This window comes from Pseudomonas sp. GM102, from assembly GCF_000282555.1.
Taxonomy (GTDB): Bacteria; Pseudomonadota; Gammaproteobacteria; order Pseudomonadales; family Pseudomonadaceae; genus Aquipseudomonas.
Genome location: NZ_AKJB01000046.1, coordinates 57,672 through 115,342 on the forward strand (window position 1 = coordinate 57,672; position 57,671 = coordinate 115,342).

General features: G+C 60.5%; 42 protein-coding genes, 1 pseudogene and 2 riboswitches (2 of these 45 cut by a window edge). Of the genes and pseudogenes, 25 read left to right on the top strand and 18 right to left on the bottom strand.

The features are described 5' to 3' along the window. Window positions 1–693: the 3' portion of a DMT family transporter gene (locus PMI18_RS20615; protein WP_007898182.1), read on the top strand. It extends 201 nt beyond the left edge of the window; only the last 693 of its 894 coding nucleotides appear in the window; its start codon lies off the left edge, out of view; it ends in the stop codon at window positions 691–693. 8 nt (window positions 694–701) lie between these two features. Here the strand turns inward: PMI18_RS20615 and PMI18_RS20610 are convergent. Then, window positions 702–1,169, bottom strand: a pseudogene (locus PMI18_RS20610) (FUSC family protein); the annotation flags it as partial. 43 nt (window positions 1,170–1,212) lie between these two features. Beyond that, window positions 1,213–2,838 (bottom strand): NADP-dependent glyceraldehyde-3-phosphate dehydrogenase, encoded by a 1,626-nt coding sequence (locus tag PMI18_RS20605; RefSeq protein ID WP_007898184.1) that lies wholly within the window; start codon window positions 2,836–2,838, stop codon window positions 1,213–1,215. A 232-nt stretch (window positions 2,839–3,070) separates the two neighbouring features. On the opposite strand from PMI18_RS20605, the gene PMI18_RS20600 reads away from it, so the two are divergent. The 15 genes from PMI18_RS20600 to PMI18_RS20530 all read left to right on the top strand — a co-directional run bounded on the left by PMI18_RS20600 (window position 3,071) and on the right by PMI18_RS20530 (window position 20,775). Then, window positions 3,071–3,958 carry a Dyp-type peroxidase gene (locus PMI18_RS20600; RefSeq protein ID WP_007898185.1) on the top strand — a complete coding sequence of 296 codons (888 nt, stop codon included), beginning with the start codon at window positions 3,071–3,073 and terminating at the stop codon, window positions 3,956–3,958. Between the two features lie 16 nt (window positions 3,959–3,974). Next, entirely contained in the window at window positions 3,975–4,946 is a 972-nt protein-coding gene (locus PMI18_RS20595) for a Gfo/Idh/MocA family protein (RefSeq protein WP_007898186.1), read from the top strand. A 256-nt stretch (window positions 4,947–5,202) separates the two neighbouring features. Next, window positions 5,203–5,955 (top strand): GntR family transcriptional regulator, encoded by a 753-nt coding sequence (locus PMI18_RS20590; RefSeq protein WP_007898187.1) that lies wholly within the window; start codon window positions 5,203–5,205, stop codon window positions 5,953–5,955. A gap of 17 nt (window positions 5,956–5,972) precedes the next feature. Next, window positions 5,973–7,703, top strand: coding sequence for a fumarate reductase/succinate dehydrogenase flavoprotein subunit (locus PMI18_RS20585; protein ID WP_033036178.1), 1,731 nt, complete (start codon window positions 5,973–5,975; stop codon window positions 7,701–7,703). A gap of 25 nt (window positions 7,704–7,728) precedes the next feature. Further along, on the top strand, window positions 7,729–7,974 hold the full coding sequence (locus PMI18_RS20580) for a 4Fe-4S dicluster domain-containing protein (protein WP_003180418.1): 246 nt from the start codon (window positions 7,729–7,731) through the stop codon (window positions 7,972–7,974). A 266-nt stretch (window positions 7,975–8,240) separates the two neighbouring features. Next, window positions 8,241–9,644, top strand: a complete 1,404-nt coding sequence (locus PMI18_RS20575; protein ID WP_007898189.1) for an ABC transporter substrate-binding protein — start codon at window positions 8,241–8,243, stop codon at window positions 9,642–9,644. Window positions 9,645–9,828: 184 nt separating this feature from the next. Beyond that, the gene (locus PMI18_RS20570) at window positions 9,829–10,611 is read left to right on the top strand and encodes an ABC transporter permease (RefSeq protein ID WP_007898190.1); all 783 of its coding nucleotides are present in this window, start codon (window positions 9,829–9,831) and stop codon (window positions 10,609–10,611) included. Next, the gene (locus PMI18_RS20565; RefSeq protein WP_007898192.1) at window positions 10,611–11,459 is read left to right on the top strand and encodes an ABC transporter ATP-binding protein; all 849 of its coding nucleotides are present in this window, start codon (window positions 10,611–10,613) and stop codon (window positions 11,457–11,459) included. Before PMI18_RS20570 ends, PMI18_RS20565 begins: the two co-directional genes overlap by 1 nt. Next, window positions 11,456–12,418: a HEAT repeat domain-containing protein gene (locus tag PMI18_RS20560; protein WP_007898193.1), complete on the top strand. Its 963-nt coding sequence runs from the start codon at window positions 11,456–11,458 to the stop codon at window positions 12,416–12,418. The genes PMI18_RS20565 and PMI18_RS20560 overlap by 4 nt, the downstream gene beginning before the upstream one ends. Then, window positions 12,415–12,690, top strand: a complete 276-nt coding sequence (locus PMI18_RS20555) for a DUF971 domain-containing protein (protein WP_007898194.1) — start codon at window positions 12,415–12,417, stop codon at window positions 12,688–12,690. The genes PMI18_RS20560 and PMI18_RS20555 overlap by 4 nt, the downstream gene beginning before the upstream one ends. 109 nt (window positions 12,691–12,799) lie before the next feature. Further along, complete coding sequence (gene lexA / locus PMI18_RS20550; protein ID WP_007898195.1) at window positions 12,800–13,417, top strand: transcriptional repressor LexA; 618 nt, start codon at window positions 12,800–12,802, stop codon at window positions 13,415–13,417. Then, window positions 13,417–14,034 carry a translesion DNA synthesis-associated protein ImuA gene (gene imuA / locus PMI18_RS20545; RefSeq protein WP_007898196.1) on the top strand — a complete coding sequence of 206 codons (618 nt, stop codon included), beginning with the start codon at window positions 13,417–13,419 and terminating at the stop codon, window positions 14,032–14,034. The genes lexA and imuA overlap by 1 nt, the downstream gene beginning before the upstream one ends. A gap of 7 nt (window positions 14,035–14,041) precedes the next feature. Further along, window positions 14,042–15,457: a Y-family DNA polymerase gene (locus PMI18_RS20540; protein ID WP_007898198.1), complete on the top strand. Its 1,416-nt coding sequence runs from the start codon at window positions 14,042–14,044 to the stop codon at window positions 15,455–15,457. After that, a complete protein-coding gene (locus PMI18_RS20535; RefSeq protein WP_443200864.1) occupies window positions 15,433–18,531 on the top strand; it encodes an error-prone DNA polymerase in 3,099 nt (1,032 codons plus the stop codon). Before PMI18_RS20540 ends, PMI18_RS20535 begins: the two co-directional genes overlap by 25 nt. 132 nt (window positions 18,532–18,663) lie before the next feature. After that, window positions 18,664–20,775 (top strand): hybrid sensor histidine kinase/response regulator, encoded by a 2,112-nt coding sequence (locus tag PMI18_RS20530; RefSeq protein WP_033036142.1) that lies wholly within the window; start codon window positions 18,664–18,666, stop codon window positions 20,773–20,775. A gap of 179 nt (window positions 20,776–20,954) precedes the next feature. On the opposite strand, the gene PMI18_RS20525 is transcribed toward PMI18_RS20530, so the two are convergent. Continuing rightward, on the bottom strand, window positions 20,955–21,476 hold the full coding sequence (locus PMI18_RS20525) for a DUF4142 domain-containing protein (protein ID WP_007898201.1): 522 nt from the start codon (window positions 21,474–21,476) through the stop codon (window positions 20,955–20,957). Between the two features lie 218 nt (window positions 21,477–21,694). Here PMI18_RS20525 and PMI18_RS20520 point away from each other — a divergent pair, with 218 nt between their 5' ends. Both PMI18_RS20520 and PMI18_RS30165 read left to right on the top strand, forming a co-directional pair. Then, window positions 21,695–21,937, top strand: coding sequence for a DUF465 domain-containing protein (locus PMI18_RS20520; RefSeq protein ID WP_007898202.1), 243 nt, complete (start codon window positions 21,695–21,697; stop codon window positions 21,935–21,937). 110 nt (window positions 21,938–22,047) lie between these two features. Then, window positions 22,048–22,308: a hypothetical protein gene (locus PMI18_RS30165; protein WP_007898203.1), complete on the top strand. Its 261-nt coding sequence runs from the start codon at window positions 22,048–22,050 to the stop codon at window positions 22,306–22,308. A 149-nt stretch (window positions 22,309–22,457) separates the two neighbouring features. On the opposite strand, the gene PMI18_RS20515 is transcribed toward PMI18_RS30165, so the two are convergent. The 7 genes from PMI18_RS20515 to PMI18_RS20485 form a co-directional block, all read right to left on the bottom strand. Then, window positions 22,458–23,546 (bottom strand): SMP-30/gluconolactonase/LRE family protein, encoded by a 1,089-nt coding sequence (locus PMI18_RS20515; RefSeq protein WP_007898204.1) that lies wholly within the window; start codon window positions 23,544–23,546, stop codon window positions 22,458–22,460. After that, on the bottom strand, window positions 23,543–24,685 hold the full coding sequence (locus PMI18_RS20510) for an SRPBCC family protein (RefSeq protein ID WP_007898205.1): 1,143 nt from the start codon (window positions 24,683–24,685) through the stop codon (window positions 23,543–23,545). Before PMI18_RS20510 ends, PMI18_RS20515 begins: the two co-directional genes overlap by 4 nt. Window positions 24,686–24,795: 110 nt before the next feature. Beyond that, entirely contained in the window at window positions 24,796–25,659 is an 864-nt protein-coding gene (locus PMI18_RS20505; protein ID WP_007898206.1) for a LysR family transcriptional regulator, read from the bottom strand. Window positions 25,660–25,890: 231 nt separating this feature from the next. Then, window positions 25,891–27,609: a hydrogenase maturation protein gene (locus PMI18_RS20500; protein WP_007898207.1), complete on the bottom strand. Its 1,719-nt coding sequence runs from the start codon at window positions 27,607–27,609 to the stop codon at window positions 25,891–25,893. Between the two features lie 283 nt (window positions 27,610–27,892). Beyond that, window positions 27,893–29,740: an amidohydrolase gene (locus tag PMI18_RS20495; RefSeq protein ID WP_033036180.1), complete on the bottom strand. Its 1,848-nt coding sequence runs from the start codon at window positions 29,738–29,740 to the stop codon at window positions 27,893–27,895. A 304-nt stretch (window positions 29,741–30,044) separates the two neighbouring features. Continuing rightward, a complete protein-coding gene (locus PMI18_RS20490; RefSeq protein WP_007898209.1) occupies window positions 30,045–30,359 on the bottom strand; it encodes an SCP2 sterol-binding domain-containing protein in 315 nt (104 codons plus the stop codon). A gap of 64 nt (window positions 30,360–30,423) precedes the next feature. Beyond that, on the bottom strand, window positions 30,424–31,134 hold the full coding sequence (locus PMI18_RS20485; RefSeq protein ID WP_007898210.1) for a histidine phosphatase family protein: 711 nt from the start codon (window positions 31,132–31,134) through the stop codon (window positions 30,424–30,426). 202 nt (window positions 31,135–31,336) lie between these two features. Between PMI18_RS20485 and sohB the strand changes: the two genes are divergently transcribed. After that, complete coding sequence (gene sohB, locus PMI18_RS20480; RefSeq protein WP_007898211.1) at window positions 31,337–32,359, top strand: protease SohB; 1,023 nt, start codon at window positions 31,337–31,339, stop codon at window positions 32,357–32,359. An 83-nt stretch (window positions 32,360–32,442) separates the two neighbouring features. On the opposite strand, the gene PMI18_RS20475 is transcribed toward sohB, so the two are convergent. Next, a complete protein-coding gene (locus tag PMI18_RS20475; RefSeq protein ID WP_007898212.1) occupies window positions 32,443–32,937 on the bottom strand; it encodes a DUF934 domain-containing protein in 495 nt (164 codons plus the stop codon). Continuing rightward, window positions 32,921–34,579, bottom strand: a complete 1,659-nt coding sequence (locus PMI18_RS20470) for a nitrite/sulfite reductase (protein ID WP_007898213.1) — start codon at window positions 34,577–34,579, stop codon at window positions 32,921–32,923. Before PMI18_RS20470 ends, PMI18_RS20475 begins: the two co-directional genes overlap by 17 nt. 515 nt (window positions 34,580–35,094) lie before the next feature. On the opposite strand from PMI18_RS20470, the gene PMI18_RS20465 reads away from it, so the two are divergent. Next, window positions 35,095–36,180 carry an ABC transporter substrate-binding protein gene (locus tag PMI18_RS20465; protein WP_007898215.1) on the top strand — a complete coding sequence of 362 codons (1,086 nt, stop codon included), beginning with the start codon at window positions 35,095–35,097 and terminating at the stop codon, window positions 36,178–36,180. 6 nt (window positions 36,181–36,186) lie between these two features. Here the strand turns inward: PMI18_RS20465 and PMI18_RS20460 are convergent, their stop codons facing one another. Continuing rightward, entirely contained in the window at window positions 36,187–36,408 is a 222-nt protein-coding gene (locus tag PMI18_RS20460) for a DUF2970 domain-containing protein (RefSeq protein WP_007898216.1), read from the bottom strand. A gap of 178 nt (window positions 36,409–36,586) precedes the next feature. Here PMI18_RS20460 and PMI18_RS20455 point away from each other — a divergent pair, with 178 nt between their 5' ends. Continuing rightward, window positions 36,587–43,231, top strand: a complete 6,645-nt coding sequence (locus tag PMI18_RS20455; RefSeq protein WP_007898218.1) for an NEL-type E3 ubiquitin ligase domain-containing protein — start codon at window positions 36,587–36,589, stop codon at window positions 43,229–43,231. A gap of 248 nt (window positions 43,232–43,479) precedes the next feature. On the opposite strand, the gene metH is transcribed toward PMI18_RS20455, so the two are convergent. Further along, window positions 43,480–47,190: a methionine synthase gene (gene metH, locus PMI18_RS20450; RefSeq protein WP_007898219.1), complete on the bottom strand. Its 3,711-nt coding sequence runs from the start codon at window positions 47,188–47,190 to the stop codon at window positions 43,480–43,482. A 155-nt stretch (window positions 47,191–47,345) separates the two neighbouring features. Here metH and PMI18_RS20445 point away from each other — a divergent pair, with 155 nt between their 5' ends. Continuing rightward, complete coding sequence (locus PMI18_RS20445) at window positions 47,346–49,631, top strand: fatty acid cis/trans isomerase (protein WP_007898221.1); 2,286 nt, start codon at window positions 47,346–47,348, stop codon at window positions 49,629–49,631. A 249-nt stretch (window positions 49,632–49,880) separates the two neighbouring features. Continuing rightward, window positions 49,881–50,465: a Fe-S biogenesis protein NfuA gene (nfuA, locus tag PMI18_RS20440; protein WP_007898222.1), complete on the top strand. Its 585-nt coding sequence runs from the start codon at window positions 49,881–49,883 to the stop codon at window positions 50,463–50,465. Between the two features lie 84 nt (window positions 50,466–50,549). Here nfuA and cobM read toward each other — a convergent pair whose 3' ends face one another. From cobM to PMI18_RS20420, 4 genes are all read right to left on the bottom strand, one after another. Continuing rightward, window positions 50,550–51,296, bottom strand: coding sequence for a precorrin-4 C(11)-methyltransferase (cobM, locus tag PMI18_RS20435; RefSeq protein WP_007898223.1), 747 nt, complete (start codon window positions 51,294–51,296; stop codon window positions 50,550–50,552). 82 nt (window positions 51,297–51,378) lie between these two features. Next, window positions 51,379–51,792, bottom strand: coding sequence for a cobalamin biosynthesis protein (locus PMI18_RS20430; protein ID WP_007898224.1), 414 nt, complete (start codon window positions 51,790–51,792; stop codon window positions 51,379–51,381). Continuing rightward, complete coding sequence (locus tag PMI18_RS20425; protein ID WP_007898225.1) at window positions 51,789–52,496, bottom strand: CbtA family protein; 708 nt, start codon at window positions 52,494–52,496, stop codon at window positions 51,789–51,791. The genes PMI18_RS20430 and PMI18_RS20425 overlap by 4 nt, the downstream gene beginning before the upstream one ends. 11 nt (window positions 52,497–52,507) lie before the next feature. Then, window positions 52,508–52,714 (bottom strand): CbtB domain-containing protein, encoded by a 207-nt coding sequence (locus tag PMI18_RS20420; protein ID WP_007898228.1) that lies wholly within the window; start codon window positions 52,712–52,714, stop codon window positions 52,508–52,510. Between the two features lie 121 nt (window positions 52,715–52,835). After that, a riboswitch (cobalamin riboswitch) is annotated at window positions 52,836–53,063 on the bottom strand. A gap of 261 nt (window positions 53,064–53,324) precedes the next feature. Continuing rightward, window positions 53,325–53,538: riboswitch (cobalamin riboswitch) on the top strand. A gap of 101 nt (window positions 53,539–53,639) precedes the next feature. Here PMI18_RS20420 and cobW point away from each other — a divergent pair. Together cobW and cobN are read left to right on the top strand one after the other, a co-directional pair. Beyond that, on the top strand, window positions 53,640–54,701 hold the full coding sequence (gene cobW / locus PMI18_RS20415; RefSeq protein WP_007898232.1) for a cobalamin biosynthesis protein CobW: 1,062 nt from the start codon (window positions 53,640–53,642) through the stop codon (window positions 54,699–54,701). A 3-nt stretch (window positions 54,702–54,704) separates the two neighbouring features. Next, on the top strand, window positions 54,705–57,671 hold the 5' portion of the coding sequence (cobN, locus tag PMI18_RS20410) for a cobaltochelatase subunit CobN (protein WP_007898235.1). The gene runs 957 nt beyond the window's last position; 2,967 of the gene's 3,924 nt are visible here — the first part of the coding sequence; it begins with the start codon at window positions 54,705–54,707; its stop codon lies off the right edge, out of view.

Consider the following 57,671-nt stretch of genomic DNA (forward strand, 5'->3'; position numbering starts at 1 on the left):
TTTTTGCTGGCGGTGCTGAGCGGTGTGGCGATTGTCGGTAACTGGGTGCTGTTATTCGCGTCTTACTCCCGCGCCTCGATTGCCATTGGCACGGCGGTTTATAACGTCCAGCCGTTCATGCTGGTGGGGCTGGCCGCGCTGTTTCTGGGAGAGAAGATCACCCTGCAAAAACTGTTCTGGCTGGGTATTTCGTTTCTCGGAATGCTGGCGATTGTCAGCGCACATGGCGGGCAGGGCGAGGGTGGCAACGATTACCTGATGGGGATTGGTCTGGCGCTGGGGGCGGCCTTTCTGTACGCGATTGCCGCGTTGATCATCAAGCGCCTGACCGGTACGCCACCGCATCTGATCGCGTTGATCCAGGTCTGCACCGGCGTGCTGTTGCTCGCGCCCTTCGCGCATTTCTCTGCCATACCGCAAACACCCAATGCCTGGGCCAGTCTGGTGACCCTGGGCATCGTGCACACCGGTTTGATGTATGTGTTGCTCTACGGCGCGATTCAAAAACTGCCGACAGCGCTGACCGGCGCGCTATCGTTCATCTACCCGATTGCGGCGATTTTCGTTGACTGGTTCGCCTTCGGCCACCGCCTGGAGCCGCTGCAATGGATCGGTGTCGCCGCGATTCTATTGGCCGCCGCCGGGATGCAACAGGGTTGGGGCCTGAAGCCTCGGCGGCTGGTGGCGCAATAATCAGCGTCTCAGATGTTCCAGCGCGGTGCGGTCTTCGCCAAGCGCTGGCGCATCTCGTCGATGTTCGCGGTCAATTGCCGGGTCAGCAATCGGTAGCCATCCAGCGGACTGTAGACCGGCGCATCGAGCGTTGAGTCCGATGGCGATTCGGCTGGCCGGCTGAGCCGCTGCGAAGCGCCCGATTTCAATGCCCGAGCCATACCGATCAGTTGCACCCGAATCTGTCGGTGTTCGGTTTTCAATGCCGATTGCAGATGGGTCATTGCCTCGGAGTCATCAGCATTCGGTCGGCTATTGCCGAGGATTTCCAGGATGCTCACGCACATCCGCAGATTGCGCTGAATCGCGTCGAGTTCGGTCATGGAAACTCGCACTTCCTTGGACACCGAGGGCATCAATGAGCGCAGTTGTATCATCACCGTGTTCAAGCGATTCATGAGCTTGAGGTGTTCGTCAGCGGTGACGGACTCACCGTTGGTGGCAGTCGAAAGCCTCTGATGATGCTCAGGCTCGGTGTCCTCAGAAGATGTAGTCGGTGGTCAGGAAGCTCGAGTTTCGTCCGCTGATGATCTCGCTGAGAAGCTCTTTGCTGCTCTCCTGGAACTTGGTCGCCACCAGGGTCCGAATCGAAAACACTCGCAGCGCATCATGTACCGACAACGTGCCTTCGGCGGAGTTCTTGCGGCCGTTGAACGGATAGGTGTCCGGACCGCGTTGGCACTGGGCGTTGAGGTTGATCCGGCCGACCTGATTGGCGAAGGTGTCCACCAGTCTGCCGACCGCCACCGGGTTGGTGCCGAAAATGCTCAGCTGCTGACCGAAGTCGGATTCCAGGACGTAATCGATCACGGTGTCCAGATGACGGTAGGGCACGATCGGTACGACCGGGCCGAACTGTTCTTCCTGATAGACGCGCATCTGCGGTGTCACCGGGTACAACACGGCCGGGTAGAAGAACGATGCGCGGGCTTCACCGCCATTGGGGTTGACCACGGCAGCACCTTTGCTGACCGCGTCCGCCACCAAGGTGTGCAGATAATCGACCTTGCCTGATTCCGGCAATGGCGTCAGGGCCACGCCGCTGTCCCACGGCATGCCGGGTTTGAGGCTGGCGAGTTTGGTGTTGAATTTCTCAATGAACGCCTCGACCACGTCTTCGTGGACGAAGAGGATTTTCAGCGCGGTGCAGCGCTGGCCGTTGAACGACAGGGAACCGGTGACGGCTTCGTTCACAGCATTGTCCAGATCGACCTCAGGCAGAACGATGCCGGGGTTCTTCGCATCCAGGCCCAGCGCCGCGCGCAGGCGGTGAGGCCTTGGGTGAAGTTTTTTCAGGTCGCTGGCGGCCTTGTTGGTGCCGATGAACGCAAAGATATCGATCTTGCCGCTGGCCATCAGCGCACTGACGGTCTCGCGGCCGCTGCCGTAAATGACGTTGATCACCCCGGCCGGGAAGCTGTCGCGAAAGGCTTCCAGCAGCGGGCGAATCAACAGCACGCCGAGCTTGGCCGGTTTGAACACCACGGTGTTGCCCATGATCAGCGCCGGAATCAGCGTGGTGAAGGTTTCGTTCAGTGGGTAGTTGTAAGGCCCCATGCACAACGCCACGCCCAACGGAACGCGGCGGATCTGGCCGAGGGTGTCCTGCTCCAGTTCGAAGCGGCTGGAGCGGCGGTCGAGTTCCTTGAGGGCGTTGATGGTGTCGACGATGTAGTCGCAGGTGCGGTCGAACTCTTTTTCCGAGTCCTTGAGGTTTTTACCGATCTCCCACATCAACAACTTGACCACCGCCTCGCGCTGTTCGCGCATGCGAGTCAGGAAGGTTTCGATGTGCTGGATACGCTCGGCCACGCGCATGGTCGGCCACAGGCCCTGGCCGCGATCATAGGCGCGGACGGCGGCGTCGAGCGCGGTCAATGCAGTGTCGGCATCGAGCAGCGGCGTGCTGCCGAGGATCACTTGTTCATCGCCATTCGCGCCGCTCAGGTACACCGGGCTGCGGACTTGAGCGAGGGGCCCGGACCAGGTTTTCAGTTCGCCATCGACCAGGTATTCGCGCTGTTCGGTCTGGCCGTTGAGGCGGTACTTTTCCGGGACGTTGTCGGCGGTGGGAAACAGGTTGCCAAGGATCTGTGCTGTGGTCATATCGCTACCCCGTCTGGATTGGCTGATGCACTGATGAATCGTTTTAGCAGACCTCGGACTCGCTTGTCATGACTCATCTTATGATTTTTTGGCTCGGTGTTGCGGATCGTCGTAGCAGCTGCCGAGCCTGCGAGGCTGCGTTCGGCGGCTACAGGGCTGCGACCTTTTGCCCTGAAAACACACAAGTAACGATCCTGCGGTTAAACTTCGCATTCTTTCTGAAGGAGTTCATATGAGTTACTACCAGCCGGGCATTCTCGCCACCCCCGTTCCGCCTCAAGCTCGTCATATGTTCTTCGCCCTTGAGTCCGCCGAGGCACTGCCGGCTGCGCTGGATAACCTGATGCGCCTGGTGGACGGAAAATCGGCGGTGGTCGGTTTCGGTGAATCCCTGGTCAAGGCGCTGCACGCGCAGATCGATGGCTTGCGTGCCTTTCCTGCGCTGGTTGGGGTCGGTGTCGACAACCCGTCGACCCAACACGCGCTCTGGTGCTGGCTGCACGGTGTTGACCGTGGCGAATTGCTTAATCGCAGTCATGCGATCGAAGCCGCGCTGGCACCGGCCCTGCGTCTGGTGCAGATGAACGAAACCTTCCGCCACATGACCGGCCACGACCTGACCGGTTACGAAGACGGCACCGAAAACCCTCACGACGAAGCCGCTGTGGCCGCCGCGTTGTTGAGCGAAGGCGCGGACGGTCTGGTCGGTGGCAGCTTCGCCGCGATCCAGCAGTGGCAGCACGACTTGAAAGGCTTCCACGCGATGCCGTCCCATGAAAAGGACAACATCATGGGCCGGCGCCTGAGCGACAACGAAGAACTCGACGACGCGCCGATCTCTGCCCACGTCAAACGCACCGCCCAGGAAAGCTTCACACCCGAAGCGTTCGTGGTCCGTCGCTCGATGCCGTGGATCGAAGGCGATCGCGCCGGCCTGATGTTCCTGGCCTTCGGTTTTTCCCTCGACGCGTTCGAATCCCAGCTGCGGCGCATGAGTGGTCTGGAAGACGGCATCACCGACGGTCTGTATCGCATCAGCCGACCGATCACCGGCGGCTACTACTGGTGCCCACCACTCAAGGACGGTCGCCTCGACCTGCGCGCACTGCGCATCGGCTAAACCTCAAGGAGTGTCTATGAACGTGGTGCGCTGGGGCATGATTGGGTGCGGCAGTGTGGCCGAGCGCAAGAGCGGGCCGGCGTTCTACAAGGCCCCCGGCTCGGCGTTGGTGGCGGTGATGGGGCGGCGTCTGGAGGCGGTGAACGATTACGCCGCGCGCCACGGCATTGCCCGGGTCTACACCGACGCCGGCGCGCTGATCAACGATCCCGAGGTGGACGCGGTGTACATCGCCACGCCACCCGACAGCCATCACGCCTACAGCCTGCAAGTGGCTGCCGCCGGCAAACATTGCTGCGTCGAAAAACCGATGTCGCTGAATGCCGGGCAAAGCCGTGAGATGCAAAAGGTCTTTGCCGAGGCCGGATTGCACCTCTTCGTTGCCTATTATCGACGCTCGTTGCCGCGCTTCCAGCAGGTGCGGCAATGGCTGGAAGAAGGGCGGATCGGCGAAGTCCGACACCTGACCTGGACGCTGACCAAAGCGCCTTCACCGAGCGACCTTGGCGGCACCGATAACTGGCGCACCGATCCGGCGATTGCCGGCGGTGGTTACTTCGCCGACCTCGCCAGCCATGGCTTCGACCTGTTCCAGTACCTGTTGGGTGATATCGTCGAGGTCGCTGGTTTCACCGCGCACCAGGCTGGCCTCTATGCCGCCGAAGACGCCGTCAGCGCCAGTTGGCGGTTTGCGTCCGGGGCGTTGGGCATGGGCTGCTGGAACTTCGTGGCGGACCGTCGCGAGGACCGGGTGGAGGTGATCGGCAGCCAAGGCCGGATCAGCTTTTCGGTGTTCGACGAGCACCCGGTACAGCTGGAAGCCGATGAACACCTCAGCCTGCACATCGAACATCACGAACACATCCAGTGGCACCACGTGCTGGGCATGAACGCCCACATCCGTGGCGAGGCTCAGCACCCGGCGATGGCCGAACAGGCGTTGAAGACCGATTGGGTGATGGACCAGATCCTCAAGCGCGGCTGCTGATCTGTTTTTGTGGCGAGGGAGCTTGCTCCCGCTGGGGCGCGAAGCGGCCCCATTACTGTGCGACCGCATTTCATCAGACACACCGCGTGCATAGTTTTTACGACTGCTGCGCAGCCGAGCGGGAGCAAGCTCCCTCGCCACAAAGTTTCCGGTCAGCCTGACGCCAAGCTCTAACCTTATGCCCAAACAATATTTCTCAACCCTCGCACGGCCTCTCTAAGATCACGTCATAACTCGTTATAACAAGTGATCTTCCATGACCGATAACGTTCTTTCCCTCAGCAGCATCCCGCTGCACACCCAACTGCGCGATGTGCTGCGCGCCCGGATTCTCGACGGCGAATACCCGCAAGACAGCCAGATGCCCTCCGAAAGCGAGCTCGGTACGTTGTTCAAAGTCAGCCGCATCACCGTGCGCCAGGCCTTGGGCGATCTGCAAAAAGAAGGGTTGATCTTCAAGATTCACGGCAAAGGCACGTTCGTGGCCAAACCGAAAACCTTCCAGAACGTCAGCACCCTGCAAGGCCTGGCCGAGTCCATGACCGGTCGCGGCTACGAGGTGATCAACCGTCTGCGCAGCTTTAAATACATTGCCGCCGACAAGCTCGTCGCCGAACGTTTACAGGTGACTGAAGGCGAGACCGTGGCGCAGATCAAACGCGTGCGGCTGATCAACCGCGAGCCGATCTCGCTGGAAATTACGTACCTGCCCAAAGCCATTGGCGAGCGGCTGGAGAAGGCCGACCTGGTCACGCGCGACATTTTCCTGATCCTGGAAAACGACTGCGGCTTGGCCCTCGGGCACGCCGATCTGGCCATCGACGCGGTGCTGGCCGACAGCGACCTGACCCAGGCGCTGAACGTTGAACCCGGCTCGCCGATCATGCGCATCGAGCGTCTGACCCATAGCGCCGATGGCCAGCCCCTGGACTTTGAACACCTTTACTACCGCGGCGATGCGTTCCAGTACCGCTTGCGGATCGACCGGCAAAAAGGGGATCAGGCATGACCCACAGCTCCAGCTCCATGATTAGAAAGTCGCTCGAACAGGAATACGACATCGTCGTGATCGGCGGCGGCACTGCCGGGCCGATGGCGGCGATCAAGGCCAAGGAACGCAACCGCGATCTGCGCGTGCTGTTGATCGACAAGGCCAACGTCAAACGCAGCGGCGCGATCAGCATGGGCATGGACGGGTTGAACAACGCGATCATTCCTGGCCACTCGACCCCGGAGCAGTACACCAAGGAAATCACCATTGCCAACGACGGCATCGTCAATCAGGCAGCGGTGTATGCCTACGCGACCCACAGCTTCGAAACGATCGAGCAACTGGACCGCTGGGGTGTGAAGTTCGAGAAGGACGAAACCGGCGATTACGCGGTCAAGAAAGTCCACCACATGGGCGCTTACGTGCTGCCGATGCCGGAAGGGCACGACATCAAGAAAGTCCTGTACCGCCAGTTGAAACGGGCAAGGGTGAGCATCACCAATCGGCTGGTCTGCACCCGCTTGCTGACGGACGAAGAGGGCGCGGTCAACGGTGTGATGGGCTTCGATTGCCGCACGGCCGACTTCCATGTGATCAAGGCCAAAGCAGTGATCCTGTGCTGCGGTGCCGCCGGGCGTCTGGGTTTGCCGTCCTCGGGTTACCTGATGGGCACCTACGAAAATCCGACCAATGCCGGCGACGGTTACGCCATGGCTTATCACGCCGGGGCCGAGTTGGCGAACCTCGAATGCTTTCAGATCAACCCGCTGATCAAGGATTACAACGGTCCGGCCTGCGCCTACGTCACCGGCCCGCTGGGCGGCTACACCGCCAACAACAAGGGCGAACGCTTCATCGAGTGCGACTACTGGAGCGGGCAGATGATGTGGGAGTTCCACCAGGAACTCGAAAGCGGCAACGGCCCGGTGTTCCTCAAACTCGATCACCTGGCCGAAGAAACCATCCAGAACATCGAAGAGATCCTGCACAGCAACGAACGCCCGAGTCGCGGTCAGTTTCACGCCAATCGCGGCACCGATTACCGCACGCAGATGGTCGAGATGCACATCTCCGAAATCGGTTTTTGCAGTGGCCATTCGGCGTCCGGCGTGTGGGTCAACGAGAAGGCCGAGACGTCGGTGAAGGGGTTGTACTCGGCGGGTGACATGGCGGCGGTGCCGCACAACTACATGCTCGGCGCGTTCACCTATGGCTGGTTTGCCGGCACCAACGCGGCGGACTTTGTCGCCGAGCGCGAGTTCTCAGGGCTGGATGCGGATCAGATCGAAACAGAAAAGGCTCGGGTTTACGCACCGCTGGAGCGCGAATACGGGCTGCCGCCGGCTCAGGTCGAGTACAAGCTGCGGCGTTTTGTGAACGACTACCTGCAACCGCCGAAAGTGACCAGGAAGATGCAAATCGGTCTGCAACGCTTCAGTGATATCCAGCGCGATCTGGATCAGATCAAGGCCCACAACGCCCACGAACTGATGCGCGCCATGGAAGTCAGCATGATCCGCGACTGCGCCGAAATGGCCGCCCGCGCTTCGCTGTTCCGCGCCGAAAGTCGCTGGGGGCTTTACCACTATAGGGTCGACCACCCGCAACGCAACGACAGTGACTGGTTCTGTCATTGCCACCTGAAGAAGGGCGATGACGGCGCGATGACCAGTTTCAAGAAAGCCGTCGAGCCTTACATCATCCCGCTGGACGCCGAAGAAATGCAGGCCTACGACCGGCTGCGGGTCGGTGCCTTTGCTGCCTGAGCATCACCCAAGAGAGAAACCGCCAATGGCCTATCAACCCCAGGAAATCTTCTTCCGCTCCAACGCCCCCGTCACGGTCGACGAGGACAAATGCATCGCCCACAAAGGCTGCACCGTGTGCGTCGACGTCTGCCCGATGGACCTGCTGGCGATCAACCCGGCTACTCAAAAGGCCTACATGGCGTTCGACGAATGCTGGTACTGCATGCCGTGTGAAAAGGACTGCCCGACCGGGGCGGTGAAAGTTGAAATCCCTTATCTGTTGCGCTGAGTGTGGGCAGAGCTGGCATCTCCATTGATTGATCGGACGCCATCGCGGGCAAGCCCGACTCCCACAGGTTTCTTTGGTGTCTGCAAGATTCTGGATTCAGCACAAATCACTGTGGGAGCGGGCTTGCCCGCGAAGAGGCCAGCCCAGACAACCACAAAGCCATCCGGCAACCCCCGGACGCTCGATTCAAAACACCCCTCGTTTCCCACCACGCCCTGATCGTGGCGGAGACGAACATCCTATAAATGATTCGAGGGGATACACCTATGTTGCGTGCAGCATTTGCCGGTCTGGTACTGGCTTCATTCACCTTGTCGGCTTCAGCCGAAACCATCCGCATTGCCATTGGCACCCAGGACACCACCATCAACTGCGCCGCTGGCGGACTGTTGATTCGCGAGCTCGGTCTGCTGGACAAATACCTGCCCCACGACGGCCCCTACAAGGACGCCCAATACGAGGTGCAGTGGAAGAACTTCACCAGCGGCGCACCGCTGACCAACGAGATGGTCGCCGGCAAACTCGACTTCGGCGCCATGGCCGATTTCCCCGGTTCATTCAATGGTGTGGCGTTCGAAACCGCCGGCAAGCACAGCCTGTTCATCAGTGTGCTGTCGGGCAGCATCAAGGGCAGCGGCAACGGCATCGTGGTGCCGAGCGCTTCGGGTGTGCAGTCGTTGGCCGAACTCAAAGGCAAGACCATTTCCGTGCCATTCGCGTCCACCGCCCATGGCATGTTGTTGCGTGCCGTCGCGGCTCAAGGCTGGGACCCGCTCAAGGATGTGAACATCATCGCCCAGGCGCCGGAAGTCGCCGGTTCCGCGTTGCAGGCCGGCAAGATCGAAGCTCACGCCGATTTTGTGCCGTTCGCCGAACTGTTCACCAGCCGCGGTTTCGCTCGCAAGATTTATGACGGTTCCCAGGCCAATACACCGACCTTCCACGGCGCCTTGGTCGATCAGAGCTATGCGAAAAAATACCCGGAGATCGTCGTCGCCTATCTGCGTGCGAGCATTGAGGCCAATCAGTTGCTGGCGGCGGAACCGGAGAAATACAGCGAGCTGATCGCCAAAGTCACCGGCGTCGATGCCGAGGTCAATTACCTGTTCCACGGCCCGCTGGGCGTACAAACCCGGGACCTGAGCTGGAAGCCGGAATACCGTCAGGCGGTGGGCACGGCCATCGATACCCTCAAATTGTTGAAGAAGGCTGATCGTGGTCTCGATCTGAATACCTTCATTGACGACCAATACATCCGCGCCGCGTTCAAGGCCTCGAAACTGGACTACACCGCGCAACTGGCCAACTACGCACAAACACCTCTGAAGGCGGTGGATGCGCTGGACGGCAAGGCCATTACCGACTTCAGTCATGTGGCGGAGATCTGGGTGCGTGGCGAGCCGAAAGTCCGCCAATACGCCTCGGCGGAGTCGGCTTTCACCGCGTTGGCGAGCCTGAAGCAGGAAGGCAAAAACATCCGCGCGGTGTATGCCCAGGCCAGTGACAGCGGGATCAAATTGCTGGCGGATCAGGCGTGGTTTGCCAGCGATGCGAAAGGGCACCTCAGCGCGTTCCTGCTCAAAGGCCAGGCCCAACAATTCGCCACGGCCCAGGGCGGTAAAGTCTTCGACTTCACCGACGCCACCACCCAGGCGGTAGCCGTCCGCTAACCGCAAGAACAACTCGGTCAACTGTGGGATAGAAGTCGTACGCAAATACTGAGTTCACCACCGATCAACTGTGTGTGGCGAGCCTGCTCGCGATGGGGTTGGACCAGCCAACATAAATGCTGAATGCCTGACCGCAATCGCGAGCAAGCCCGCTCCCACAGGATCTCGGGTGAAAGGAAGAATTATGTCTCGATCATTGTCACGCTGGCTCCCCCGAGCCGCTTCATTGCTGCTCTGCCTGCTGTTCTGGCAACTCGCCGCGAGTGGCCACTGGAACCTCGGTCTGGTCACCTTCGCCAACGTCCCGACACCCGTGGCGGTCATCCAGGCCGCCCTAGGCCTCGGCGACTCCGGCAAGCTCGCCCAACACCTGAGCAGCAGCCTCGGCCGGGTCTTCGCCGGTTACCTCGCGGCGCTGATCATCGGCGTCGCTTTGGGCGTGGCCATAGGTCGTTCGAAATGGGCCGAGGATTTATTGCTGCCACCTCTGGAAGTCCTGCGCCCGATCCCGGCCGTGGCCTGGATTCCCCTGGCGATCCTGATGTTCCCGTCGTCGGAACTGTCCATGGTTTTCATCACCTTCACCGGCGCGTTGTTCCCGGTTCTGCTCAACACCGTGCACGGCGTCGAAAGCGTCGACCCGCGATTGATCGCCTCGGCGAAAAGCCTTGGGGCAGGGCGTCGGGCGATTCTGCTGGAGGTGATTCTGCCGGGCGCCGCGCCGAGCATCATCACCGGCCTCGCCATCGGCATGGGCACTTCGTGGTTTTGCCTGGTGACCGCCGAAATGATCTCCGGCCAGTACGGCATCGGCTACTACACCTGGGAGTCCTACACCATCCAGAACTACGCCGACATCGTGGTCGGCATGTTGCTGATCGGCGTGCTCGGGATGGGCAGCAGCCTGTTGATCAAACGCTTGGGCGGGCTATTCACGCCTTGGCACCGACCACGAGGAAAAGCCTGATGAGCGTGATGCAAAGTCCTGAAGGGCGGATCGACATCCGCCAATTGTCCATCGTCCTCGGTGAAGGCCTGCAGGCGTTCGAAGCCGTGCAAGGCCTCGACTGCCAGATTGAACCGGGGCAATTCGTGTGCATCCTCGGGCCGTCCGGTTGCGGTAAATCGACCTTGCTCGGCGCGCTGGCCGGTCACCTGCAGCCGCGAACCGGCACCCTGAAAGTCGACGGTGCGCAGGTCTCAGGGCCATCGCCGCAACGTGGCATGGTCTTCCAGCAGCACACGCTGTTCCCTTGGCGCACCGTGCGCGACAACGTGGCTTTCGGCCTGAAAATGCGCGGCATCGGCAAAGCCGAACGCCATACAGCGGCTGATGAAATGCTGGCCCTGGTGGGCCTCGAAGGCTTTGCCGAGCGCTGGCCGAATCAGCTGTCGGGCGGTATGCAGCAACGGGTGGAAATCGCCCGGGTGCTGATCAATCGTCCGCGCTTGTTGTTGATGGACGAACCCTTCGGCGCCCTCGATGCGCTGACCCGGTTGAACATGCAGGAACTGCTGCTGGATATCTGGACGCGAATTCGCACCACCGTTGTGTTCGTCACCCATGACATCGACGAAGCGCTGTTCCTCGCCGATCGCCTGCTGGTCATGAGTTCGCGTCCGGGCAGAATCATCGAAGACCTGCACCTCGACTTCCCCCGGCCACGCACCACTGAACGGGTGACGAGCCACGAGTTTTCCCGCTTGAAGCGTCATTGCCTCGAGTTGCTGCGTCACGAAGACGGTCGGCAATTACCGCGCCTGAACCCTCTCGGACTTCCCCCTGAAAACCCACTGCCGCGATTTGCCCTATGACCTCTCTATTCGATGTAACCGATAACGACGACATCCTGGCCTTACAGTCGCGCCTGACCGATGACGACCCTGGCGTGCGCCGCATCGCCCTGATCGAACTGGCCGACCTTGAAGAGCCGGATGGCTTGCTGTGGCTGGTCAATCGACTGGCTGAAGACCCGACCGAAGAAGTGCGCGCCGAAGCCGCGCGATTGCTGGAAGCCTGGGAGGATGATCCGGTGGTCGAAGCGCTGTGCCAGGCGCTGACTGACTCATCGCTGGCGGTGCAGTCTGCCGCTGCGCAAAGCCTCAGCCTGCTTAAGAGTGAAGCAGCGGGGCGGGTGATTTTGCCGTGGACCGGGCATGCCGACATCAGCGTGCGCATCGCGGCTTTCAGGGCCTTGCGCGAATTGCGTTTCCCCCAGGCGGCTTGCGCGGCATTGTCCGCGTTGGACGATAGGGACGCCAATGTCCGGCGTGAAGCAGTCGGCGTACTCGGCTGGCTCAAACAACTCGATGCGTTGCCGGCCCTGGCCCGGCTCGCCAGCCACGACCCGGACACCGAAGTCCGCCGCGCTGCCACCGGCGCCCTCGGCCTGGCATCCGACGCGCAAGTGCTGCCGGCGCTGCGTCAGGCGTTGCAGGACCAGGCCTGGCAAGTGCGCGAAGAAGCCGCCACCACATTGGGCAAGGTCGGACACGCCGACGCCGGTTCTGCCTTGGTCGAAGCCTTGAGTGATGACTACTGGCAAGTCCGCCTGCGCGCCACCCGCAGCCTTGGCCGTTTGCGTTACGTTCCGGCCCTCGAAGCGTTGATCGAAACCCTCGGCCACCGCATCAGCAACCTGCGCAAGGAAGCGGCCCTGGCCCTTGGTGAATTGAACGATCAAGGCGCCATCGCCGCATTGCAGACGGCGCAAGACGATGGCGACCCGGAAGTACGCAAAGCCGTGCGCATCGCCTTGAGTCAACTGCAATGAACCCGGTGGCGATTGCTAATTCCCAAGGTAAACAACAGCTGCGATTGAACTGGCCGGACGGTCGCGAGCAACGGCTCGATCACGCCGAGCTACGCCGCCAATGTCCCTGCTCGCAGTGCAGGGCGTTGCGACTGCAAGGCCTGACGGTGAAAGTGGATGAACGCATCCGTGTGATCGAACTCAACGCCCAAGGCTACGGCCTGCAACTGATCTTCAGCGACGGCCACGAACGCGGCATCTACCCATGGCCCTATCTCTCAGGACTCACCTGAACCTGTAGGAGCGAGGCTTGCCCGCGAAGGCGGCGTACCTGACACACCGCCTTCGCGGGCAAGCCTCGCTCCTACAAGTCCTTGCCAGGAAAAACTGAAAAGAGTACAAATGTACTCCATGACGACTTTAACTCCCCGCCGTACTGCCATCCTGACCTTCATCCGCGATCGAATCGCCGAACACGGTCAGCCCCCGAGCCTCGCTGAGATCAGCGAGGCCTTTGGTTTCGCCTCTCGTAGCGTGGCGCGCAAGCACGTGCTCGCGCTGACTGAGGCCGGTTTTATCGAGGTCAATGCGCATCAGGCGCGCGGCATTCGGCTGTTGAATCAACCGCCGCGGCCCGAGCTGCTGGATGTTCCGGTTCTCGGTCGAGTGGCGGCCGGTGCGCCGATCGGTGCCGATGCCGAGGTCCACAGCCGTTTGCTGCTTGATCCATCGATCTTCTCGCGGGTGCCCGACTACATGCTGCGGGTGCAGGGCGATTCGATGATCGAGGATGGCATTCTCGACGGTGATCTGGTGGGCGTGCGGCGCAATCTCGAAGCGCTCAACGGCCAGATCGTCGTGGCGCGGCTCGACGGCGAAGTCACTATCAAGCGTTTCGAGCGGGTCGGCGATTCTGTTCGCCTGTTACCGCGCAATCCGGCTTACAAGCCGATCATTGTTCGAGCCGATCAGGATCTGGCCATTGAAGGCGTGTTCTGCGGTCTGGTGAGGCAAGGGTGATGGGCGCCGTCGTTGCGTTGGATACGCTGTTCAATGGCGGCCAGGTCTGGAAGGGCCGGCCTGTGCCACCGGCCGTCAGCCCGCAACCCACGGGGCATGCGGCGCTGGACGTGGCATTGCCCACTGGCGGCTGGCCGGAAGCGGCACTGACTGAAATCCTGTTGGCCGGGCAGGGCGTGGGTGAGTTGCAACTGGTGTGGCCAGCGCTGGCGCGGCTGTCGGCGGCAGGTGAGCGCATCGTGCTGGTGGCGCCGCCTTACGTGCCCTATCCCCAGGCCTGGCAGAACGCCGGGGTCGATCTGCGGCAACTGTCGATCATCCAGGCCAGCGAGCGCGATGCGCTGTGGGCGGCGGAACAATGCCTGCGTTCGGGCAGTTGCGGGGCGGTGTTGTGCTGGCCGCACAAAGCCGACGATCGAGCGTTGCGACGTTTGCAGGTGGCGGCGGAAACCGGTCAGACCCTGGCGTTCGCCTATCGCTCGCTCAGTGAGGCCATCAACCCGTCGCCAGCGGCCCTGCGCATCGCCATCGACGCCCAACCTGCGCAATTGCGAGTGCTCAAGTGCCGGGGCGGGCTGGCCCGTTCGGCGCCGATTGCCTTTGCCGTCGGGCATTGAGGTTGCCATGCGCTGGGTTTGCATTCTCTTCCCGCAATTGGCGCTGGACGCGGTACTGCGTCAGCGCCCCGACCCCGACGAACCGCTGGCGCTGCTGACCGGTCCGGCCCAGCGCCGGGTGCTGCAAGCGGTCAACGGTTCGGCGCGGGCGCTGGGCTTGCGTCCCGGCCAGTCGATGACCGCCGCTCAGGCCCTGAGCAAAGGGTTTATCACCGCCGAATACGATGCCGCCGAGATCGAACACTGGCAGCAGTTCCTGGCCGCCTGGGCCTATCGGTTCAGTTCCCAGGTCAGCGTGCATTACCCGCGCGCCGTGGTGTTTGAAATCGAATCCAGCCTGGGTTTGTTCGGGCCCTGGCCGCAGTTCGAGGCGCGGTTGAGAGCGGAACTCGGCGAGTTGGGGTTTCGTCACCGGATTGTCGCCGCGCCCAACCCGGTGGCGGCGCGGGTGCTGGCCAATGTTTATGACGGTCTGGTGGTGCCGGACAATGACGCCTTGCAGCACCATCTCGGGCAGTTGCCCGTTGACCGGATCGCCCTGGAGCCAAGCGTTGCCACGGCACTGTCGCGCATGGGGCTGCGCACCTTGAGTCAGGTGCAGGCGCTGCCTCGACATAGCCTGGCCCGGCGTTTCGAGGCCCCGGTACTCAAGCATCTGGACACCCTGTTTGGTTTACGACGGCTGGCGCTGGCGTTCTACCTGCCGCCGGACCGTTTCGATGTGCGCATTGAACTCAATTTCGATGTGCAATCCCATCAGGCATTGCTGTTTCCATTGCGCAGGCTGACCGGCGATCTGGCGGCGTTCCTCTGTGGACGAGACAGCGGTGTGCAACGTTTTGACCTGCATCTGGAACACGCCGGGTTGCCAGACACGCTGATCAAGGTCGGCCTGCTCAGCGCCGAGCGTGACCCGGCGATGCTGTTCGAACTGGCCCGGGGGAGGCTGGAGCAGGTTCAGGTCGAGGCGCCGGTGCGCGGTTTTCGTCTGCGCGCCGAAGAGCTACCGGCCTTTGTGCCCCAGTACCAGGAACTGTTCGATGATCGTCCGCAGCAGTCCTTGCCCTGGGAGCAACTGCGCGAACGCTTGCGCGCACGGCTGGGGGATGACGCGGTGCAAGGCTTGCGGTTCCAGGCCGATCACCGGCCCGAATGCGCGTGGCAGGCCAGTGTCAACAGCCAGACCTGCGAGGCATTGCCTGCCGTGCAACGTCCGGGCTGGTTGCTGACGGAGCCGCAGGCAGTACACGAAGGTTCGACGCGCATCCTCATGGGGCCGGAACGCATCGAGTCGGGCTGGTGGGACGGCGATGACGTGCGCCGCGATTATTACCTGATCGAAACCCGTTCCGGCCAGCAGGGCTGGGCCTATCGGGCGGTGGGTGAAGACGGTCCGTTGTGGCTGCAAGGCTGGTTCGCATGAGTGTCGACTATGCCGAACTGCACTGCCTGTCGAACTTCAGTTTCCAGCGTGGTGCTTCCAGTGCACTTGAGCTTTTTCAACGGGCGAAAAAGCAGGGTTATCAAGCGCTGGCGATTACCGACGAATGTACCCTGGCGGGTATCGTCCGCGCCTGGCAGGCGGCCAAGGCCGTGGAATTGCCGCTGATCATCGGCAGTGAAATACGCATCGAAGACGGTCCGAAACTGGTGCTGCTGGTGGAAAGCCTCGAGGGTTACCAAACCCTGTGCCGCTTGATTACCCGCGCCAGACGCCGTACGCAGAAAGGCCAGTATCAGGTGCTGCGGGAGGATTTCGGCGAGCCGTTGCCGGGGCTGTTGGCGTTGTGGGTGCCGGACGCCGTCGATGACGTTGAGCAGGGCCACTGGCTGAAGCAGACCTTCGCCGAGCGCCTGTGGCTGAGCGTTCAGTTACATCGCGGGCAGGACGACACCCGGCGACTGGCGGCGCTGCTGACCCTGGCGCGGGAACTGCGGATCCCGGCGGTGGCCAGCGGCGATGTGCACATGCACGCCCGTGGCCGTCGCGCCTTGCAGGACACCATGACTGCGATTCGTCATCACTTGCCGGTGGCCGAGGCCGGGTTGCGTCTGCACCCTAACGGCGAACGGCATTTGCGCAGCCTCGACGCCCTGCGCGAGCTCTATCCCCAGGCACTGCTCGACGAAACGCTGAGCATCGCCCGGCGCTGCACGTTCAACCTCGGTCAGTTGCGCTATCAATATCCCCGGGAGCTGGTGCCTGAGGGGCGCACGGCCACGTCCTGGCTGCGGGAGTTGGCCGAAAAGGGTGTTCGGTGGCGCTGGGAGAAAGGCCCTAAAGCCGAGGTGTTGGCGCAGATCGACAAGGAACTGCAGCTGATTGCCGAGCTGGGGTACGAAAGTTATTTCCTGACAGTTCACGACATTGTGAATTTCGCCCGCAAGCAACACATTCTGTGTCAGGGGCGCGGTTCTGCGGCCAACTCCGCGGTGTGCTACGTACTGGGGATCACGGAGATCGACCCGGAGCGGAGCACGTTGCTGTTCGAACGTTTTCTCTCCAAAGAGCGCAATGAGCCGCCAGACATCGATGTGGATTTCGAGCATGAGCGGCGTGAAGAAGTCCTGCAATACGTGTTTCAGCGTTATGGTCGGACCCGCGCGGCGCTGACGGCGGTGGTCAGCACTTACCATGGTGCCGGCGCAGTCCGCGACGTGGCCAAGGCACTGGGTTTGCCGCCGGATCAGGTCAACGCCCTGGCCGACTGCTGCGGCCACTGGAGTGATCAGGCGCCTCCCGTCGAGCGCCTGCGTGAAGGTGGTTTCGATCCCGACAGCCCGGTGTTGCGCCGGGTGCTGAGCCTGACGGGGCAGTTGATCGGTTTCCCCCGGCACCTGTCCCAGCACCCTGGCGGTTTCGTGATTTCCGAGCAGCCCCTGGACAGCCTGGTGCCGGTGGAAAACGCCGCCATGGCCGAGCGCACCATCATCCAGTGGGACAAGGACGATCTGGACGCGGTCGGGCTGCTCAAGGTCGATATCCTCGCGCTGGGCATGCTCAGTGCGATTCGTCGTTGTTTCGACCTGCTGCGTCGGCACCGTGGCCGCGACCTGAGTCTGGCAACGGTGCCGGCCGAAGATCCGCAAACCTACGAGATGATTGGCCACGCGGACACCATCGGGGTGTTCCAGATCGAATCCCGGGCACAGATGTCGATGTTGCCGAGGCTCAAGCCCAAAAATTTCTACGATCTGGTGATCGAGGTGGCGATCGTTCGTCCGGGGCCGATTCAGGGCGGGATGGTGCATCCCTACCTGCGGCGGCGTAAGGGCGAAGAAGAGGTGATCTACCCGTCGAAAGAACTCGAAGCGGTGCTGGAGCGTACGTTGGGCGTGCCACTGTTCCAGGAACAGGTGATGCAGATCGCGATTGTCGCCGCCGACTACAGCCCCGGCGAGGCCGATCAATTGCGCCGCTCCATGGCCGCCTGGAAACGCCATGGCGGATTGGAACCGCACAAGGAACGCCTGGCGGACGGAATGAAGAAAAACGGCTACACGGCGGAGTTCGCCGCGCAGATCTTCGAGCAGATCAAAGGCTTTGGCAATTACGGCTTTCCCGAATCCCACGCCGCCAGTTTCGCCTTGCTGACCTATGCCAGTTGCTGGTTGAAATGCCACGAGCCGGCAGCCTTCGCCTGTGCGCTGATCAACAGCTGGCCCATGGGTTTCTACAGCCCGGACCAGATTCTTCAGGACGCCCGCCGGCATCATTTGCAGATTCGTCCGGTGGACGTGCGGGCCAGCGACTGGGATTGCAGCCTGGAACCGATCACCGGCGCGCAGCCGGCCATTCGCATGGGGTTGCGGATGATCAAGGGCTTTCGCGAGGACGATGCCAGGCGCATTGAAGTTGCACGGTCGAAAGGGGCATTTGCCGACATCGCCGACCTTGGCGAACGGGCGCGACTCGATGCCCGTGCCCAGGAGCAACTGGCCGATGCCGGTGCATTGCGCGGGCTGGCCGGTGACCGGCATCGGGCGCGCTGGGAAGTGGCGGGGGTGCAGAAGCAGCTCGGCTTGTTTGCCGGTTTGCCGCGCCAGGAAGAGCCGACGGTGTCTTTGCCCAAACCCACCGTGGGCGAGGACCTGCAAGCCGATTACAACAGTGTCGGCACCACCCTTGGCCCGCATCCGCTGGCATTGCTGCGGGGTGAATTGAAAGCCCGGCGTTGCCGCAGTTCAAAAGAACTTATGGATGTCGAGCACGGCCGACCGGTCAGCGTCGCCGGGTTGGTGACCGGTCGGCAACGCCCGGGCACCGCCAGCGGCGTGACCTTCGTAACGCTTGAAGACGAGTTCGGCAACGTCAACGTGGTGGTCTGGCGCGACCTGGCCGAACGGCAACGGCAGGTACTGGTCGGCTCGCAATTGCTCAAGGTCGATGGGCGCTGGGAAAAGGAAGGCGAGGTGCGGCATCTGATTGCCGGGCGCCTGAGCGACCTGAGTTCATTGCTTGACGGTATCCATGTGCGCAGCCGGGATTTCCGCTGAACCCTGCGACATTCAGCTATACCTCTATGAAACCATTGGCGTCGGCGGTGCTCGAAACAAACGGGCACGCACCGTCTCCTCACGGCGTTGCACTGCCTGAAAACATGTCATCCACAGGACATAGGCCAGTCGATGCAGTTTCTAGACAATAGCCACGGATGTACCGGCTGGAGCGGCGAAATGGCCGGACGCATTCGCGCGTTCGACTGGAGCCTGACCGAGCTCGGGAGCATCGATACCTGGCCCGGGAGCCTGTGCAGCGCGGTGCAATTATTGCTCGCCTCACCCCTGCCGATGGTGATGCTGTGGGGCCGGCCCGGTTACATGATCTATAACGATGCCTACTCGAGATTTGCCGGTGGGCGCCATCCTTACCTGCTGGGTTCGCCGGTAGAGTTGGGCTGGCCAGAGGTCGCCGAATTCAATCGGCATGTGGTAGACACCTGCCTTGCGGGCGGCACCTTGTCCTATCACAACAAAGCCCTGGTGCTGTTGCGTGATGGCGTACCCGAAGACGTCTGGATGGATCTTTACTACAGCCCCGTCGCCGATGATGACGGGCACCCGGCCGGGGTCATGGCGATGGTGGTCGACACCACTGACCATGTGATTTCCGAGCGCCGCCGCCAGGAAGCCGAAAGCGCTTATCGCGCCGACAACGAAAGAGTTCGCCTGGCTCTTAATGCCGGGGCTTTGCTCGGCTCGTTCGTCTGGGATATCAAGGCTAATGTGCTGTCTGCCGACGAACGCTTTGCCCGCACGTTTTCCTATCCGCCTGACCAGGACCTGGCCAACCTGCCACCGCTCATCGCCGAAATGCAGATCCATCCCGACGACCGTAGTTGGGTTCAGGAACGGATCCATCAGTCGGTGGAAACCGGCGTGCCCTACAACGCCGAATACCGGGTCCTGCGCCCCGATGGCAGTTACCTGTGGGTGCTGGCCAGCGGGTGTTGCGAGTTCAATGAGCAAGGCGAGGCGTTCCGCTTTCCCGGGGTATTGATTGACATCCACGAACGCAAGACCGCTGAAGAGTCGTTGCTCAAATTCACCCGTAACCTGGAGCAGCGAGTCGCTGATGAAGTCGAAGCGCGGCTGGTGGCCGAAGAGCAGCTGCGTCAGTCACAGAAACTCGAAGCCATCGGCGGTCTCACCGGCGGCGTGGCCCATGACTTCAACAACCTGTTGCAGGTGATCGCCGGCAACCTGCATTTGCTGGCGCGTCATGAACCGGACAACGCCAACGTGCAACGTCGGGTCAGTGCGTCGATTGCCGCGGTCGAGCGCGGTGCCAAATTGTCGTCGCAATTGCTCGCATTCGCCCGTCGTCAGCCTTTGTCGCCGGCGGTCTGCGATCCACGGCAGATCTTCGAAGGCCTGGGAGAATTGTTGCAGCGGGCGCTGGGGGAGACTATCCAGATCAAGGTGACGGCGCCTGACGATCCATGGCATCTCTACGTGGACCGCAATCAACTGGAAAACGCCATTCTCAACCTCGCGATCAACGCTCGAGACGCCATGAACGGCGAGGGGACCATTGCCCTGAGCGCCGAGAACATTGTCCTCGACCACAAATTTTGCGCAGGCAAGGGCATCGTCGCCGGCGACTATGTTTGCGTCGCGGTGGCTGATACGGGTGTCGGTATGCCGCCTCAAGTGCTCGCACAGGCCTTCGAACCGTTTTTCACCACCAAGGCCGACGGCCAGGGCACCGGCCTGGGTTTGAGTATGGTGTTCGGTTTCGTCAAACAGAGCGACGGTCATATCGAGATTTCCAGTGTCGTCGGGCAGGGCACTCGGGTGCAGCTGTATTTCCCGCGCAGTTTGCGCCCGTTGCCCGGTGAAACAACGCGCCATGATCCGCAGCACCGTGGCGGGCACGAAACCATTCTGGTGGTCGAGGACAACGAAGCGGTGCGTGGCTCGGCGGTCGACTTGTTGCATGAAGAGGGCTATCAGGTTCTGACCGCGGCCAACGGTGACCTGGCCATGCAGATGTTGCTCGATGGCGCGGCGGTGGACCTGATCTTCACCGATGTGGTCATGCCCGGTCTGATCAAAAGCTCGGACCTGGCCGCCTGGGCCAAGGTGCAGAATCCTCCGGTGGCGGTGCTGTTTACCTCCGGTCACACCTGGGACATTATTTCGCGCAATCACCAACTCAGCCCCGACACTTATCTGCTGAGCAAACCTTATGGCCCTGAAGCGCTGTTGAGTAAGATCCGCAATGTGCTGGGGGGTTGAGACCTGTAGGCTGTAATGCGATCGCCCCTGTAGGAGCGAGGCTTGCCCGCGAAGAACGATGACGCGGGGTACCTGATACACCGCGGGGTTCTTGTTCGCGGGCAAGCCTCGCTCCTACAGGGGCTAACCGGCCGGCATCAAGGCTTACCCGCGCCGGGCAAGCCTTGTTCCTGTGGGGATTATTTGTCGGGATGAGCCGCCTGGAGTTTTTTCGCCATATCCAGGTGTTTTTCCAGCGCCGGCAACATTTTTTGTGCGAAAGCCTTGAGGTCGGTGGCGCCTTTGGTCTTGTCGTCCGTCACGGTATTGGCTTCTTTCTTGAACCGCTCAATGGCTTCTTCATGAGCCTTCACCTGATTGTTGGCATAGGCTGTGTCGAAGGATTCATCGCGCAGGTCGAGAATTTTTTCCTTGGCCTGTTTAACCATCGTCGTCGTGTCTGGCACTTCGATGTCATGCTTTTTCGCCAGTGCCGCCAGTTCTTCATTGGCTTTGGAATGATCGGTAACCATCATATTGGCGAACGCCTTGATGTCGGCCGATGAGCTTTTTTCCAGGGCCAGTTTGCTGGTCTCGACTTCCGCGATGCCGCCCGCGACCGCGTCATCGACGAAGTCGTTGGAATCGGCGGCGAAAGCTGTGCCCATGCTGGTGCTCAAGGCAACGGCCAGGGCGAGGTGACGCAGATTGAAGCCGTCCATTGATCATTCTCCACACAGGTTTCTATGGGCGATCCGGGTGATCGTTATTCAATGGAGGCGGGCGTTCGGGTAAAGGTTTTATCGCGTTTGCGACAGGACGACGAACGGACACCGCTGGTCTGATAGACGGTCGACAGAACCGGGTAAGCGAGGCCATTCTGATAGCTGGTGAACGCAATCGATCACGTTTGCCACCGATTAACAAACGGAGGTGTTCCATGCCGGTGACCCATGACCTTTATCAGGATTTGCGCTGCACGAAGGAAGAGATCCAGCAAAAACGCACCAAGGATCCGTTACTGGATTCACTGCTCAACAAGTACTCCCAGGCGGACGCCGAAGTATTGAAGGCCGAGTCCGCACAATCGGATGCGCCCAGCGATGACGCACTGAAGAAGCTCAAGGAGAAGCGCTTGCAGTTCAAGGACAAGATCGTCCAACAACTCCAGGCCCGGTCCTGACGCGCTACGTCGAGTCACCGACGATCGGTGACTGAAAAATTGGAACGGGGATAAATACCGGCACCTCGAACGATCAGAGCCCGACGTTACGGCTCCATGCGAGGTGCCTCATGCCCCATCCAGCCTTTCCCCATAAACAAAAATATCCCAGCGAAGAACAGGGCGGCTATGACCCGATCCCGACTCATCCCGAACCCCTGAGCCCAGGACGCACCACCGTCAACCCCGAGGATGAACCGGGCATCGATGAATTGCCGGACAATGAGGACATAACGCCTCTGGAACAGGATGACGTCACTGACATCGACCCGGAGCGAGTGCGCGAAGAGACAGACAATTCGGTTCGTGATGGTGAGATGGATCCGCGTTGATTCACGAGTGTTGATCACAAACTTCGCGGCAACCCCAATCAACTGTGGGAGCGGGCTTGCTCGCGAATGAGGTCATGCCAGTCGACATCAATGTTGAATGTCAGTCCGCCTTCGCGAGCAAGCCCGCTCCCACAGGTTGATCATCGTTACTACTGCAATGCCGTGCTCAACGGCAACCGCGCCATGTGCCGCGCTTTCAGCGATCCCAGATACAACCAGTCCCCATACTCGCGCACGGTGGTGATGGGTGAGTAGTTGCCGCTGCTGGCGTCCTGCAGATTGGCAATCACTTTCCCGTCGAGGTCCAGGCCAAGGGCGAAGGCGCGTTTCTCCACCGGTTTGGGCAGGACCGTCAGCGCGCGCACGATCATTTTGCGTACCAGAGGGTAGGGCGCCGTGGCGTCGAGCAGCGCATTGCGCGGTGCATACAACGCTACCCAGAAACGGTCGCGACCATTGAATGCCAGGTTGTCCGGCAACCCTGGCAAATTGTCGATGAACAGATCGTGGGTTCCGGCTTTCGGCCCGGTCAGCCAATAGCGGCTGATGCGATAGGCGCCGGTTTCGTTGACCAGCACAAACGCATCATCAGGCCCTAGGGTCACGCCGTTGGCGAACTCCAGTTTCTCCAGCAGAACCGTCGTTTTGCCGGTCTGGAAGTCATATCGCAGCAATCGGCCGTCACCGCCGTGCTCGATGATCGCCTCACCATCCTTGCCGTAACCCCAACGGCTGGAAGCATCGCTGAAATAGGCGTAATGCCCGGGCTTGTCGATGACCACGTCATCGGTAAAACCAAAGGGCACGTTGTTGGCCGTGGTGCTCAATGCAATCAACCGGCCCTGGGCATCGAGCGACAGCAAACCCTTGACCCCGTCGGCGATCACCAGCAAACCATTGGGGTGCCGCGCCAGGCCCAATGGCCTGCCGCCGGTATCGGCCAGCACCTTGGTGGTTTTGCCGTCGAGGCTGGTGCGAATCAACCGGCCGTCATGCAGACCGGTGATCAGGACGTCTTCCTCCAGCAGCAACGCCTCCGGGCCGTCGATGTCAGCGGCACCGACACGTTCTACGCCTTTGAGGCGCTGATTGTCGGTGTAGATGCCATCGATGAGGGAGGGTGCTGGTGACGGTGTCCAGGCGATCGGCTGGACCTTGGTGGGTAATAACAACAGGAAGCCGCCAATCACGATGATCAGCAGCAACAATAAATGCCGAAACCTGAAGGCTCTTTTCACGCGGTGACTCCTGTCGAGGCCAGATGTCTTTGCGCCATCTGGCGTAACGCCAGCATCGATTGCGCCGATTCATGCTCAATGCGCCGTTTGAGCAACAATCGATTGGCGATGCGCATCAGTACACCGCTAAAGCAATATTCCAGGGTGCGGACAAACCGCGTGCTGTCGCCAAAAGCCTCGCACTCGTAAGTCACCACCAGCGACAGTCCATGATCGCCCCGGGCCCGAGCGCTCCAGCGGCGACCGGGCAGGTATTCGCTGACCTCCCAGCGCAAATGCCCCTCGCGTCCGCCGGCCCGAATGTCTTCCTCGAACCGCGCCCCGGCGTACAACGGGCCGCTCTGGCCATCGACCTTGAGGGAGGACGGATGCCACTCCGGCCAACGTGTCGCGGTGCTGGCGTAGGCGAGCACGGCGAGCGGATTTCCAGCGATATCGATCACGTGCTGCAGGCGGCTGGGCGTTCTCGTCAGGTGTGGAGGCGCTTGTTCCGGTTCCCAGTGCAGGGTGCCGAACAGGTAGTCCATCAGTGGAAACACGATATTGAAATTGCGCTCCTGCATCAGCTCACGGCGATGGTGCAGTTCGTGCAGACGGCGCATCTGGCGAATCCACGGCAGACGTGTCAGCGGGTTGCCGGGCGGTAGATGTTCGCAGGCATGGAACACTTCATAAGTCAGGTAACCGAGGACCATGCAGCCGCCGAACAACCCCGCGACGTTGCCGTTGAGCTGAGCCAGCAGCCACCAGGCAGGCGCGGTGATGACGAGGGTATGCAGCACGATCAGCCAGGCCGGAAATAGAATCACCCGCCAGTCCCGGATGCTGTCGTAGGTCATGTGGCCGGGGGTGAAAAAGCTGTGATGGTCACCGGCGTGACGGGCGTAGAACATTCGCGCCAAGCGCTTTTTATGGTGCCCCAGATGCCGATGCACGACGTAAACGCCGAAGTTGAAGAACAACAGGGTCAGCGGCACCGCCAGCCATTCCAGGGGGTGTACCTGATGCACGGTGCTCCAGAACGCGCCGATGGCCAGCAGCCCGAACAGCAACACAAACACGCCGTGCAACCAAGGGTTGTAGAGCGGATGAATGTCGGCACGGTAGCGCGCGCGGAATGCTTCGGTGGTCTGCCTCACTGAGTGCACCTGTGGTTATTGTTGTAACCAGCAGATTAGCCGATCCCGCCGCAGAGGCTGGCTGAACCTTGAGGGCACAAGCGCCATGCTCAGGTGCAAGGCGCCTGGCGTCAGGTCAACGGGTTCCAGCGCTGGGACCAGTCGTCGTCCGTCTTGATCACTTCGCGCAGCAAATCGAAGGCTCGTTGCAAGGTCGCCGAGTCGCGGTCTCGGGAGTAAACCAGGTAGGTCGGGTAGCTGAACTCCGGAGCTTTGGGTACTGGCTCCAGCACGCCGCTTTCCAGGTAGCTCTGGACCACGCGGGTGCGGAAATAGCCGCTGCCGCCGTTTTCCAGGATGTATTGCAAGGCCAGCGGGCCGAGGTTGAAGCTCAAGGCTGCCTTAGCCTTTTCCGGCAACGCGGCATCGTGTTGACGACGGAAGTCCGGGCCCCAGTCGATATACACGTAAGGATCGGGCTGTCCGGCCAGGCGTACCAGGATGAGTTTCTCTTCCAGCACCTGTTCGACTTGCAGGCGCGGCCAGTACTCAGGCTGATAGACCAGCGCTGCATCCAGCACCCCCAGCTCCAGTTGGCGCAGGAGGTTTTCGCCGTCGCGGATTTCCATGCGCAATGCGTGGCTGGGAATTTTCTCGCGCAACTCGCCAGCCCAGCTGAGCATCAACGGGTTGCACAGGCTGACCTCGCCACCGATGTGCAGCACGTCGCGGTAGCCCTCGGGCAGCGGCAAGTCACGACGCGCCGCTTCCCAGGTCTGCACCAGTTGATTGGCGTAAACCACAAAGGCCTCACCGTTCGGCGTCAGGCGCGCCCCGGCGCGGTTGCGCACGAACAGCGTGCTGCCGAGCTGACTTTCGAGCTTTTGCACGCGGGCGGTGATCGCGGTCTGGGTGACGTGCAGCTTTTCAGCCGCCGCGGCCAGACTGCCGTGGCGGACGATTTCCAGAAAGGTGCGGGCGAGGTCGATGTCCATGGGCAGGCCGATGCGGGAGGTGCGGGCATTGTAAGAGCAGCATTTGTCTTCCGATACCACTTGTGGCGAGGGAGCTTGCTCCCGCTGGGGCGCGAAGCGGCCCCAAGACCCGTCGACGCGTAATGTCAGATAAACGCGTCTACCTGTTTTATGACTGCTACGCAGCCGGACGGGAGCAAGCTCCCTCGCCACAGGTTTCACTGTCTGGCCCAGTCACCTCATGCCAAACGATCAATCCGCCAACTCGACCTCCCTTACCACCGCCCACTGCGCCACCAACCGCCGCGGCGTGCCACACGCCTTGTGCTTGAACACAAAATTTCGGCATTTCTCGGCAAACTGTTTGCGGTTCTGCACCATGTCCAGTTGCATCTCTTCCAGCTCGGCATTGCGACAGTGCAACATCAGCTGAGTCTCGAGCTGGCTTTTGCGTTCACGCACCGCCTGATACGCCGGATCACTCAACGCACCATTGGCCCGCTGCAACAACCACAGGCCAAACTCGTCAGGGCAGCGCGGACCGATTTCCTGGACCATGCCCAGTTGCAAGGCCTGAGTGGCGCTGACCGGCAGGCAGTCTTCAGTGAGTTTTTCCGCCATTGCCCGGCCGACGGCGCGGGGCAGGCTGTAGGTCCAGTACTCGGAGCCATACAGGCCCATGGTTTTGTAATGGGGATTGAGCACGATGTCGGATCGGGCGAAGACGATGTCGGCCGCCAGCGCCAGCATCACGCCGCCGGCCCCGGCATTGCCGGTCAGGCCACTGACCACCAGTTGCCGGGCGCTGAGCAGTTCCTGGCAGACGTCATCGATCGCCTGAATATTGGCCCAGGCTTCCAGCCCCGGAACCGCTGCGGCCTGGATCACGTTGAGGTGCACGCCGTTGGAGAAACTGCCGCGCCCACCCTTGATCAGCAGCACTTGGGTGTCCCGGGACTTGGCCCAGCGCAGGGCCTCCACCAGTCGCAGGCACTGTTCGGTGCTCATCGCGCCGTTATAAAACTCGAAGGTCAGCTCACCGACATGCCCCGACTCACGGTAGCGGATCGGTTGATAGGACTCGTTGTTGAAGGGCCGGGAGGCGATCGACCAATCCAGGGTCGGTACTTGCGCCAGCTGTTCGGCGAGCACATGCCGGGCCGGGCGTTTGAAGGTTTCTTCACCGGGCCGGGGTTTGCGTCGCAGCGAACCGATCCACAGGCCGTGATCGCCGGTCGCCACCAGCACCGCATCGTCATGCACCGCGAGAATTTCCCCCGGCGTACCGCTGCGCGAATCCAGGTGGGCGTCATACAGGTAATACTGACCGCCGGCCAGGCTCGCCAATACACCGGGCTGGCCGTCGGCAGCGTCGATACAGCGTTTGATGAAGCGTGAGCTGTCGTGCCAGCTGAAGGATCGGTCGGCTTGCTTCATGTTCGGCTGCAAGCGGCCAATCACATGGCGTTGGTTGTAATCCAAGGGCACCGGAACGAAACCGGCGATGAACTTTTCCACGACTTCGCGGATGCAAGTGATCGTCGCATCGCTGACGCGACCGTTGTACAACTCGGATTTGCGCAGGTCCTGGGGCAAATTGAATTCACAGGTGGCCCAGACCGGCCCGGCATCCATTTCCTCCACCGCTTGCAACGCGGTCACGCCCCAGCGGTTGAGTTCGCGGGTGATCGCCCAGTCCAGCGCACTGGCGCCACGGTCGCCGACGATGCCTGGATGGATGATCACCACGGGACGCTGGCGGTTGCTCCACAATTGTTGCGGTACCCGATCCTTGAGGAACGGGCAGATCACCAGATCGGCGCCTGAGTGTTCGATCTGCTCGCACACCGCCTCTTCATCGGTGAACAGCACCACGCTGGGCGAATGGCCGGCTTGACGCAAGTCCAGCCAGGCCCGTTGGGTCAGCCCGTTGAACGCTGACGCCAGCAGAATGATTTTCAATGACCGCATGATTGACTCTTCCTTGAGAATAACGGGCCGCAGGCTCCCAATGAGCCGTCCGTGGCCTTCGATGGAAGCGCGATAGTAGTGATTGCTAGGGGATGAGCAACTGATCGAGATCAAGCTTGTGTCAGTGGGTGTTTCGGGACAGAAGGTTGAACAGCGATTTAATGTGGGAGCGGGCTTGCTCGCGAAGACGGTTCAACATTCAACAGTGATGTTGACTGTCAGTCCGCCTTCGCGAGCAAGCCCGCTTCCCACATTAGATGGATGGTGTTTGGAAATATTTTGTTCAAAACGCAAAACACGAACAGCCAAACGCCCCCCAGAACCCTTGAAAGTCGCTGACCGGCGCTGACGACAACCGCGCCCGCTCATGGCTGTGGGCATGCACCGCGCAAGCGCCCACGCATTGATGTACTTGCGCGGTCAGCGGCGCCAGTGGTTTCCAGTGTCCCGGCACATTCACCACCGGCGACCATTCAGGCACTACCGGAATCGGTGGTGGCCCCAGCTTTTCGAACTCGACGCTGCCGTAGACGATCTTGCCGTCGACAATGGTCAGCACCGACTCGATCCATTTGATGGCTTCGTCTTCGATGTGAAAGTAGTCCGCCGACAGCGCAATAAGGTCCGCCAGTTGCCCGACCTTGATCTGGCCTTTCTTGCCTTGTTCGGAAGAAAACCAGGCGCTGCCGTGGGTGAACAGTTCCAGCGCCGTATCGCGGCTCAAGCCTTGCGGGTACAACGCTAACCCGCCGACGGTGCGGCCGCTGACCAGCCAGTACAGCGAGGTCCAGGGGTTGTAGCTGGACACGCGCGTGGCATCGGTGCCGGCGCCCACCGGCACACCTTCGGCCAGCATGCGCGCGATCGGGGGTGTCGCTTCGGCCGCCTTCGCGCCGTAACGGTCGACAAAGTACTCGCCCTGGAACGCCATGCGATCCTGGATCGCGATACCGCCGCCCAAGGCTTTGACCCGTTCAATGTTCCGTGGGCTGATGGTTTCGGCATGATCGAAGAACCACGGCAAACCGTCGAATGGAATATCCCGATTGACCTTCTCGAACACGTCGAGCATGCGGCTGATGGATTCGTTGTAGGTGGCGTGCAGGCGGAAGGGCCAGCGCTGCTCGACGAGGTGGCGGACCACCGGCTCCAGCTCTTGCTCCATGGTTTGCGGCAGGTCGGGGCGAGGTTCGAGGAAGTCTTCGAAATCCGCTGCCGAGAACACCAGCATTTCCCCGGCACCGTTGTGCCGCAGGAAGTCGTCGCCTTGGCCGTAATGGGAGGTACTGGTCCAGTTTTTGAAGTCGGTCAGCTCTTCCTTGGGTTTTTGGGTGAACAGGTTATAGGCAATGCGCACCGTGAGTTGTTGGTCTTTGGCCAGTTGCTGGATGACTTGATAATCGTCCGGGTAATTCTGATAACCGCCGCCGGCATCGATGGCGCTGGTGACGCCCAGCCGATTGAGTTCACGCATGAACTGGCGGGTCGAGTTGACTTGATACTCCAGCGGCAACTTCGGTCCCTTGGCCAGGGTCGAGTAGAGAATCATTGCGTTGGGGCGGGCGATCAGCATGCCGGTGGGGTCGCCATTGGCATCACGCTGGATCTCACCACCCGGCGGGTTCGGCGTGTCGCGGGTATAGCCGACCACTTTCAGCGCGGCACGGTTGAGCAGAGCGCGGTCGTAGAGGTGCAGGACGAACACCGGGGTGTCTGGCGCGGCCTTGTTCAGTTCTTCAATCGTCGGCAGGCGCTTCTCGGCAAACTGGAATTCGTTCCAGCCACCGACCACCCGCACCCATTGCGGCGTCGGTGTGCGATCGGCTTGATCCTTGAGCATGCGCAAGGCATCGGCCAGAGATGGCACGCCTTCCCAGCGCAGCTCAAGGTTGTAGTTCAGGCCGCCACGGATCAAGTGCAGGTGAGAGTCGTTGAGACCGGGAATCACCGTGCGGCCATGCAGGTCGATGATTTGGCTGCCGGGGCCTTGCAGGGCCATTGCCTGGGCGTCGCTGCCGACCACTATGAAGCGTCCGTCCTTGATCGCGACGGCACTGGCCTGGGGTTTCTTGCGGTCGACGGTGTGCAGGCGTCCGTTGTACAGAATCAGATCGGCCGGGGCATCGGGCATGGTTTTACTCCCTGCGAATAGTGGGCTGACCCAGGCACCGACGGCGCCTGCCGAAAGGCCTTGCAGTACACGACGACGGTTGAATCCGTCGCGGTCGTCAGGTGGGCTCATGGCAGTGCTCTCCACAAAATTCTTCCAAAAGAAGTGAGGGCAAACAGCCGATGTCTGACGCATGCGGCCAGAAGGAATATAGTCGGCAAATCCACAGATAGCCGTTTTCCGAGGGCGAAAACGACGAATCCCGCCACGAGGGGCGGGATTCGTTTGCAGCCAGACGTGCTCCCGAAAGACGGGAGCGACGTGCTTAGGCCGGGAACAGCTCGGACAGTTTCATGGCCAGCATCATGTCGCCTTCAGCGCGCAGTTTGCCACCCATGAACGCTTGCATGCCGTCGGTCGAACCGTCGACGATGCCTTCCAGGGTTTCGCCGTCCATTACCAGAGTGACCTGGGCGTCCGGGTTCTCGCCTTCTTGCAGTTCGCAGGTGCTGTCTTTGACGATCAGCGAGAAGTGCTTGGTGTCGTCGATGCGGAAACCGAATACCAGGTCCAGACCGGCAGCAGCGGCTGGGTTGAACTTGGCTTTCATTGCTTGTACGGCATCAGCTACGGAGGTCATGGTTCGATCCTTTCTTGGGTAATAAGAGCTGGGTGATTACAGCCAGGGTCACAATAATCCGGACTCAGCGAAACGTGATGAGTTCCGGGGCCTTCAGCAGTTGCAGGTGTGCATGACTGTTGAAGGAAGCCAGGGCCACCTCGCGACCACGAAACTTGAGCAGGTTGAGCGAGGTGTTGACGATTTGCCAGTTCAGTTCAAAGGCCTGCTTTGCGGGCATTTGCGTAATGAGGTGGAGCAGGGCAGTGATGGTGCCGCCGGAGGTGAACACGGCGATTTTCTGGGTATTGTCGGCTTGTTCGAGCAATCGATGCAGACCGGCCTGCACGCGTTCGACGAAACCCAGCCAGCTCTCCAGGCCCGGTGTGTCGTAGGTGCCTGCGAGCCAGCGCTCGATGATCAAGGCAAAGATGCGTTGGAATTCAGCACGGTTTTGTGCGGCGTTGCGCAGGATATCCAGCGCGTGGGGCTCGTCCTCCAACATGGCCGGCAGCAGGGCACGGATCACCGCGTCGGCGTCGAATTCGTTGAAAGCGGAATCGATTTCCAGCACCGGCACCGGCATTCCGACGGCGGCGAACTGTTCCAGCGCGCTGTTGGCGGTATGTTGCTGGCGGCGCAGGTCGCCCGACAGGCAGCGATCAAAGCTGACACCGAGTTCGGCCAGGTGCTGACCGAGGAGTTCTGCCTGGCGAATACCGGTCGGCGACAGGACGTCATAGTCGTCTGCACCAAAGGAGGCCTGGCCATGTCGAATCAAATAGATACTGCCCACGTCCGCGTCATCCCGGTACGTTGAAGGTTTGGCGAGGTTATGAGGATGGCGGTGAGCTGTCAATGAAAAAACATACGCTTGTTTGAAATGCCCGTTACAGGCCTGTTGCCAAAGGTTTCATGACTGGTCGCCGGGCCAGCGCATGGGTATGCTGGAGGTATCCCGCGCGTGTTTAATCCGCGCATTGATTGAAGGAGTCCCTGTGGAGCTTTTGTTCGAGTACGCCATTTTCCTGGCCAAGACCGTGACTCTGGTGATCGCCATTCTGGTGGTCCTGGCCAGTTTTGCGGCGTTGCGCAGCAAGGGTCGGCGCAAGTCGCCGGGCCAGTTGCAAGTCAGCAAACTCAATGATTTCTACAAAGGGCTGCGCGAACGCCTGGAGCAAACCTTGCTCGACAAGGATCAGCTTAAGGCCTTGCGCAAGTCCCAGGCTAAAACCGAGAAAAAGCAAAAGAAGCAACCCGAGGCCAAAGCACGGGTGTTCGTGCTGGATTTCAACGGTGACATCAAGGCATCGGCCACTGAGAGCCTGCGCCACGAAATCACCGCGCTGCTGACCCTCGCCACGCCGAAGGATGAAGTGGTGCTGCGCCTGGAAAGCGGCGGCGGCATGGTCCACAGCTATGGCCTGGCGTCTTCGCAACTGGCGCGGATCCGTGAAGCCGGCGTGCCGTTGACCGTGTGCATCGACAAGGTCGCGGCCAGTGGCGGCTACATGATGGCGTGCATCGGCGAGAAGATTATCAGTGCGCCGTTCGCGATCCTCGGCTCGATCGGTGTGGTGGCGCAGTTGCCCAACGTCAATCGCCTGTTGAAAAAGCACGACATCGACTTCGAAGTACTGACGGCCGGTGAGTACAAGCGCACCCTGACGGTATTCGGCGAAAACACCGAGAAAGGCCGGGAGAAATTCCAGGAAGACCTGGACATCACCCATCAGCTGTTCAAGAACTTCGTTTCCCGCTATCGCCCGCAACTGGCCATCGATGAAGTGGCCACGGGTGAAATCTGGCTGGGCGTCTCGGCCCTGGACAAGCAACTGGTGGATGAGCTCAAGACCAGCGATGAATACCTTGCCGAACGAGCCAAGCAGTCCGAGCTCTATCACTTGCATTACGCGGAACGCAAAAGCCTGCAGGAGCGCATCGGTATCGCGGCCAGCGGTTCGGTTGATCGCGTGTTGCTGAACTGGTGGAGCCGGTTGACCCAGCAACGCTTCTGGTAAACATCTTCCGGCCGTCGTTTACGCCGGACACAAAAAAGCCCTGAAACGGATGTCCGATTCAGGGCTTTTTGTTGTACGCGTACTTAGCGGCGACGGAACAGCGGCAGCGGTTCGTCGGTGGCGGCCTGATAGGTCACCGAGAAGTCCTTGAGGCCTTCAAGGGCTTCGTACGGGTCTTTATCGGCGCGAATCGCAAACGCGTCAAAACCGCAGCGGTGCAGGTAGAACAACTGGTCGCGCAGCACATCGCCGATCGCCCGCAGTTCGCCTTTGAAACCGTAACGGTCACGCAGCAGGCGGGCGTTGGAGTAGTTGCGGCCGTCAGTGAAGGCCGGGAAGTTCAAGGCGATGACCTGGAACTGGTCCACGTCTTCACCGATTTCTTCGGCTTCTTCATCGGCATCCAGCCATACGCCAAGGCCGCCATCGCGGGCCTTGAGCATGCGGCTGTGTTCGCGCCACAACTGCAACGGGACAATGTAGTCGTCGCAGTTGCTGATCTCGTCGATATTGAAGTCCTTGGGCAGCAAGTGCCAGGTTTCGTCGACGACTTCGTTGTTCTTAATTATTCGCTGCATAGACGCGCTCCTTGAAGAGGTCGATGCCGATACGCTGATAGGTGTCGATGAAGCGCTCGTCTTCGGTACGTTGTTCGATGTACACGTCGATCAGCTTCTCGATCACGTCAGGCATGGCTTCCTGTGCGAAAGACGGGCCGAGGATCTTGCCCAGGCTCGCATCGCGACTGGCGCTGCCACCCAGGGACACCTGGTAGAACTCTTCGCCTTTCTTGTCCACCCCGAGAATGCCGATGTGACCGACGTGGTGGTGACCACAGGCGTTCATGCAGCCAGAGATGTTCAGGTCCAGCTCGCCAATGTCGAACAGGTAGTCCAGGTCTTCGAAACGGCGCTGGATCGACTCGGCGATCGGGATCGACTTGGCGTTGGCCAGGGAGCAGAAATCGCCGCCCGGGCAGCAGATGATGTCGGTCAGCAAACCGATGTTCGGCGTGGCGAAACCTTGCTCGCGCAATTCGCCCCACAGGGCAAACAATTGGCTCTGCTCGACATCGGCCAGAATGATGTTCTGCTCGTGGGAGGTGCGCAGTTGGCCGAAGCTGTAACGATCGGCGAGGTCGGCAACGGCATCGAGCTGCTTGTCGGTGATGTCGCCCGGGGCAACACCAGTCGGCTTCAGGGACAGGGTCACGGCCACATAACCCGGCTTCTTGTGCGCCAGGGTATTGCGGGTGCGCCAGCGGGCGAAGCCAGGGTGCTGTTTGTCGAGCTCGGCCAGTTCGGCGGTCTGGTTGTCCAGAGACTTGTAGTCCGGATCGACGAAGTGTTTGGCCACGCGATGCACTTCGGCGTCGGTCAACGTGGTCTGGCCACCGCGAAGGTGTTCCATTTCCGCGTCGACTTTCTGCGCGAACACTTCAGGCGTCAGGGCCTTGACCAGAATCTTGATCCGCGCCTTGTACTTGTTGTCGCGACGGCCGTAGCGGTTGTAGACCCGTAGAATGGCGTCGAGGTAGCTCAACAGGTCTTGCCATGGCAGGAACTCGTTGATGAACGCGCCCACCACCGGTGTACGGCCCAGGCCGCCACCAACCAGCACACGGAAACCCAGTTCGCCCGCGGCGTTATGCACCGGCTCAAGACCGATGTCATGGACTTCAATGGCCGCACGGTCGGAGGTCGAACCGTTGATGGCGATTTTGAATTTACGCGGCAGGTAGGCGAATTCCGGGTGGAACGTGGTCCACTGGCGGACGATTTCGCACCATGGACGCGGGTCGATCAACTCGTCGGCCGCGACACCGGCGAACTGGTCGGTGGTGACGTTGCGCAGGCAGTTGCCGCTGGTCTGGATCGCATGCATCTGCACGGTCGCCAGCTCAGCCAGGATGTCCGGGATGTCTTCCAGGGCCGGCCAGTTGAACTGCACGTTCTGCCGGGTACTGATGTGGGCGTAGCCCTTGTCGTAGTCACGGGCAATTTTGGCCATCATTCGCGTCTGGCGCGAAGTCAGTTGGCCGTAAGGCACCGCGACACGCAACATCGGCGCGAAGCGCTGGATATAAAGGCCATTTTGCAGGCGCAGGGGGCGGAATTCTTCTTCGCTCAGCTCGCCTGCCAGATAGCGTCGGGTCTGATCACGGAACTGCTTGACGCGGTCCTCGATGATCCGCTGATCGTACTCGTCGTATACGTACATATAAGTCCTGTTCTCAGGCTTGGGCCGGTTGGATACAGCTGCGTTTTCGCAAGCTTTCATCCGATACAGCCTCGGCAATTCTGCGCGCACGGCCGCGCACTCCCAACGGAGCCGACGCAAGATACCAGTTTGCAGTTATGCGCAAAAGTGATGTTTGAGTATATGCAAAGAACCAAAACGACTAATGAAACTCATAGGTTCAAAACCCACATTTGTGGTGCGGGCAATCATCGTCTTAACTGTGCTCGAGTCTTTATGCAATCACCGATAAAACCGACAAGAGGCGATGCAATGAGCAACCCAACCAAAGCAGGGAAAAGCGATAGCACGGTCGATGCCTGGGCGATTTTGTTCCTGATCATCCTGGTCGTGGGCACAGCGGTGTTCTGGGTCAGCCATCAATAAACGACCCCGTCCGGGCCCGGCGCCGACGATTGTCGGACAAAAGCCGGAATAAGCGCCGTTCCAGAAACTTCGCTGGCTATAATGCGCAGCGGATTTTCGGGGGCTCGGACGTGTTGAAGTTCTTCTGTGGTGTTGTGCTGGCGCTTGGTACGGTCTTGGGGCCGTGTGCCCAGGCCGCGTCCGTATTGTTCCTCAATCCCGGGACCACCCAAGAGGTGTTCTGGGTCAGTTACTCGCAGTTCATGCAGGCCGCAGCCAAGGACCTGGGCATGGATTTGCACATCCAGTATGCCGAGCGAAACGCTGAAACCACGCTCAAGCAGGCCCGCGAAGCCCTGCAAGGGCCGAATCGACCGGACTATCTGGTGTTCGTCAACGAACTGTCCGTCGCGCCCGAAATCCTGCGTCTGGCTCAAGGCAGCGGTGTGAAGCTGTTTTTGGTCAACAATGGCCTGACCCCGGACCAGGTGCGCCTGCTCGGCGCCCAACCAGACAAGTACCCCGACTGGCTGGGCAGTCTGGTGCCCAATAACGAGGAGGGCGGCTACTTGATGCTCAAGGAGCTGATTCGCCAGCATCGCCCAATCGCACCTGGTGAAGTCATTGATCTTGTGGCCTTTTCCGGCCTGAAGCTCACCCCGGCCGCGCAACAGCGTGAGAAGGGCATGATGCGGGCATTGGCCGAACACCCTGAAGTGCGGTTGCGCCAGTTGGTCTATGGCGGCTGGACCCGCGAGCGCGCCTATGAACAGGCCAGGTTATTGTTCAAGCGTTACCCGCAAACGTCGCTGGTCTGGTCGGCCAATGATGAAATGGCCTTTGGCGCCATGCAGGCCTACGCCGAAACGGGCGGCCAACCCGGCAAGGACGTGCTGTTCAGCGCCGTCAACAATTCACCGACCGCGTTGCAGGCGCTGTTGGAAGGGCGGTTGAGTGTGCTGTTGGGCGGGCACTTCACTCTGGGTGGTTGGGCCCTGGTGCAACTGCATGACTACGATCAGGGCGTAGACGTCAGCCAGTACGGTGGGCGCGACCGGCAGATTCCGTTGTTGCAGCTGATCGATCGCGCGCAAGCCAGGCGATTGCTGGCCTTGAGTGCGACTCAAAATTACGGCGTGGATTTTCGCAAACTCTCGGCCAAGGGGCGACCGACGTCGTATCGCTACCCGTTCAGCTTGCAAGCCCTGATGCACTGAGCCGGTTCAGATCCCCGTCAGGTGCAATACCAGTTTGACGATGCCAAACAGCGTCAACGCGAACACCGCCGTGAACAGAATCCCCAGAATCACGAAATGACTGGGCTTGCCGTGAGTGAAGTCCCGGGCCCGGTTCTTCCCGCTCTGCACCCCGAACGCTGCCGCCATGACGCTGTGCAGCATCTGCCAAAAGGTTGGCGGCTTGTTGTTGTCGACTGGATCGTCCATAAATCCCTCGTCTCAAAGTATCTCCCCAAAGCATAGCCAATTCGACGATTCGTGCCGTGACAGACTCGCCCCGGATCGAAGTCATTCGTAACAAATCGTCGGTATGGCGATATTTATCTACCGCAGATGCGTTCTCCTGAAATGGTGTCCTGTCGCTCCACTTATCAGGAGAGACACTATGCCCGCAACGCCCCCACCTTCATCTTTCACGACGAAGACCCCACTCGTGCCGTTAAAGCCACGGGTTTCAGAGAGAACCAGTATTCATGGCGAGCTTCTTGAGCAGATGGCTCCCGAATGGCTGGTTAATGCCACGCCAGCAAGACGTCATGCGATGAAAAATACCGGCACGCGTCTGCCAGATTGGTATCAGCGTGCATCCCTCACGCAACAGCAGGCACTGAGAGAACGTTTCAACGCCAGTTTTACCTCACAGACCCGGTTGGACAAGACGATGTCGACACTTCAGGACATCGATACCTTCGCCGAACCGTTGCTGATCAAGGCACTGAAGGATCAGTTCGGTGCAGACGTAGACGTCAACAGAACCTTGTTATGCCTCAGGCGACCACTGGAAATCAGTGATCTTGAAATTGAAGTTGCAAATTTCGAGGTCATGAAGCTTTCGCTGCTGCAGGCCGCGTTGCATAACTTTGAAGCTGCCGAGTGTGAGCAGGGTGCTTTTCATAAAAAATCCGGCTTCGTGGTAGAAACATCGACACCCGGCACATTCCAGCTAGTCACTGTTGGATTGACGGTGAGTCAATTCCTGACACTGTGTCGTCGTCTGGATATCGGAGCGAAGTATCAGACTTACGTGAAGGCATTTTTTCAGCCCTTGGATGTGCAATCGGAAACGACACTGCGCCAGCAATTCATTACCAGCCAGAAAGAGGCGATGAGGGCTGCTGCCGAACTGGCCTTGCTGAAAAAGGACATCGAGCGCAAAGACTACGAAATGATCCTGTCGGTTGTTGATGGGGACGTTCATCCCTGGCAGGGCAACAAACAAGTCTGGTTTCGCGACCTGAGTTTGATGAAACGCAGAATGACAGGCTGCGTGGTGTTCAGTATTTGTGAGAAATATCGCTACACCGATGAATTCATTGTTTACATTCCTCATGATCCGCACCACCCGCTCAAGCGCTACACGCCTTCGCAAATGCGTGAAGCGTTCACGCGCCAATTTACGGCCCGGGATGCATCAGCTTCCAGCGCAGGGCGCGCGACCACCTACCAGCGCTTTTTCAGCCAATTCGTGGCCTACGCCGACCGTCCTTACTACTTTAGCCAGTTCACTCGTAAAGCCGCGGACGCGCCTGCTGATCCCTTGCATTCCGTCTGGTGGAAAGTCACGCAGTTCATTCCGCCGTTTTCTACCGTCGCGCGCATTAAAGAGCTGCCTCCCGAACGGCAGGGCAATCGGGAACCGGTCGACGACCCTTATCTCAACCCCGGTGCTGTTCTGCGCAAAGGGTCTGCCGGCATCTGGGCTGACAACATTGATCTGTGGGCCTATCTCTACGAACAAAACTGCGACAAGGTCATTGCCGATGCGCGCAGCCATGCAGTTCCCACTGCGGATGTCGATGCGAAAGTTCGCGCGGAAAAACTCAGTCATCTGCTGGAAATCGGCATGCTGGCATTGAACATGGTGTCAATGTTCGTACCGGTGTTGGGCGAGGTCATGATGACGGTGATGGCGGGTCAACTGTTGTACGAATCCCTGGAGGGGGCGATCGAGTGGAGTGAGGGCGATCGCAACGCAGCCAAGGCACATCTGATCGATGTGGCAGAAAACCTGGCGCTGATCGGCGTGATGGCCGGCGTGGGCAAAGGGCTGGGCAAACTGACAGCGGTGAAACCTGAACCTGTGATCGAGCGCCTGGAGCAAATCAAGCGACCCAATGGCCAGACCCGTTTATGGAGGCCAGACCTGGGCGCCTATGAAAGTGACGTTGCGCTGGGTCGCAACGCCAGCCCTGACTCATCGGGACAACATCGGGTAAACGGCAAGACCTATATCCGCCAGGCAGGCAAGGTCTATGAAACAGCCTACGATGAGCCGCTGAAAAAATGGCGCATCAAACATCCGGCCGACGCAGGTGCCTATCAGCCAATACTCGAGCACAACGGCCACGGTGCCTGGCGCCATACACTGGAGCGTCCGCTTGAGTGGGATCGCCTGACGCTGCTGCGGCGCATGGGCCATGTGACCGAGGCGTTGACCGATGGGCAATTGCTCAAAATCGCCGACGTTGTTGGTGTCAGTGACAATGCCTTGCGCAAAATGCACCTGGATCATTTGCCTCTAGCGCCTGAACTGGCCGACGCCTTGCGGCTGTTCGCGGCTGATGTCGGGCGGGCTGAGGCCAGCGAGCAGGTCAGCAGTGAGCCAGTCATCACCCTGCTGCAGCGAATGTGTCCGGGGCTAGGCGAAACCGCTGCACAGCGGGTGTTGCTGGATGCCAGTGCGGAAGAACTCACGCGCCTGAAAACAACGCGTCGAGTTCCGTTGAGAATACTCGAGGAGGCCCGTTGGTATGCGCAGCAGGGGCGTGTCAGTCAGGCCTTTGCCGGTCTGCACCTGGAGCGCATGGCCTCGGCCGACAGTAAATGGCTCGCACTGCATGCACTGGAAAAAATGCCGGGCTGGTCCGGTGAAGTGCGCCTGGAGATTCGCGACGGCCACATCAACGGTCCGCTGATCGATGGCATCGGCAGCGAAACCGCCGCGAGCCGCAAGTATGTGGTCAAAAATGAGCCGGCCTACCAGGCGTTTGACGAGCATGGCGAGGCACTCAATGGTGTGCCCTCGCAGGGCGACAACTTTTTTGCCTCGATCATGCACGCCTTGCCCGACGAATCGCGCCGGGCACTGGGCGTTCCACACGTCAGTCAAGGCGCTGATTTGCAGCGGGCAATAATCGACTCGACCATCGAACATCGAGCCGAATTGGCGCAACTGCTGGAGGCACGCTCAGGCCGGAACAAGACGTTCAAGCCACCCGTACGAGTGACGGAGCGCACCGTGGGTTACTACGCCAGCGGACGCGGGCAAGGGATAAATCCGTCTTTGGTGACTCGCGTACGGGACGTCTATCCGCAGCTCACCGATCAGCAGGCCAATGGATTCATCCTCAAGCAGTTGCGAGAAGGTAAGAGCGACGCACAGATTTTCAGCCATTTGCAGACGCGCATGCGCGAGTGGCAGCAGCTTGAGACCGTGCTGGACCAATGGGTTCGCGAGCCAGCGTCCGAGTCGATGTTGCGCACTCTGTTAGGAGGCAAGGCCGCTGCTGCGCGAAACATCAAGCAGGCCTGGCGCAACGCACCGCTGGTCGAGGAGCAGCCGCTTTTGCGTTCACTGGACGTGGTGTGTGACGACCCGCTGCCTTCACTGGCGGCAGATTTTTCACACGTGGATGGGCTGCTTCTGTGGGGGCAGTGTGTGACGGACGCCAATGTCGATGCATTGCTGGGCGCGTTTCCCAAGCTGAAACGCCTGCGAATCAATTCAACCAGCGATGCGTTCACCAACGTGCCCGAAGCGTTGAGCGGGATGCCCGACCTCACGGGGCTGAGCCTGTCTTCGGCGGTGCCCTACGCGGTGGATATGCCGACGCGATTGAGTGCGCTGACGACGCTTGAAGATCTCAGCGTTTACTCCTCCGGTTTCGCGCCGTTGGCACTGGATGTCAGCCGCATGCGCAATCTGCGCAGCCTGGAGGTGCTGGCACCTTCGCTGTATCAATGGCCGGCAGGTGTGCTTGAGCTACCGCACCTGGTACGCCTGAATCTCAGAAGCACAGGGATCAGGACATTGCCCGACGGGGTGTTCGAAGGGCATGAAAATCTATGGTCCGGGTTATCGCTGGACTGGTCGAAGTTCGTCCGTGAAAACTTCAAACCGGCGTATGAGTACGTCAGCAATCACCCCGAACATCTCATTGATCGAGAGGAGATGGTCAGGGATTACTGCCGGGGGGAACTGAATCGGCTGGCTGACGGCATGAACGAGCCTCCCATGAGTTTGTACAACAGTTTTGTCGAGCAATGGCAGGGGCATCAAGCAAGGTTTGCGGCAGTGGACGCCTTGAGCGAACAGTTCCGTGTGCTGGATGGGCAGCTGAACGACTGGGCCAGTCGTGCGATGCAGCAGAAAATGGATCTGAAGGAAGTGATGGGAAGGTCATGGGCGGCGGCTTTCATCAGGACGTGCTGGCGCAACGGTGCATTCAAACGCTACGGCTCGACTGGCGATGCCTCGGCGCTTGATTTGCCGAAAGTCCAATTCAGTGAGTTTCCCCAGCTGCCTGCCGGTGCCTTCGATCATGTTCAAAGCCTTTATTTGAAAGGGGTGCAAGCGCCTGCTGAACAGTTCCGCGGCTTTATTCGAGGGTTTACCGAGCTGCAAGCCCTCGACCTGAGTGGTAATGAACTGAGCGAAGTGCCGATTGCCGCGGGTGATCTTGTGAAGTTGACCCGTCTGGACCTCTCCGGCAACCGGATCGTCGTCGGCCCTGAGGTGCAACTCGCGGTCGATGGCCTGCGCGCAGTCGAATCCCTGGACTTGAGCAACAACCCGCTGAACGCGCTGGACATCAGTCGCCTGTCTCGCCTGAAGACCTTGAACTTGCGGAACACGGACCTGCGGCAATGGCCAACGGGAACGCAGGATCTGCCGCAGTTGGCCTGGCTGGATTTGCGTGGCAGCCATATTTCTTCGCTGCCGGCAGATCTTGCCGATGACGTGCTGCTCAAGAGTCAGCTGACCGGCATACCCTTGACCCCGCAAGCCATGGCAGCGCTGAAAGCAGCCCGCCAGCGCATCGAGATTGCCAAAAGTCTGCCGGCCGGCTCGCTGAAAAGGTTCGATCTGGAAGAGGTGCCGGCCACTTTCCCTCCGACCGAAAGCGGTTTCTCCATCGCCCGGCATCTGCTGCCCGTGCCGCCAATCCCTGTAGGCGAAGGCAGCCTGCTGTTGGCAAAACGCCTGCAACGATTGAATCCGGCACTTGCCGACGATGAAGCATTGCAAGCAATCGAGCAGATGCGCACAAGTGGAGCAACGGATGTACACATCATCGATCGGCTTGACGAATGGGACCAGACGTTCGAAACGCTGACGCGCCAATTGAATGGTTGGTTGTATACGCGGGAGTCTAGCGGTGCGGGATGGAGAGTGTCGGCGGAAAGTCGTCGGGTGGCTGCCGTGCGAATCCTCGAGTGCTGGCGCGAAGGGCTGAATGGCGCCGGAGGCACGATGGGCGAGGCGTTGAATCTCAACGGTCTGCAATTGGGCGATCTTCCCGAATTGCCGACCGTGTTCTCCCACGTCGACACGCTGGACCTGACGGGTGTAAGGCTGTCCCAACAAGGGTCGGATGGCTTTCTCAAGGCCTTTACCCAAGTGAAATCCTTGAAGCTCAACGGCAATGGTCTGCAAGCGTTGCCTGAGCCCATCCAGAGCATGGGCAACCTTGAGCGGCTGGAGCTTTCCGCGAACCGCTTCAGCGATACCGGGCATTTGTATGCCGCGTTGAACCGGCTGGAACACCTGCAATGGCTGGATCTGGGTTACAACGCCCTGGACGACTTTGATGTCGCAGTGTTTGAGCGACTGGAGACGCTCGATCTGCGTCACAACAACCTGACCGAATGGCCGCAAGGCGTGCTGGACGCCAACCATCTCAGCGCATTGAACCTGAGCAGCAACGACATCACTACGATCCCTGCCGAGGCCCTGGATGGCAGCCATGATGCACTGATCTCCGGCACGGACCTGAGCGAAAACTACAATGTGGCGCTTGAAAGTCTTGAGCGGCTCCGCGATTACCGCGAGGCAGGTACTCGCGAAACGGTGCTGGGGTTGTCGCGTACTGATCTTGACGAAATGATTGCCGAAGCCAGCGGTAATGGTGATGGTGAAAGTGAAAGTGAAAGCTTCGAGTCCGATGAAAGCCTGCCCGAGATGCCACCGGATTTTGCCCAAAGTGCGCCGTGGCTAGCCAATGCTTCGCCCGAGGACCTGTCCGGCAAAACGCTCGTCTGGAATCAACTCGCGGCTGAACCGGACAACGCTGCGTTCTTTCATTTACTGTCGCGATTGCAGGATACGCAGGAGTTCAGGGTAGCGAATGCCGACCTGACACGCCGTGTGTGGACAGTCATGGACGCGGCCGCTGGCAACGCCGAACTCAGGGAGGTCCTGTTCGCCAGTTCCAACACACATGGCACCTGTGTCGATGGTCGAATCCTCACCTTCAGTGGGCTGGAGAGCAAAGTGTTCACGCACAATGCCTTGCTCGAGGTTCCCGCCGGGCGACTGGCTGTGAAGGGTGAGGCACTGTTGAAATTATCCAGGCAACTTTTCCGACTGGACAAGGTAGACGAACTGGCGACAAAAGCCGCTGCGCGCAACGGTCGGGATGAAGCGGAAGTGCGCCTGGGCTATCGAATCGGTCTGACGAGTGGCTGGAGCGACGGCCTGGAGCTACCGGGACAGCCGACGCACATGACGTACGCCTCGGGTGTCACACCGCGGCAACTGGCTGACGCTCGCGTTGAGGTCATCAATGCGGAACAGTCCGACGGGTTTTTTGAAGACCTGATCCAGCGTGATTACTGGGTGGCGTACCTCAAGGAAAAATACCCGGAAGAGTTCAGGAAACTCGATGAGGCTGATACGTCCGAGGAGACTGTGGACGCCGATGATGCAGCATTGATGAGCAGGCTTTTTGACCTGGCGGCGGCACGCAACAGCAGGATGATCGAACTGTCGCGCAAGGAGGTCGACGCCTCGAATAACCCAAGTGTCTGACAGCTGCCTGTAGGCGCGAGCTTGCCCGCGATGCGGCCTTAAAAGCGCTATCGCGGGTAAGCTTGCTCCTGCAAATGCACGAGTGCCAGTGGCCAGCGATGTTGAATGTGACGGCCTCTTCGCGAGCAAGCCCGCTCCCACAGGGATTTTTGACGTTCACAAATCCTGATCCACCCCCAATCCTGTGGGAGCGGGCTTGCCCGCGAAGGCGCCCTAAAGGACGCCATCGCAGCAAGCCTGATCCGGGGTTACTCGTCGTAACCCAGGTTCGGTGCCAACCAACGCTCAGTCACGCTCAATTCCTGACCTTTGCGCGAGGTGTAGCTCTGCACCTGATCCTTGTCGATCTTGCCCACGGCGAAGTACTGCGCCTGTGGGTGAGCGAAGTACCAGCCGCTGACCGCTGCCGCCGGGAACATGGCGTAGTGCTCGGTGAGGAACACGCCGCTGCGGCCGGCTTTGAGTTCTTCCGCTTCCGGGTCCAGCAGCTTGAACAGCGTGGCTTTCTCGGTGTGATCCGGGCACGCCGGGTAGCCTGGAGCAGGGCGGATGCCGGTGTACTGCTCTTTGATCAGCGCCTCGTTGTCCAGCGTCTCGTCCTTGGCGTAGCCCCAGTAGTCTTTACGCACCTGTTGGTGCAGCCATTCGGCACAGGCCTCGGCCAGACGGTCGGCCAACGCCTTGACCATGATCGAGTTGTAGTCGTCGCCTGCTTCCTGGTAAGCCTTGGCCACTTCTTCGGCACCGATCCCGGCGGTGGTGATGAAACCACCCACGTAGTCGGTCACGCCGCTGTCCTTCGGTGCGACGAAGTCGGCGAGGGAGAAGTTCGGTTTGCCGTCGGTCTTGATGATCTGCTGGCGCAAGTGGTGCAGCTTGGCCAATGGCTTGCCGTCATCGCCGTAGACTTCGATGTCATCGTCGCGCACCTGATTGGCCGGCCAGAAACCGAACACCGCACGGGCGCTGATGAGTTTTTCGTCGATCAGTTTGGCGAGCATTTCCTGGGCATCGGCGTACAGCGCGGTGGCGGCTTCACCGACCACTTCGTCCTTGAGGATGCGCGGGAATTTACCGGCCAGGTCCCAGGAGATGAAAAACGGTGTCCAGTCGATGTACTCGGCCAGCACCTTCAGGTCGATGTTGTCCAGCACCTTGGCGCCGGTGAACGTCGGTTTGACAGGTTCGTAGCTGCCCCAGTCGAACTGCGGCTTCTTGGCGATGGCCACCGGGTAGCTCAGGCGCTCGGTACGGGCGCTGCGGTTGGCGGTGCGCTCGCGAACGTCGATGTATTCCAGGCGAGTCTTTTCGACAAAACCGGCTTTCAATTCCTTGGACAGCAGTTGCGTCGCCACGCCCACGGCGCGGGAGGCATCGGTGACGTAGATCACCGCGTCGTTGCTGTACTTGGGCTCGATCTTCACCGCCGTGTGCGCCTTGGACGTGGTCGCGCCACCGATCATCAACGGCAGATGGAAGTCCTGACGCTGCATCTCGCGGGCCACGTGAACCATCTCGTCCAGTGAAGGCGTGATCAAACCGGACAGGCCGATGATGTCGCATTTCTGTTCTTTGGCGACTTGCAGGATCTTCTCTGCCGGCACCATCACGCCAAGGTCGACGATGTCATAGCCGTTACAGCCCAGCACCACGCCAACGATGTTCTTGCCGATGTCGTGTACGTCGCCCTTGACCGTGGCCATCAGGATCTTGCCCTTGGCTTCCGGCTTGTCGCCTTTTTCCAGCTCGATGAACGGGATCAAGTGGGCCACGGCCTGCTTCATCACGCGGGCGGACTTCACCACCTGCGGCAGGAACATTTTGCCGGCGCCGAACAAGTCGCCGACGATGTTCATGCCGGACATCAGCGGGCCTTCGATCACTTCGATCGGGCGCGCAAAGGACTGACGCGACTCTTCGGTGTCTTCAACGATGTGCGTGGTGATGCCTTTGACCAGCGCATGCTCCAGACGCTTGTTGACGTCCCAGTTGCGCCACTCTTCGGTCTCGGCTTCCTTGACGCTGCCGTCGCCCTTGTACTTGTCGGCGATGGCGAGGAGGGCGTCGGTGCCTTCCGGAGTGCGGTTGAGGATCACGTCTTCGACGGCGTCACGCAGCTCGGTGGGGATCTGGTCGTAGATCTCCAGTTGGCCGGCGTTGACGATGCCCATGGTCAGGCCATTACGGATCGCATACAGCAGGAACACCGAGTGAATCGCCTCGCGCACCGGATTGTTGCCACGGAACGAGAACGATACGTTCGACACGCCGCCGGAGGTCAGGGCGTACGGCAGTTCGTCGCGGATGTAGGCGCAGGCGTTGATGAAGTCCACAGCGTAGTTGTTGTGTTCTTCGATGCCGGTGGCTACAGCGAAGATGTTCGGGTCGAAGATGATGTCTTCCGGCGGGAAGCCGACTTCGTTGACCAGAATGTCGTAGGAGCGTTTGCAGATTTCTTTCTTGCGCGCTTCGGTGTCGGCCTGGCCGGCTTCGTCGAAGGCCATCACCACCACTGCGGCGCCGTAGCGTTTGCACAGTTTGGCGTGATGAATGAACTGTTCGACACCTTCCTTCATGCTGATCGAGTTGACGATGCCCTTGCCCTGGATGCACTTGAGGCCGGCTTCGATCACTTCCCACTTGGAGGAGTCGATCATGATCGGCACGCGGGAGATGTCCGGTTCACCGGCAATCAGATTGAGGAAGGTCACCATGGCCTTCTTCGAATCGAGCATCCCCTCGTCCATGTTGATGTCGATCACCTGGGCGCCGGCTTCGACCTGTTGCAGGGCGACTTCCAGGGCTTCGGTGTAGTTGTCTTCACGGATCAGACGGGCGAACTTGGCGGAACCGGTAATGTTGGTGCGCTCGCCGACGTTGACGAACAGCGAGCTGCGATCAATGGTGAACGGTTCCAGGCCCGACAGGCGGCAGGCCTTGGGAATGTCCGGAATCTCGCGCGGCGCATAGCCGGCCACCGCTTTGGCGATGGCTTCAATGTGGCCCGGCGTGGTGCCGCAGCAGCCGCCGACGATGTTCAGGAAGCCGCTTTGGGCGAACTCTTCGATGACCTTGGCGGTTTGGGCCGGCAGCTCGTCGTACTCACCGAATTCGTTCGGCAGACCGGCGTTCGGGTGCGCGGAAACGTGGGTGTTGGCCTTGTTCGACAGTTCTTCCAGGTACGGACGCAACTCGCTGGCCCCGAGGGCGCAGTTCAGGCCGACCGAAATCGGCTTGGCGTGGGCCACGGAGTTCCAGAACGCTTCGGTGGTCTGGCCCGACAGTGTGCGGCCGGAGGCATCGGTGATGGTGCCGGAGATCATGATCGGCAACTCGACGCCCAGTTCTTCGAACACGCCTTGCACGGCGAAGATCGCCGCTTTGGCGTTGAGGGTATCGAAGATGGTTTCGATCAGGATCAGGTCGGCACCGCCTTCGATCAGGCCTTTGGTGGCTTCGGTGTAGTTCTCCACCAGCTCATCGAAGGTCACGTTGCGGTAGCCAGGGTTGTTCACGTCAGGCGACAGCGAGCAGGTGCGGCTGGTCGGGCCGAGCACGCCAGCGACGAAACGCGGCTTGTCCGGGTTCTCGAGAGTTTTCGCATCGGCAATCTTGCGGGCCAGGCGAGCGCCTTCTACGTTCAATTCGTAGGCGAGTTCTTCCATGCCGTAATCGGCCATGGAAATCCGGGTGGCGTTGAAGGTGTTGGTTTCCAGAATGTCGGCGCCGGCGTCCAGATAGGCCTTCTCGATGCCGCCAATCACGTCAGGACGTGTCAGCACCAACAAGTCGTTGTTGCCTTTGACATCGCTCGGCCAGCCAGCGAAGCGTTTGCCACGGTAATCCTGCTCCTCGAGCTTGTAGCTCTGGATCATCGTACCCATGCCGCCATCGAGAATCAGGATGCGCTCTTTGAGGGCGTGCTTGAGAGCTTGAAGGCGAACGCTGCGATCGGACATTTGGACTACTCGGTAAGGCCATGACGAAGGGGCGGGATAATAACAAACCTGTGCGCTTTTGGAGCATGTACGGGTTTTGCATGAATATCGTTCATGTTGGTGCGCAGGCCAGACCGGTAGAATCGCGGCGTTTTCTCATGATCAGGACCAGGGATATGTCGTATCGCGTCGTCACCAGCCTATTGATGCTGTTTTTAAGCGGGGGCGCCGCTGCGCAAGGTCCGGACATTTCCTACGTCCGGGACATTCAACCGATCTTCACCGAAAAGTGCGTGGCCTGCCATGCCTGCTACGACTCCGCCTGTCAGCTCAATCTGGGCAGTGGTGAAGGGGCGGCCCGAGGTGCAACCAAGGCACCCGTTTATGATGGCGAACGCAGACAGGCCGCAGCGCCGACCCGGCTGTTTTATGACGCCTTCGGCAAGCGTGCCTGGCAGCAAAAGGGCTTTTATTCGGTGCTCGACGCCCAAGGCAGCCAGGCGGCGCTGATGGCGCGCATGCTCGAACTGGGCCACAAAACCCCGTTGCAACCAAACGCCAAATTGCCGGAAGACATCGTCCTGGGCCTGAACCGGGAGAACATGTGCGCCATGCCGGCTGAGTTCGACGGCTATGCCAGCTCCCACCCGAAAGAAGGCATGCCGTTGGCAGTCACCGGCCTGACCGATCAGCAATACCAGACGTTGCAACGCTGGCTGGCCTCCGGTGCGCCAATCGATGAGCAGGGCCTGGTGCCCAGCGCCAAGGAAGCCTTGCAGGTGGTGCAGTGGGAAAACCTGCTCAACGCACCGGGCGCTAGGGAGAGTCTGGTGGGGCGCTGGTTGTTTGAGCACTGGTTCCTGGCGCATCTCTATTTCAAGGACGGCGAGGCGGGGCATTTCTTTCAGTGGGTACGTTCGCGCACACCGACGGGGCAGCCGATTGATTTGATCAACACCCGCCGGCCGAATGACGATCCGGGCACTCAGGTCTATTACCGTCTATGGCCGGTGCAAGGCGTGATCGTGCACAAGACCCACATCACCTATCCGCTGAGCGCGGCGAAGATGGCGCGGATCAAAAGCCTGTTCTACAGCGGCAACTGGCAGGTCAACGCGCTGCCGGGTTATGGGCCGGAACGACGGGCCAATCCGTTTACGACCTTTGAGGCCATCCCGGCCCAGGCGCGTTACCAGTTCATGCTCGATAACGCCGAGTACTTCGTGCGCACCTTTATTCGTGGCCCGGTCTGCCGTGGCCAGATCGCCACCGACGTGATTCGCGACAATTTCTGGGCGCTGTTCCAGGCCCCGGAGCATGACCTCTATATCACCGACCCGAATTATCGCGGCCAGGCCACGCCGTTGCTGGCGATGCCAGGGCAGAACGATGACGTCGGCAGTGTCCTGAGCCTGTGGCACGACTACCGTGACAAACGCAACGAATATGAAGCCCTGCGCCGGGACAGCTACGCGGATCTGCCGGCACCGAGCTGGTCGACCCTGTGGGCCGGCAATGACAACGCGCTGCTGAGCATCTTCCGGCATTTCGACAGCGCCTCGGTGAACAAAGGCCTGATCGGTGACGTCCCGCAAACCATCTGGCTGTTCGATTACCCGTTGCTGGAACGCACGTATTACCAGTTGGCAGTCAACTTCGATGTATTCGGTAACGTGTCCCATCAGGCCCAGACCCGACTGTACTTCGACCTGATCCGCAACGGTGCCGAGCAGAACTTCCTGCGCTTGATGCCGGCCGACTCACGGGATGGGTACCTCGACGATTGGTATCAGAACGGCGGACAGCTCAAGATGTGGCTGGATTACGAGTACATCGACAACGACAAACCCACGGCACTGACGCTGGACGAAAAGGATCCGAAACGCGATTTCGCCCTGCAATTGCTGGCCCGGTACGGCGAACTCAATGCCAAGCCTGACCCGATCAACCGATGCGATGGCGCTTATTGCTCGCGGCCGAACATCGATCTGGCGTTGCAGAACGCCGAACAGGCCTTGAGCCGCCTGACTTCGCGCCCGGCTGCAGGGCTGAAGGTCATTGAGCAGTTGCCGGAAGCCACAATGTTGCGCATCGAGACCCAAAGCGGCAAGCGCGAGGTCTACAGCCTGCTGCGCAACCGGGCCCACAGCAACGTGGCGTTCCTGCTGGGTGAGTCGCGGCGTTATCAGCCGGGGCTCGATACGTTGACGATTTATCCGGGAGTGCTCAGCAGCTACCCGAACTTCATGTTCAACATCCCGGCCGGGCAAGTGCCCGCGTTCGTCGACGCGATGGAAAATACCAGGGACGCCGCCAGCTTCGAGAAAATCGTCGAACGCTGGGGCATTCGTCGCAGTCATCCGCAGTTCTGGCAGTATTTCCATGATCTGAGCCGCTACATCCACGACACCGACCCGGTGGAAGAGGGCGTGCTGGACATGAACCGCTACGAGAATCTTTGATTGAAGGCCTGAACACCCACCCCCGAACCCTGGCTGAACCCCTGTAGGAGCGAAGCTTGCTCGCGAAAGCGGTTTAACAGTCGACATCTATGCTGAATGTCAGACCGCTTTCGCGAGCAAGCTTCGCTCCTACAGGGGGCGACGGTGATCAGATGTTCATCGACAGGCACACTTTCCCGACAAAAATACTAGGACTTTGTCCGGCGCGATGATTGGCGTAAACTGCGTCCAAGCCTGCGAGGAGTTTCCATGACCGCTATTACCATTACCGACGCCGCCCACGATTACCTGGCTGATCTGCTTTCCAAGCAGAACACCCCGGGTATCGGTATCCGCGTCTTTATCACCCAGCCTGGCACCCAGTACGCCGAAACCTGCATTGCCTACTGCAAGCCGGGCGAAGAAAAACCTGAAGACACGGCGCTGGGGCTCAAAAGCTTTACCGCCTACATCGACTCGTTCAGCGAAGCATTTCTGGACGATGCGGTAGTCGACTACGCCACCGACCGCATGGGCGGCCAACTGACCATCAAGGCGCCAAACGCCAAAGTACCGATGGTCAACGCCGACAGTCCGGTCAACGAGCGCATCAACTACTACCTGCAAACCGAAATCAACCCGGGGCTGGCCAGCCACGGCGGTCAGGTCAGCCTGATCGATGTGGTCGAAGACGGCATTGCCGTGCTGAAATTCGGCGGCGGTTGCCAGGGCTGCGGCCAGGCAGACGTCACCCTGCGCGAAGGCATCGAGCGCACCTTGCTCGAGCGTATTCCTGAGCTCAAGGGCGTTCGTGACGTGACCGACCACACGCAGAAAGAAAACGCCTACTACTAAGGTGTTCGCTGCGATATAAAAAAACGGTGCCCGTGAGCACCGTTTTTTTTGATCGTTCCCACGCAGAGCGTGGGAACGATCATCTCAGGGTCTGTAGAGGTGCGCATGCCCCGCGCGATACAACGACGATTCACTGAAGTGATCGCTGCCCAACACCCGACCCACCAGAATCAGCGCCGTGCGGCGGAATCCCTTGGCTTGAACCTTCCCGGCAATATCCGCCAACGTCCCCACCACCCAATCCTGATCCGGCCAGGTCGCCCGATGAATCACCGCGATCGGACAGTCGGCGCCGTAGTGCGGTAGCAATTGGGCAAGGATCTTCTCCAGATGATTGACCCCGAGGTGGATCGCCATGGTCGCCCCGTGCTGCGCCAGACTGCCCAGCTCTTCGCCGGCCGGCATCGCGGTCTTGTCGGCGTAGCGGGTCAGAATCACGCTCTGTGACACGTCCGGCAAGGTCAGTTCAGCACCCAAAAGCGCCGCGCAGGCGGCGGTGGCGGTGACGCCGGGAATGATTTCGAAAGGAATGTCGAGTTCACGCAAATAGCGAATCTGCTCGCCAATCGCGCCATACAGGCTCGGATCGCCGGAATGCACCCGGGCCACGTCCTGGCCGTTGGCATGGGCGCTCTTGATCAGCTCGATGATCTGTTCCAGGTGCAATTCGGCGCTGTTGACTACCTGTTCGGCGCAGTGGCCGTCCAGTACAGCGGCCGGGACCAGGGAGCCGGCATAGATAATGACCGGGCAGCTACGAATCAGCCGTTGGCCTTTGACGGTGATCAGTTCCGGGTCGCCGGGGCCTGCGCCAATGAAGTAGACGGTCATCGTCGTTTCCTGTCAGAAAAAGGGTATGGGCACGCTTCAGATGAAGATTGCTCATGATCGAAGGCGGGGATTATCGGGGATTTTACGCGGCGCTGGCCAATGCCAGGGTGGCCTGGGCGTATTTTTGTCGTGGAATCAGCAACTTTGCCGGTGCCTGAGCCAATTGTTCGGCCAGTGCCAACGCGGCACTTTCCGCTACGCCGTAACAGCCTGTGCGTTCGAACGCGATGTCCGAGTGGTGGCTGAGTTGCGGTTCATAACCGGCCAACTGTTCGCTGCTGAAATACATCAACGGCAAGGCCAGCTGTTCGGCCAGTTCGATCAGGGCGGGTTCTTCGCGCTTCAGGTCGATACTGGCCAAGGCCTTGATCTCACGAAGCTCGATTTGATGGGCCTGTAACGCCTGATCAAGCAGCGCCCGCAGCGTGCTGACGGGGCAGCCGCGTTGGCAGCCCAGGCCGACCACCAGGGTCGGCGCTGCGCTGACGTCAGTCATGCGCAGTATTGGCCATCGCTTTTGCGGCGGAACAACCAGGCGCTGATCAGGCCCAGGGCCAGCCAGAACGCCATGTTGGTCAGCTGCGAAGCGATTTTGAACTGCGCTTCCAGGGCTTCTGGAGCCAGCATGGAGTGCACTTCCGGTTGTGGCGCGCCAATCACATGAGGCACGGCCAGAATCGCCACGCCGAGGATCTTCATCAGCCAGTGGCGGCTGAACACGATCAGCGCGATGCCGACAGCGGTGGAGGCGGCAGTACCAATCCACCAGATCTGCCGTTGCGCCAGATCCGCCGCGGCAGTGCCCGGCAGTTCAGGTGGCAGGCCGAGGGTTGGCGCCAGCACGAACGTCGCGTAACCGGCCAGACCCCAGAGCAGGCCCTGAGAGGTACGGCGTGGAGCGCGCAAGGTGTAGAGGCCTGCGAGCATCAGGGCGAAACCGACCGCTACCACCAGATTGCCGCCGGTGGTTGACAGCACGCGCTGCCAGCCATCTTCCGGCTCCCAGGCTTCGGCATCGTGGGTATGAGCGGTGACAGCGCCCGCGGCGTGCTCGTGAATTTCGACAGTGGCAGGCTCGGATTTTTCGTAGGTCTCGGCCTGCAAAATCAGCGGGGCCACCCAGAAGCTTTGCAGCAGGGTCAGCAGCAGGGCGGCCAGCAGCCCGGTGAAACCTGCGGTTTGCGCAATACGCTTGATCATGTCAGCAGGTCTCAATGGCACGGGAATGCGGCGCTGTGACGGGTATCGTGCGCGGCGTTGTGTACCGCTTCGATGTGCGAGAAACCGGCGAAATACACAAGGCTGGCGCCAAGGATCGACGCACAAAAAGCGGCGGTCAGGCGTTGGCTCAGGGTTGAAGTGGTGCTGATCGTGCTCTTTTTATCGGTGTTGCTGCCGGTGCTGCTGATGATCGACATGGCGCTTCCCTCTGGTCTGTCAGCGGGTGAATAGAGCGCATGAAAACCTCCGCACGTCGGAGCACGCAGAGATTTCGAACAGCGCCCGCCCACCGCGGGTTTGTTATTCAGTGAACGTAAGAGTCACTTTGTGTTGCGGGCCGGTCTCCGGGCTCGCGAGGGGCAGGGCTTGCGCCCAAACCTGCAAGCATCACCTTCCCATGCCGTATGACGGGCACAGTGGCTCTGACGCTTCACTCGCTTACCGTTGCGGGGGCAGCACCGGACTGACATGGCTTTAGAGTAAAGCACATGATTCACCGGTTTCCCGTTTCACCCTGTGAAGGGCACCCGTAACAAGGCGTGTAGGAGAGCATGGGCGGGGGTTGGGCGTCAATTGGCATGGGTTCTCGTTTGAGTTGATCGTTCCCACTCTGCGTGGGAATGCAGCCCGGGACGCTCCGCGTCCCTTTCACAGCCGAACGCGGAGCGTCCGTTGAGGCATTCCCACGCAGAGCGTGGGAACGATCATCATCGACACTATTCCTGTAGGAGCGAGGCTTGCCCGCGAAGGCGTCCTGTGAGTCACCACAGATCTCTGCACGGACATTGACCCGCCCCCACACGATGCGTAGCCTTGCGCTTTCGAGGTTCTTCGGCATTTGCCGAAGCTAAGAAGGGAACGCGGTTGATGCCGCGGCTGCCCCCGCAACTGTGAACGGTGATGTTCGCTGCCACGCCACTGCAAACCCAGGTCCATCAGGTTCGCGGGAAGGCGCAGCAAACGCCAGTCGAACGATTGGCACACCGTCAGCCAGGAGACCTGCCTCGATACAGATTCTCACTACAACCGGGCGGGGTGATCCGGTGGCGGAACTCTTGCGCGCGTGCACTTGCCGCAGCGATTGTCGTCCCGTATGCCCGCCACCTTGCCAAAGGGCATCCGATGAAAACACTGGCCAAACTCCCCGTCACCATCGTTACCGGCTTCCTCGGCTCGGGCAAAACCACCTTGCTGCGCCACATGCTCGACAACGCCCAGGGCCGTCGTATCGCGGTGATCGTCAACGAGTTCGGCGAGCTGGGCATCGACGGCGAAATCCTCAAGCAGTGCTCCATCGGCTGCACCGAAGAAGAAGCCAATGGTCGCGTCTACGAACTGGCCAACGGCTGCCTATGCTGCACGGTTCAGGAAGAATTCTTCCCGGTGATGCGCGAACTGGTCGCGCGTCGCGGCGACCTCGACCACATCCTCATCGAAACGTCGGGCCTGGCCCTGCCAAAACCTTTGGTTCAAGCCTTCCAATGGCCGGAAATCCGCAGCGCCTGCACGGTTGACGCGGTGATCACCGTGGTCGACAGCCCGGCCGTCGCTGCTGGCACCTTCGCTGCGTTCCCGGATCAGGTCGATGCCCAGCGCAAACTCGACCCGAACCTGGACCACGAATCGCCGCTGCACGAGCTGTTCGCCGACCAACTGGCCAGCGCCGACCTGGTGATCCTCAACAAGGCTGACCTGATCAGCGCTGAAGACCTGGCCCGTGTGCGCCTGGAAGTCGCCGAAGAACTGCCGCCAGCGGTGAAAGTCATCGAAGCCAGCAGCGGTCGTCTGCCACTGGACGTGCTGATCGGCCTCGGCGCCGGTTCTGAAGAACACATCGACAGCCGCCATAGCCATCACGATCATCACCATGAAGGCGAGGACGACCACGACCACGACGCGTTCGATTCCATCTCGATCGAGCTGCCACAAGCCGACGAAAGCCTGCTGATGGACGCGCTGACTCAATTGGTGGTCCAGCACGGCATCCTTCGAGTCAAAGGTTTTGCGGCGGTGCCGAACAAGCCGATGCGCCTGCTGATCCAGGGCGTGGGCACGCGTTTCGACAAGCACTTCGACCGTCAGTGGGGCGCTGAAGAAGCGCGCACCACCCGTCTGGTGTTGATCGGTCAGGATCTGGATGCCGCTGCGCTCGAAGCGCAATTGCGCGCTGCGCTCAGCGTTTAAACCATGCACCTGCTCAGGACCCAGCCCGGCGGTTTCGTGTCGGATGACAACATTGCCGACCTTGGACAAACTCCCGCCGAGCTGGTGATCCTGTGCAGCGGCGATTCCAGCCTGGCGTTGCTTGCCGAAGCGGCGCAGCAGGTGCCCGACGATTACCCGAGCGTACGCCTGGCCAACCCGATGCAGGTGCAGAATCACGCCTCGGTCGATCTCTACGTCGACGAAGTGCTGCGCCACGCCAAGGTGATTCTGATCTCGCTGCACGGCGGCATCGCCTATTGGCGTTACGGCATCGAGCGTCTGGTGGAATTGTCCGAGCGCGGCGTGCAGCTGATTCTGGTGCCGGGGGATGATCGCCCGGACCCGGAGCTCAGTGACCTGAGCACCGTAACCGCGCAAGACCGCGACCGGCTCTGGCACTTCCTGCGTCAGGGCGGCATGGCCAACGCACTCGACCTGTTTCGCTGCCTCGCCAATCGCTGGCTGGATCGCGACTACTCATGGTCCGAGCCGCAAACCCTGCCACGCACCGCGATTTACCACCCGCACAAAAGCCCCGCTGAATTGAGCGATTGGCAAGCCGACTGGCAAGCTGATCAGCCGGTGGCGGCGGTGCTGTTTTACCGCTCGCATTTGCAGGCGGCGAATACCGGTTTCATCGATATTTTCTGCCAGCGTTTGCAAGCGGCGGGGTTGAACCCGTTGCCGATCGCGCTGGCCAGTTTGAAAGAGCCCGGCTGCCTGACGGTGGTCGAGGATTTGCTGGATGAAGTCGAGGCGGGGGTGATTCTCAACACCACCGGTTTCGCCCAATCCAGCCCCGAAGCGCCGCATCTTCGACCGTTTCGCCGCAATATTCCGGTGATCCAGGCGATCTGTGCCCAGGACAATGAACCCGGTTGGCGTGCCAGCGAACAAGGCCTCGGTCCCCGCGACCTGGCGATGCACATCGCACTGCCGGAGCTGGACGGGCGGATCATCAGTCGGCCGATCAGTTTCAAGGATCTGGCCTGGCGCAGCGAGCGCAGTCAGTCCGACGTAGTCTGCTACCGGCCGCAACCTGAGCGCATGGATTTTGTTGCAGAACTGGCGCGGCGCTGGATCGATCTGGCGCGAGTGCCCAACGGCGAAAAACGCATCGCCCTGATCCTCGCCAACTACCCGACTCGCGATGGGCGCATCGGCAACGGCGTTGGCCTTGATACTCCGGCTGCGGCATTGAACATCCTCCGTGCCCTGCACGCCGAAGGTTATCCGCTGCCGGCCGAGTTGCCGGACAGCGGCACCGCGCTGATCCAGCAATTGCTCGGCGGCGTCAGCAATGACCTCGACACCCTCGACCAGCGTCCCTGTCATCAAAGCCTCGCGCTGGACGACTACAACCTGATGTTCAACGCGCTGCCCGACGCCAACCGTCAGGCGGTACTGGAGCGTTGGGGCTCGGCCGAAAACGATCCGATGTTCCGTGGCGGGCGAATGATGATCGCCGGCTTGCGTTTCGGCCTGACCTTCGTCGGCATTCAACCGGCCCGGGGTTATCAGGTTGACCCGAGCGCGGTCTATCACGACCCGGACCTGGTGCCGCCCCACGGCTATCTGGCGTTCTACTTCTGGTTGCGCAACACCTACGGCGCTCACGGCGTGATCCATGTGGGCAAGCACGGCAACCTCGAATGGCTGCCGGGCAAGGGCGTCGGGTTGTCGGAAAACTGCTGGCCGGATGCGTTGCTCGGGCCGCTGCCGAACATCTATCCGTTCATCGTCAACGACCCGGGCGAGGGTGCCCAGGCCAAGCGCCGCACTCAAGCGGTGATCATCGATCACCTGATGCCGCCGCTGACCCGCGCCGAAACCTACGGCCCGCTGCGCAATCTTGAGCTGCTGGCCGACGAATATTACGAAGCGCAATTGCTCGATCCGCGCCGCGCCCGGGAACTGCAGCGTGACATTCTGCAACTGGTGCGCGACACGCACATCGACCGTGAACTGCAACTGGACGAGAAACTCGACAGCGATGCCGATGCGGCGATCTGGTTGCCGCGCCTGGACACGTACCTGTGCGACTTGAAGGAGTCGCAGATCCGCGATGGCCTGCACGTGTTTGGCGAGTCGCCGACCGGGCGATTGCGCATCGACACCTTGTTGGCCTTGCTGCGTATTCCCCGCGGCGACGGTCGTGGGGCGCAATCGAGCTTGCTGCGGGCGCTGGCCAAGGCGTTTGCGTTGGGTTTCGATCCGCTGGATTGCGTTTTGGCCGAGCCCTGGAGCGGACCTCGACCGGAGGCATTGCTGTCGGTCAGCGATGAACTGTGGCGTACGGCGGGCGATACCCGTGAACGTCTGGAGCTGTTCGCCGCGCAGGTGATTGAACAGACTTTGAGTCCCGAGGCCGAGCTACTGAACCATCCTCAAGCCATGCCCGGCCCCGGTGGGAGCGAGCCACTGTGGCGAGGGAGCTTGCTCCCGTTGGGTCGCGAAGCGGCCCCAAAAAATGGGACTGCTGCGCAGTCCAACGGGAGCAAGCTCCCTCGCCACAAAGGCCCGCTCCCACAGGAGGGTGATTGGTCGGAAGTAAGTGCGATCATCGACAGCCTGCGCGAAGTCGTTGCCCCACGCCTGGACGCCTGCGGTCCAGCGGAAATGCGCGGCCTGCTGGACGCCCTCAACGGTCGATTCGTCCCGGCCGGGCCGAGCGGCGCACCCAGTCGCGGCCGTCTGGACGTGCTGCCCACCGGGCGCAACTTCTATTCGGTGGATGTGCGCAACCTGCCGACCACCACCGCGTGGCGCATCGGCTTCCAGTCTGCGAACCTGATTCTTGAGCGGCACTTGCAGGACCACGGCGATCACCTGCGTCAGCTCGGCCTGTCGGTCTGGGGCACCGCGACCATGCGCACCGGCGGCGATGACATCGCCCAGGCCATGGCGCTGATGGGCGTGCGACCGGTGTGGGCGACGGGCAGCCAGCGG

Coding starts and splice junctions, on each gene's coding strand:
- PMI18_RS20605 (WP_007898184.1), bottom strand. CDS start 2,838: ATGACCACAGCACAGATCCTTGGCAACCTGTTTCCCACCGCCGACAAC.
- PMI18_RS20600 (WP_007898185.1), top strand. CDS start 3,071: ATGAGTTACTACCAGCCGGGCATTCTCGCCACCCCCGTTCCGCCTCAA.
- PMI18_RS20595 (WP_007898186.1), top strand. CDS start 3,975: ATGAACGTGGTGCGCTGGGGCATGATTGGGTGCGGCAGTGTGGCCGAG.
- PMI18_RS20590 (WP_007898187.1), top strand. CDS start 5,203: ATGACCGATAACGTTCTTTCCCTCAGCAGCATCCCGCTGCACACCCAA.
- PMI18_RS20585 (WP_033036178.1), top strand. CDS start 5,973: ATGATTAGAAAGTCGCTCGAACAGGAATACGACATCGTCGTGATCGGC.
- PMI18_RS20580 (WP_003180418.1), top strand. CDS start 7,729: ATGGCCTATCAACCCCAGGAAATCTTCTTCCGCTCCAACGCCCCCGTC.
- PMI18_RS20575 (WP_007898189.1), top strand. CDS start 8,241: ATGTTGCGTGCAGCATTTGCCGGTCTGGTACTGGCTTCATTCACCTTG.
- PMI18_RS20570 (WP_007898190.1), top strand. CDS start 9,829: ATGTCTCGATCATTGTCACGCTGGCTCCCCCGAGCCGCTTCATTGCTG.
- PMI18_RS20565 (WP_007898192.1), top strand. CDS start 10,611: ATGAGCGTGATGCAAAGTCCTGAAGGGCGGATCGACATCCGCCAATTG.
- PMI18_RS20560 (WP_007898193.1), top strand. CDS start 11,456: ATGACCTCTCTATTCGATGTAACCGATAACGACGACATCCTGGCCTTA.
- PMI18_RS20555 (WP_007898194.1), top strand. CDS start 12,415: ATGAACCCGGTGGCGATTGCTAATTCCCAAGGTAAACAACAGCTGCGA.
- lexA (WP_007898195.1), top strand. CDS start 12,800: ATGTACTCCATGACGACTTTAACTCCCCGCCGTACTGCCATCCTGACC.
- imuA (WP_007898196.1), top strand. CDS start 13,417: ATGGGCGCCGTCGTTGCGTTGGATACGCTGTTCAATGGCGGCCAGGTC.
- PMI18_RS20540 (WP_007898198.1), top strand. CDS start 14,042: ATGCGCTGGGTTTGCATTCTCTTCCCGCAATTGGCGCTGGACGCGGTA.
- PMI18_RS20530 (WP_033036142.1), top strand. CDS start 18,664: ATGCAGTTTCTAGACAATAGCCACGGATGTACCGGCTGGAGCGGCGAA.
- PMI18_RS20525 (WP_007898201.1), bottom strand. CDS start 21,476: ATGGACGGCTTCAATCTGCGTCACCTCGCCCTGGCCGTTGCCTTGAGC.
- PMI18_RS20520 (WP_007898202.1), top strand. CDS start 21,695: ATGCCGGTGACCCATGACCTTTATCAGGATTTGCGCTGCACGAAGGAA.
- PMI18_RS30165 (WP_007898203.1), top strand. CDS start 22,048: ATGCCCCATCCAGCCTTTCCCCATAAACAAAAATATCCCAGCGAAGAA.
- PMI18_RS20505 (WP_007898206.1), bottom strand. CDS start 25,659: ATGGACATCGACCTCGCCCGCACCTTTCTGGAAATCGTCCGCCACGGC.
- PMI18_RS20500 (WP_007898207.1), bottom strand. CDS start 27,609: ATGCGGTCATTGAAAATCATTCTGCTGGCGTCAGCGTTCAACGGGCTG.
- PMI18_RS20495 (WP_033036180.1), bottom strand. CDS start 29,740: ATGCCCGATGCCCCGGCCGATCTGATTCTGTACAACGGACGCCTGCAC.
- PMI18_RS20490 (WP_007898209.1), bottom strand. CDS start 30,359: ATGACCTCCGTAGCTGATGCCGTACAAGCAATGAAAGCCAAGTTCAAC.
- PMI18_RS20475 (WP_007898212.1), bottom strand. CDS start 32,937: ATGCAGCGAATAATTAAGAACAACGAAGTCGTCGACGAAACCTGGCAC.
- PMI18_RS20470 (WP_007898213.1), bottom strand. CDS start 34,579: ATGTACGTATACGACGAGTACGATCAGCGGATCATCGAGGACCGCGTC.
- PMI18_RS20460 (WP_007898216.1), bottom strand. CDS start 36,408: ATGGACGATCCAGTCGACAACAACAAGCCGCCAACCTTTTGGCAGATG.
- PMI18_RS20455 (WP_007898218.1), top strand. CDS start 36,587: ATGCCCGCAACGCCCCCACCTTCATCTTTCACGACGAAGACCCCACTC.
- metH (WP_007898219.1), bottom strand. CDS start 47,190: ATGTCCGATCGCAGCGTTCGCCTTCAAGCTCTCAAGCACGCCCTCAAA.
- PMI18_RS20445 (WP_007898221.1), top strand. CDS start 47,346: ATGTCGTATCGCGTCGTCACCAGCCTATTGATGCTGTTTTTAAGCGGG.
- nfuA (WP_007898222.1), top strand. CDS start 49,881: ATGACCGCTATTACCATTACCGACGCCGCCCACGATTACCTGGCTGAT.
- cobM (WP_007898223.1), bottom strand. CDS start 51,296: ATGACCGTCTACTTCATTGGCGCAGGCCCCGGCGACCCGGAACTGATC.
- PMI18_RS20430 (WP_007898224.1), bottom strand. CDS start 51,792: ATGACTGACGTCAGCGCAGCGCCGACCCTGGTGGTCGGCCTGGGCTGC.
- PMI18_RS20425 (WP_007898225.1), bottom strand. CDS start 52,496: ATGATCAAGCGTATTGCGCAAACCGCAGGTTTCACCGGGCTGCTGGCC.
- PMI18_RS20420 (WP_007898228.1), bottom strand. CDS start 52,714: ATGTCGATCATCAGCAGCACCGGCAGCAACACCGATAAAAAGAGCACG.
- cobW (WP_007898232.1), top strand. CDS start 53,640: ATGAAAACACTGGCCAAACTCCCCGTCACCATCGTTACCGGCTTCCTC.